This is a genomic window from Mycobacterium sp. Root135 (assembly GCF_001426545.1).
GTDB lineage: Bacteria > Actinomycetota > Actinomycetes > Mycobacteriales > Mycobacteriaceae > Mycobacterium.
Genome location: NZ_LMEZ01000007.1, coordinates 344,025 through 401,281 on the forward strand (window position 1 = coordinate 344,025; position 57,257 = coordinate 401,281).

The 57,257-nt window shown below is 67.3% G+C and carries 55 protein-coding genes and 1 riboswitch (2 of these 56 cut by a window edge); of the genes, 26 read left to right on the forward strand and 29 right to left on the reverse strand.

Annotated features, from left to right (window positions below; genetic code table 11):
* The 7 genes in view from ASD37_RS21875 to ASD37_RS21905 are tightly spaced (at most 28 nt apart) and all read left to right on the forward strand, a layout consistent with a single transcriptional unit that may run on beyond the window.
* Positions 1-914, forward strand: partial view of an acetolactate synthase large subunit gene (locus tag ASD37_RS21875; protein WP_156721020.1) — the 3' portion only. Its footprint begins 640 nt before the window's first position; 914 of the gene's 1,554 nt are visible here — the last part of the coding sequence; its start codon lies beyond the left edge, outside the window; its stop codon occupies positions 912-914.
* The gene (locus tag ASD37_RS21880; RefSeq protein ID WP_056556392.1) at positions 911-2,440 is read left to right on the forward strand and encodes an aldehyde dehydrogenase family protein; all 1,530 of its coding nucleotides are present in this window, start codon (positions 911-913) and stop codon (positions 2,438-2,440) included. Before ASD37_RS21875 ends, ASD37_RS21880 begins: the two co-directional genes overlap by 4 nt.
* A complete protein-coding gene (locus tag ASD37_RS21885) occupies positions 2,437-3,231 on the forward strand; it encodes an SDR family NAD(P)-dependent oxidoreductase (protein ID WP_056556396.1) in 795 nt (264 codons plus the stop codon). The genes ASD37_RS21880 and ASD37_RS21885 overlap by 4 nt, the downstream gene beginning before the upstream one ends.
* 28 nt (positions 3,232-3,259) lie before the next feature.
* The gene (locus ASD37_RS21890) at positions 3,260-4,288 is read left to right on the forward strand and encodes a glycosyl hydrolase (protein ID WP_056556399.1); all 1,029 of its coding nucleotides are present in this window, start codon (positions 3,260-3,262) and stop codon (positions 4,286-4,288) included.
* A gap of 23 nt (positions 4,289-4,311) precedes the next feature.
* On the forward strand, positions 4,312-4,797 hold the full coding sequence (locus ASD37_RS21895) for a VOC family protein (protein ID WP_056556402.1): 486 nt from the start codon (positions 4,312-4,314) through the stop codon (positions 4,795-4,797).
* A gap of 26 nt (positions 4,798-4,823) precedes the next feature.
* The gene (locus tag ASD37_RS21900) at positions 4,824-5,426 is read left to right on the forward strand and encodes an amino acid synthesis family protein (protein ID WP_056557489.1); all 603 of its coding nucleotides are present in this window, start codon (positions 4,824-4,826) and stop codon (positions 5,424-5,426) included.
* 4 nt (positions 5,427-5,430) lie between these two features.
* Positions 5,431-6,270 carry an alpha/beta fold hydrolase gene (locus tag ASD37_RS21905; RefSeq protein WP_056557491.1) on the forward strand — a complete coding sequence of 280 codons (840 nt, stop codon included), beginning with the start codon at positions 5,431-5,433 and terminating at the stop codon, positions 6,268-6,270.
* Positions 6,271-6,312: 42 nt separating this feature from the next.
* Here ASD37_RS21905 and ASD37_RS21910 read toward each other — a convergent pair whose 3' ends face one another.
* Entirely contained in the window at positions 6,313-6,906 is a 594-nt protein-coding gene (locus ASD37_RS21910; protein ID WP_370073085.1) for a class I SAM-dependent methyltransferase, read from the reverse strand.
* Positions 6,907-7,089: 183 nt separating this feature from the next.
* Here ASD37_RS21910 and ASD37_RS21915 point away from each other — a divergent pair, with 183 nt between their 5' ends.
* Complete coding sequence (locus ASD37_RS21915) at positions 7,090-8,361, forward strand: MFS transporter (RefSeq protein WP_162253301.1); 1,272 nt, start codon at positions 7,090-7,092, stop codon at positions 8,359-8,361.
* Here ASD37_RS21915 and ASD37_RS21920 read toward each other — a convergent pair.
* Positions 8,324-9,769, reverse strand: coding sequence for an aldehyde dehydrogenase (locus tag ASD37_RS21920; protein ID WP_056556409.1), 1,446 nt, complete (start codon positions 9,767-9,769; stop codon positions 8,324-8,326). The genes ASD37_RS21915 and ASD37_RS21920 overlap by 38 nt on opposite strands.
* Before the next feature lie 237 nt (positions 9,770-10,006).
* On the opposite strand from ASD37_RS21920, the gene ASD37_RS21925 reads away from it, so the two are divergent.
* From ASD37_RS21925 to ASD37_RS21950, 6 genes are all read left to right on the forward strand, one after another.
* Positions 10,007-10,843 carry an IclR family transcriptional regulator gene (locus ASD37_RS21925; protein WP_056556411.1) on the forward strand — a complete coding sequence of 279 codons (837 nt, stop codon included), beginning with the start codon at positions 10,007-10,009 and terminating at the stop codon, positions 10,841-10,843.
* Positions 10,844-10,951: 108 nt separating this feature from the next.
* Complete coding sequence (locus tag ASD37_RS21930; protein WP_056556414.1) at positions 10,952-11,905, forward strand: acetaldehyde dehydrogenase (acetylating); 954 nt, start codon at positions 10,952-10,954, stop codon at positions 11,903-11,905.
* Positions 11,902-12,927 carry a 4-hydroxy-2-oxovalerate aldolase gene (gene dmpG / locus ASD37_RS21935; protein ID WP_056556418.1) on the forward strand — a complete coding sequence of 342 codons (1,026 nt, stop codon included), beginning with the start codon at positions 11,902-11,904 and terminating at the stop codon, positions 12,925-12,927. Before ASD37_RS21930 ends, dmpG begins: the two co-directional genes overlap by 4 nt.
* On the forward strand, positions 12,924-14,477 hold the full coding sequence (locus ASD37_RS21940; RefSeq protein WP_056556421.1) for an AMP-binding protein: 1,554 nt from the start codon (positions 12,924-12,926) through the stop codon (positions 14,475-14,477). Before dmpG ends, ASD37_RS21940 begins: the two co-directional genes overlap by 4 nt.
* Complete coding sequence (locus tag ASD37_RS21945) at positions 14,474-16,750, forward strand: CoA transferase (protein WP_056556423.1); 2,277 nt, start codon at positions 14,474-14,476, stop codon at positions 16,748-16,750. Before ASD37_RS21940 ends, ASD37_RS21945 begins: the two co-directional genes overlap by 4 nt.
* Positions 16,747-17,523, forward strand: a complete 777-nt coding sequence (locus tag ASD37_RS21950; RefSeq protein WP_056556426.1) for an enoyl-CoA hydratase/isomerase family protein — start codon at positions 16,747-16,749, stop codon at positions 17,521-17,523. Before ASD37_RS21945 ends, ASD37_RS21950 begins: the two co-directional genes overlap by 4 nt.
* Positions 17,524-17,544: 21 nt before the next feature.
* On the opposite strand, the gene ASD37_RS32760 is transcribed toward ASD37_RS21950, so the two are convergent.
* From ASD37_RS32760 to ASD37_RS21985, 9 genes are read right to left on the reverse strand one after another with little or no spacing between them, the layout of a single operon-like run.
* Positions 17,545-17,793, reverse strand: coding sequence for an IclR family transcriptional regulator C-terminal domain-containing protein (locus tag ASD37_RS32760; protein WP_156721022.1), 249 nt, complete (start codon positions 17,791-17,793; stop codon positions 17,545-17,547).
* Positions 17,790-18,305, reverse strand: a complete 516-nt coding sequence (locus ASD37_RS32765; RefSeq protein WP_162253302.1) for an IclR family transcriptional regulator — start codon at positions 18,303-18,305, stop codon at positions 17,790-17,792. The genes ASD37_RS32760 and ASD37_RS32765 overlap by 4 nt, the downstream gene beginning before the upstream one ends.
* Positions 18,298-19,614 carry a M20 family metallopeptidase gene (locus tag ASD37_RS21960; protein ID WP_056556429.1) on the reverse strand — a complete coding sequence of 439 codons (1,317 nt, stop codon included), beginning with the start codon at positions 19,612-19,614 and terminating at the stop codon, positions 18,298-18,300. The genes ASD37_RS32765 and ASD37_RS21960 overlap by 8 nt, the downstream gene beginning before the upstream one ends.
* Before the next feature lie 6 nt (positions 19,615-19,620).
* Positions 19,621-20,607, reverse strand: a complete 987-nt coding sequence (locus tag ASD37_RS21965; protein ID WP_235568501.1) for a zinc-binding dehydrogenase — start codon at positions 20,605-20,607, stop codon at positions 19,621-19,623.
* Positions 20,604-21,479 (reverse strand): alpha/beta fold hydrolase, encoded by an 876-nt coding sequence (locus ASD37_RS21970; RefSeq protein WP_235568502.1) that lies wholly within the window; start codon positions 21,477-21,479, stop codon positions 20,604-20,606. The genes ASD37_RS21965 and ASD37_RS21970 overlap by 4 nt, the downstream gene beginning before the upstream one ends.
* Before the next feature lie 35 nt (positions 21,480-21,514).
* The gene (locus ASD37_RS31625) at positions 21,515-21,658 is read right to left on the reverse strand and encodes a hypothetical protein (RefSeq protein ID WP_156721024.1); all 144 of its coding nucleotides are present in this window, start codon (positions 21,656-21,658) and stop codon (positions 21,515-21,517) included.
* Between the two features lie 22 nt (positions 21,659-21,680).
* Positions 21,681-22,574, reverse strand: a complete 894-nt coding sequence (locus ASD37_RS21975; protein WP_056556432.1) for an alpha/beta fold hydrolase — start codon at positions 22,572-22,574, stop codon at positions 21,681-21,683.
* Positions 22,575-22,589: 15 nt separating this feature from the next.
* Positions 22,590-23,525 (reverse strand): catechol 1,2-dioxygenase, encoded by a 936-nt coding sequence (locus ASD37_RS21980; protein WP_056556435.1) that lies wholly within the window; start codon positions 23,523-23,525, stop codon positions 22,590-22,592.
* Positions 23,526-23,565: 40 nt separating this feature from the next.
* A complete protein-coding gene (locus tag ASD37_RS21985) occupies positions 23,566-24,834 on the reverse strand; it encodes a Rieske 2Fe-2S domain-containing protein (RefSeq protein WP_056556438.1) in 1,269 nt (422 codons plus the stop codon).
* Positions 24,835-25,097: 263 nt separating this feature from the next.
* Between ASD37_RS21985 and ASD37_RS21990 the strand changes: the two genes are divergently transcribed.
* The 3 genes from ASD37_RS21990 to ASD37_RS22000 are packed head-to-tail and all read left to right on the forward strand — an operon-like array spanning position 25,098 to position 27,669.
* Positions 25,098-26,093: an NAD(P)/FAD-dependent oxidoreductase gene (locus ASD37_RS21990; protein ID WP_056556441.1), complete on the forward strand. Its 996-nt coding sequence runs from the start codon at positions 25,098-25,100 to the stop codon at positions 26,091-26,093.
* Positions 26,094-26,120: 27 nt separating this feature from the next.
* Positions 26,121-26,462, forward strand: coding sequence for a ferredoxin family protein (locus tag ASD37_RS21995; RefSeq protein WP_056556442.1), 342 nt, complete (start codon positions 26,121-26,123; stop codon positions 26,460-26,462).
* A 28-nt stretch (positions 26,463-26,490) separates the two neighbouring features.
* Positions 26,491-27,669: an MFS transporter gene (locus tag ASD37_RS22000; protein WP_056556445.1), complete on the forward strand. Its 1,179-nt coding sequence runs from the start codon at positions 26,491-26,493 to the stop codon at positions 27,667-27,669.
* Here the strand turns inward: ASD37_RS22000 and ASD37_RS22005 are convergent.
* Genes ASD37_RS22005 through ASD37_RS22015 form a run of 3 tightly spaced genes read right to left on the reverse strand, consistent with a single transcriptional unit; the run spans position 27,663 to position 30,629 of the window.
* Positions 27,663-28,235, reverse strand: a complete 573-nt coding sequence (locus ASD37_RS22005; RefSeq protein WP_056556448.1) for a TetR/AcrR family transcriptional regulator — start codon at positions 28,233-28,235, stop codon at positions 27,663-27,665. The two genes, ASD37_RS22000 and ASD37_RS22005, sit on opposite strands and share 7 nt — an antisense overlap.
* Positions 28,236-28,281: 46 nt before the next feature.
* Entirely contained in the window at positions 28,282-29,793 is a 1,512-nt protein-coding gene (locus ASD37_RS22010; protein WP_056556450.1) for an aldehyde dehydrogenase, read from the reverse strand.
* Between the two features lie 47 nt (positions 29,794-29,840).
* Positions 29,841-30,629, reverse strand: coding sequence for a 2-keto-4-pentenoate hydratase (locus ASD37_RS22015; protein WP_056556454.1), 789 nt, complete (start codon positions 30,627-30,629; stop codon positions 29,841-29,843).
* A 150-nt stretch (positions 30,630-30,779) separates the two neighbouring features.
* On the opposite strand from ASD37_RS22015, the gene ASD37_RS22020 reads away from it, so the two are divergent.
* On the forward strand, positions 30,780-32,762 hold the full coding sequence (locus ASD37_RS22020; RefSeq protein ID WP_056556457.1) for a GMC family oxidoreductase N-terminal domain-containing protein: 1,983 nt from the start codon (positions 30,780-30,782) through the stop codon (positions 32,760-32,762).
* A gap of 70 nt (positions 32,763-32,832) precedes the next feature.
* On the opposite strand, the gene ASD37_RS22025 is transcribed toward ASD37_RS22020, so the two are convergent.
* The 4 genes from ASD37_RS22025 to ASD37_RS22040 all read right to left on the reverse strand — a co-directional run bounded on the left by ASD37_RS22025 (position 32,833) and on the right by ASD37_RS22040 (position 38,096).
* Positions 32,833-34,746, reverse strand: coding sequence for a primary-amine oxidase (locus ASD37_RS22025; RefSeq protein ID WP_056556461.1), 1,914 nt, complete (start codon positions 34,744-34,746; stop codon positions 32,833-32,835).
* 97 nt (positions 34,747-34,843) lie between these two features.
* On the reverse strand, positions 34,844-35,692 hold the full coding sequence (locus ASD37_RS22030; RefSeq protein WP_235568503.1) for an alpha/beta fold hydrolase: 849 nt from the start codon (positions 35,690-35,692) through the stop codon (positions 34,844-34,846).
* Positions 35,682-37,130, reverse strand: a complete 1,449-nt coding sequence (locus tag ASD37_RS22035) for an APC family permease (RefSeq protein ID WP_056556467.1) — start codon at positions 37,128-37,130, stop codon at positions 35,682-35,684. The genes ASD37_RS22030 and ASD37_RS22035 overlap by 11 nt, the downstream gene beginning before the upstream one ends.
* 129 nt (positions 37,131-37,259) lie before the next feature.
* The gene (locus ASD37_RS22040; protein ID WP_156721025.1) at positions 37,260-38,096 is read right to left on the reverse strand and encodes a DMT family transporter; all 837 of its coding nucleotides are present in this window, start codon (positions 38,094-38,096) and stop codon (positions 37,260-37,262) included.
* Between the two features lie 379 nt (positions 38,097-38,475).
* Between ASD37_RS22040 and ASD37_RS22045 the strand changes: the two genes are divergently transcribed.
* Positions 38,476-39,165: a class I SAM-dependent methyltransferase gene (locus ASD37_RS22045; RefSeq protein WP_235568504.1), complete on the forward strand. Its 690-nt coding sequence runs from the start codon at positions 38,476-38,478 to the stop codon at positions 39,163-39,165.
* A gap of 13 nt (positions 39,166-39,178) precedes the next feature.
* Here the strand turns inward: ASD37_RS22045 and ASD37_RS22050 are convergent, their stop codons facing one another.
* Genes ASD37_RS22050 through ASD37_RS22075 form a run of 6 tightly spaced genes read right to left on the reverse strand, consistent with a single transcriptional unit; the run spans position 39,179 to position 45,988 of the window.
* A complete protein-coding gene (locus ASD37_RS22050) occupies positions 39,179-40,129 on the reverse strand; it encodes a sugar kinase (protein ID WP_235568505.1) in 951 nt (316 codons plus the stop codon).
* On the reverse strand, positions 40,126-40,779 hold the full coding sequence (locus ASD37_RS22055) for a bifunctional 4-hydroxy-2-oxoglutarate aldolase/2-dehydro-3-deoxy-phosphogluconate aldolase (protein ID WP_056556477.1): 654 nt from the start codon (positions 40,777-40,779) through the stop codon (positions 40,126-40,128). Before ASD37_RS22055 ends, ASD37_RS22050 begins: the two co-directional genes overlap by 4 nt.
* Positions 40,769-42,010 carry a D-mannonate dehydratase ManD gene (gene manD, locus ASD37_RS22060; protein ID WP_056556478.1) on the reverse strand — a complete coding sequence of 414 codons (1,242 nt, stop codon included), beginning with the start codon at positions 42,008-42,010 and terminating at the stop codon, positions 40,769-40,771. The genes ASD37_RS22055 and manD overlap by 11 nt, the downstream gene beginning before the upstream one ends.
* 43 nt (positions 42,011-42,053) lie before the next feature.
* Positions 42,054-43,451: an MFS transporter gene (locus ASD37_RS22065; protein WP_056556482.1), complete on the reverse strand. Its 1,398-nt coding sequence runs from the start codon at positions 43,449-43,451 to the stop codon at positions 42,054-42,056.
* Between the two features lie 42 nt (positions 43,452-43,493).
* Positions 43,494-44,498, reverse strand: coding sequence for a zinc-binding dehydrogenase (locus ASD37_RS22070; RefSeq protein ID WP_056556485.1), 1,005 nt, complete (start codon positions 44,496-44,498; stop codon positions 43,494-43,496).
* Positions 44,495-45,988, reverse strand: a complete 1,494-nt coding sequence (locus ASD37_RS22075; protein WP_056556488.1) for a mannitol dehydrogenase family protein — start codon at positions 45,986-45,988, stop codon at positions 44,495-44,497. The genes ASD37_RS22070 and ASD37_RS22075 overlap by 4 nt, the downstream gene beginning before the upstream one ends.
* Before the next feature lie 154 nt (positions 45,989-46,142).
* Between ASD37_RS22075 and ASD37_RS22080 the strand changes: the two genes are divergently transcribed.
* On the forward strand, positions 46,143-46,913 hold the full coding sequence (locus tag ASD37_RS22080; protein ID WP_056556491.1) for an IclR family transcriptional regulator: 771 nt from the start codon (positions 46,143-46,145) through the stop codon (positions 46,911-46,913).
* Here the strand turns inward: ASD37_RS22080 and ASD37_RS22085 are convergent.
* Positions 46,910-47,542, reverse strand: a complete 633-nt coding sequence (locus ASD37_RS22085; RefSeq protein ID WP_235568506.1) for a maleylpyruvate isomerase family mycothiol-dependent enzyme — start codon at positions 47,540-47,542, stop codon at positions 46,910-46,912. The genes ASD37_RS22080 and ASD37_RS22085 overlap by 4 nt on opposite strands.
* A 146-nt stretch (positions 47,543-47,688) precedes the next feature.
* Here ASD37_RS22085 and ASD37_RS22090 point away from each other — a divergent pair, with 146 nt between their 5' ends.
* Positions 47,689-48,498, forward strand: coding sequence for an alpha/beta fold hydrolase (locus ASD37_RS22090; RefSeq protein ID WP_056556496.1), 810 nt, complete (start codon positions 47,689-47,691; stop codon positions 48,496-48,498).
* Here the strand turns inward: ASD37_RS22090 and ASD37_RS22095 are convergent.
* The 3 genes from ASD37_RS22095 to ASD37_RS22105 are packed head-to-tail and all read right to left on the reverse strand — an operon-like array spanning position 48,470 to position 51,323.
* Complete coding sequence (locus ASD37_RS22095; protein WP_056556500.1) at positions 48,470-49,276, reverse strand: ABC transporter ATP-binding protein; 807 nt, start codon at positions 49,274-49,276, stop codon at positions 48,470-48,472. The genes ASD37_RS22090 and ASD37_RS22095 overlap by 29 nt on opposite strands.
* Positions 49,273-50,301 carry an iron ABC transporter permease gene (locus ASD37_RS22100; RefSeq protein ID WP_056556504.1) on the reverse strand — a complete coding sequence of 343 codons (1,029 nt, stop codon included), beginning with the start codon at positions 50,299-50,301 and terminating at the stop codon, positions 49,273-49,275. Before ASD37_RS22100 ends, ASD37_RS22095 begins: the two co-directional genes overlap by 4 nt.
* Before the next feature lie 2 nt (positions 50,302-50,303).
* Positions 50,304-51,323, reverse strand: coding sequence for an ABC transporter substrate-binding protein (locus ASD37_RS22105; RefSeq protein ID WP_056556507.1), 1,020 nt, complete (start codon positions 51,321-51,323; stop codon positions 50,304-50,306).
* Between the two features lie 53 nt (positions 51,324-51,376).
* Positions 51,377-51,572, reverse strand: a riboswitch (cobalamin riboswitch).
* 180 nt (positions 51,573-51,752) lie between these two features.
* Between ASD37_RS22105 and ASD37_RS22110 the strand changes: the two genes are divergently transcribed.
* Positions 51,753-52,349, forward strand: coding sequence for a TetR/AcrR family transcriptional regulator (locus tag ASD37_RS22110; protein WP_056556510.1), 597 nt, complete (start codon positions 51,753-51,755; stop codon positions 52,347-52,349).
* Between the two features lie 40 nt (positions 52,350-52,389).
* Positions 52,390-54,042, forward strand: coding sequence for an FAD-dependent oxidoreductase (locus ASD37_RS22115; RefSeq protein ID WP_056556513.1), 1,653 nt, complete (start codon positions 52,390-52,392; stop codon positions 54,040-54,042).
* Between the two features lie 12 nt (positions 54,043-54,054).
* Here the strand turns inward: ASD37_RS22115 and ASD37_RS22120 are convergent, their stop codons facing one another.
* Complete coding sequence (locus ASD37_RS22120; protein WP_056556516.1) at positions 54,055-54,669, reverse strand: TetR/AcrR family transcriptional regulator; 615 nt, start codon at positions 54,667-54,669, stop codon at positions 54,055-54,057.
* Positions 54,670-54,787: 118 nt separating this feature from the next.
* Between ASD37_RS22120 and ASD37_RS22125 the strand changes: the two genes are divergently transcribed.
* The 3 genes from ASD37_RS22125 to ASD37_RS22135 form a co-directional block, all read left to right on the forward strand.
* On the forward strand, positions 54,788-55,738 hold the full coding sequence (locus ASD37_RS22125) for a metal-dependent hydrolase (RefSeq protein ID WP_056556519.1): 951 nt from the start codon (positions 54,788-54,790) through the stop codon (positions 55,736-55,738).
* On the forward strand, positions 55,731-56,867 hold the full coding sequence (locus tag ASD37_RS22130) for a hypothetical protein (RefSeq protein ID WP_056556522.1): 1,137 nt from the start codon (positions 55,731-55,733) through the stop codon (positions 56,865-56,867). Before ASD37_RS22125 ends, ASD37_RS22130 begins: the two co-directional genes overlap by 8 nt.
* Before the next feature lie 94 nt (positions 56,868-56,961).
* Positions 56,962-57,257 carry the 5' portion of an ATP-dependent helicase gene (locus ASD37_RS22135; RefSeq protein WP_056556525.1) on the forward strand. 4,234 nt of this gene lie beyond the right edge of the window, so 296 of the gene's 4,530 nt are visible here — the first part of the coding sequence; the start codon lies at positions 56,962-56,964; the stop codon falls past the right edge of the window.

A 57,257-nucleotide genomic window follows, 5' to 3' on the forward strand; every position in this document is an offset into this window, starting at 1 on the left:
TCAGCCACGCGGGACAGCTTGCCGCGGCGCGTATTTCGGCCGGCACCGGGGCCACACTGTACTGCGAGACGTTCCCGGCGCGCGCCGAGCGCGGCGGAGGGCTTCCCGACGTCGACCGGCTGCCCTACTTCCCCGAATACGCCGTTGCCGCCTTGAAGGAGGCCGACGCCGTCGTCGTGGCGGGCGCCGACGAGCCGGTCGCCTACTTCGGCTACGCCGGCATTCCCAGCGAGCTGGCGCCCCCGCACACCGTCGTCCACCTCGCCGACCCGCACAAGGACGCCGAGGCGGCGCTCGTGGCGCTCGCCGAACTCGTCGGCAGTCCAACGTCTTCCACCCCACCGGCTCCCCCTGAGCTGCCTGCCGCCGACCAGCCGCTGACCGGCCCAAGCGTCGGCGCCACCGTTGCCGCATGTCTGCCCGAGAACGCGATCGTCTCGGTCGAGGGAGGCACGTGCGGCTACCCCTTCTACACCGCGTCGGCGGGGGCGGTCGCCCACACCGTGCTGACGAATACCGGTGGCGCGATAGGCCAAGGGCTCCCCGTCGCGCTCGGGGCCGCCCTCGCCGCGCCCGACCGTCGCGTCATCGCACTTCAGTCCGACGGCAGCGGCCTCTACACCCTGCAGGCGTTGTGGACGATGGCCAGGGAACACACCAACGTCGTCGTCCTCATCGCGGCCAACCACACCTACAACGTGCTGCGTACCGAGCTGTCGCGCCACGACAACGCCGAGTTCGGCCCGCAGGCCAGCGCCCTGACCAGCCTGGCTGAACCCCAGATGGATTGGGTCGCACTCGCCACCGGATTCGGCGTGCCTGCTCGCCGGGTAGACCGGGTCGGCGCGCTGAGCTCCGCACTGCTCGACGCCCTCGCCTTGGACGGACCCCACCTGATCGAGATGGCCCTGTGACCAGAGCCGAACTACCGACACTCCCGGCCTCGACGCCGCGCGCCGTGGCCGAGTTCATTGCTCGCGAGCATGGGCTCTTCATCGACGGCGCCTGGCGCGCAAATCATTCCGGGGAACGGTTGGTCAGCGTGAACCCCGCCACTGGTGCGCCGCTCGCCACCATCGCCGCGGGGAACGGCGCCGACGTCGACGCGGCCGTGTCCGCCGCACGGCGCGCGCTGTCCAACCCCGCCTGGCGTGACATCAATCCCCTGGAGCGCGGCGAACTGTTGCACCGGCTCGCCGAACTGGTCGAGGCCCACGCCGACGAACTCGCATTCATCGAATCGCTGGACAACGGCAAACCCCTCTCGGTGGCCCGCGCCGTCGACGCCGGGACAACCGTCAAGTTGTTCCGCTACTTCGCCGGCTGGCCAAGCAAGTTCGAGGGCTCGACGATCCCGCTCTCACCCCGCAACGGGATGCGCATCCTCAACTACACCGTGCACGAGCCGGTGGGCGTCGTGGGAGCCATCGTGCCGTGGAACTTTCCGATGTCGATGGCGTCGTGGAAGCTCGCACCGGCATTGGCGACCGGAAACACCTTGGTGCTCAAGCCCGCCGAGGAGACGTCCCTGTCGACGCTGAGGTTGGCCGAGCTGATCTCCGAAGCCGGTTTCCCACCCGGGGTGGTCAACGTCGTCACCGGCCTCGGGACGGTCGTCGGTGCGGCGATCGCCGAACACCATGGCGTGGACAAGGTGGCCTTCACTGGCTCAACAGAGGTGGGACGGCGCATCACCACCGCCGCCACGGGCAACATGAAGAAGGTCTCCCTCGAACTCGGCGGGAAGTCGCCACACATCGTCCTTGCCGACGCCGACCCGATGGCAGTCGCCGCCGCGGCCGCCGACGGCATCTTCTTCAACCAGGGCCAAACCTGCACCGCGGGATCACGGTTGTACGTCCACGCCGACGTCTACGACGACGTGATGTCCGCCCTGATCGACAAGGCCAGAAACATCGTGGTCGGCCCCGGCCAAGACCCCGCCACCCAGATGGGTCCGCTGGTGTCCGCGCGTCAACTCGAAACCGTCAGTGGCTACGTGCAATCCGGCGTCAGCCAGGGTGCGACACTCGCGACCGGTGGCATCACTCCGGCGGGGCTCGACGAGCAATACCGCGGCGGCTACTTCCTTGCTCCGACAGTGTTGTCGGAGACCACCCAATCGATGCGGGTGGTGCAGGAAGAGATCTTCGGACCCGTCCTGGTGGCGATGCCGTGGCGAGACGTCGACGACCTGATCGAGAAGGCCAACGACTCGCCGTACGGGCTGGCGGCCGGCATCTGGACCAACGACATCACCGCCGCACACCGCATCGCCGCGGCCGTGAAGGCGGGCACCGTCTGGATCAACTGCTACAACCTGACCGATCCCGCATCTCCGTTCGGCGGCTACAAGCAGTCCGGCTGGGGCCGCGAGATGGGTCGCGGAGTGCTGGAACAATACACCGAGACCAAGAGCGTATGGGTGAATCTCACATGAGCACAACGGAATTGAAGGACCAGGTCGCGATCGTCACCGGCGGCGGCCTCGGCATCGGCAAGGCGGTCACCCGGGCCCTCGCCCTGCGTGGCGCGACGGTCGTCATCGCCGCCAGACGCCTGGCGATCCTGGAGGCGACCGCCGCAGAGATCACCGCTGAAACCGGTGCCAGAATCGTGCCGGTGGTCGCCGACACCACCGACACCCAATCGGTCGAAGCGATGGCCGAGGCCGCCGCCCAGGTCGGACGGCTCAGCATCCTCGTCAACGGCGCCGCGGCACCGGCCGGGTTGGTGCGCAACGACATCGCCGACGCCGACCCCGAAGCACTGCTGGCCGACCTGAACACAAAGGTCGTCGGATACTTCCGCTGCATCAAGGCGGTCGCACCCCACATGCGAGCACACCACTACGGCCGCATCGTGAACATCGGCGGGCTGACCGGCCGCTCCAGTCACGCCCTGTCGGGGATGCGCAACCTGGCGATCGTCCACATGACCAAGGCGTTGTCGGATCAGTTGGGACCGGACGGCGTCACCGTCAACACCCTGCACCCGGGAGTGGTGGAGACCGAGCACATTCACGAGCTGTACGCCAAGAATGCTGCGGCTCAGGGCATCACGCCAGAACAGGTCGAGCAGAACTTCGTCGACCGCACCCCGATCCGCCGGATCCTCACCGCAGCCGAGGTCGCCGACGCGGTGGCCTTCTTCGCCGGTCCCACCGCGGGCGGCATCACCGGCGAGTCGCTGGGCGTCGACGGCGGGCTCACCCGCGGCATCTTCCTCTAACCCCACCACTGCCGAAAGGAACATTCACATGTTGGGCACCATTCTCGTAGCAACCGCCGGACAGGGCGTGCTACGCAGCAACGACGACGGCGCCACCTGGAGTCGCATTCCCCTCGACCAGGGCCTCGAATTCGACTCCACCGTGCGCACGTTGGCCGTGCACCCCGAGCAGCCGAACGTCGTCTACGCCGGCGCCGAAGTCGGCCTCGGCCGCAGCGACGACGCCGGAACACATTGGACGCGAGTCGATTCGCCGTTCAACGACCAGCAGGTCTGGGCGATCGCCGTCGACCCCCACGATCCGGATTCCATCACCGTCGGCACCGGAGCACCGTCGCGGGCCGTCATGTACCGCACCGGTGACGCCGGTGTCACCTGGGACCGGCTCTCCCCCGAACTTCCCGAGAAGTGCGCCGGGGTCAGCAAGCCACGAATCCTGACCATCACCTACGACCACGTCGACGGCAAGTCGGTGTGGTTCGGCGTCGAGGAGGGCGGCTTGTGGCGCAGCCGCGACCGCGGCGACGACTGGGAACGTCTCGACGGTGCGGAGGACACCCTGCCCGACGGCGTCACCCACTCCGACGTGCACTGCATCGTGGTCCTCGACGGCCCGCCGAAGACGATCGTCGTCGTCGTCGTCAACGCCTTCTTCGTCAGTCAGGACGACGGCCTGACGTGGAAGCGCACCGGCACCAAGTCGACCTGGGGCATCTACTACACCCGTCTGGTCGCACGCATTCCTGGCACCAACTCGCTGCTGCTGGGAATCGGTGACGGAACCCCGGGCACGACGACTCGGATCTTCCGATCCGACGACCTCACCCAGACCTGGACCGAGGCCACCCTCGACGTCCCGGCGACCTCGACGGTGTGGGGCTTCGGCCAGCACTCCTCCGATCCAGACCTCGTCTTCGCAGGCACCAAGTACGGCAACCTGTTCCGGTCCACCGACGGAGGCCGCAGCTTCACCAAGGAGTGGCGAGACTTCCCCGAGATCACCGACGTGGCGTGGACGCCGGCCGTGGCCGCCGACCCGCCTGCAGTTCACCACTAAGTCGAACCCGAAGCGGAGTCACCATGACCGAAACCGTTCCAACGTCCACCGCCACGCCCGTCGTCGTGCGCACCCATCTCTCGCTGTACGTCCGAGACCCGGAAGCCTCCGGGCAGTGGTTCGCCGACGTGCTGAACATGAAGATCACCGCGCGCGGACCGCAGTGGGTGTTCCTCTCGTTCGGCCGCAAGCACCACGACCTGGCGCTGATCCGTGCTGAGGAGGGTGCTCACCAAGGCGGCCTTGGCATGCAGCACTACGGCCTCGAGATCCAAGGAGACGTCGACGAGCTGCGGCGGCTGTACGCGATGCTGCTGTCCAAGGGGGTGGAGGTGGTCAAGACCACCGACCATCGCGTCGGAATCGGCCTGTACTTCGAGGATCCGGACGGCAACCGATTCGAGTTCTTCTCCGAGACCATCACCGACGACGCCGAGGGGCAACGCGTGCTTGGCGAGCACAACGCGCCAAGCACGCCCATCGATCTCGAACCCCTCTACGACCATTAGCCACCGACTTCCAAGGATTCATGACCATGCCCAGTGACAATTTCGGCGCCTATCACATCCGCAAGTGGTTCCTGCACGTCGAGGAAACCCTCGCCAACGAGACAGGGCAGCTCCCCGACGGCGCACCGGTGCGCAAGTTCGTCATTTCGGCGGCGATCCACAACCCCTACGCCAATCGCTTCAGCGCCGACCTCGGCGACATCGTCGACGGCTCAGAGGAGTTGGGCCGCGAGTTCGGGCGCCGGGCCAGGGAGGCCGCCGGAACGGCAGGCGTCCAGAGCTACGGCAAGGCGGCCATGGTCGGCATCGGTGGCGAATACGAGCACGGAAACGCCTTCCTGACGCAGACATTCGCCGACCCCGTGCGCCAAGCCATCGGCGGCGGCAAGTCGTGGGTGCCGTCCACCGGCAAGGTCGCCGGCCCCGGAGCCACCGTCGACATCCCACTGGCACACAAGGATGCGCTGTACGTCCGGTCGCACTACGACACGGTGTCGGTCAGTTACGGTGACGCACCGCGCGCCGACGAGGTGGTCGTCGCCTTCGCGTTCTCCTCACGCGGCCGACTGCACGCCCGTCTCGGTGGGCTCGACGTCGCCGACGTCCGCGGCGACGACGGCCTGCACTGACGTCGTGGGGTCACCGGTCAGCACCACCGTCCTCCTCAACGGCCTGCACCAGCGGCACCTCGTGTGGGGTGACAGCACTCGTCCCCCGGTGCTGGCCCTGCACGGACTGCGCAGCTACGCCCACACCTGGGGCACCGTCGCGACCGCGCTGGCGGGCGACCATCTGGTCGTCGCGCCGGACTTCCGCGGCCGCGGCGACAGCGATTGGGATCCCGGGCGGGACTACTTCACCAACGCCTACGTCTCCGACGTGGAGGCCCTCGTCGACCACCTCGGCCTCGACCGGTTCGCCGTCGTCGGGCACTCGATGGGCGGCTCGGTCGGGTATGCCTACGCGGCCCGCCATCCCGACCGGGTCAGCAAGCTCGTCGTCGAGGACATCGGGCCCGGATCGTCGACCGCGACGGCGGGGGCCGACCGGGTGATCCGCGAGATGACCTCGACCCCAAGCGACTTCGAGTCACTGGAGGCAGTGCACGCCTACTGGCGCGGCATCCGACCGGCCATCGGCGACGACGCGCTCGCCTCCCGCATCGCCCACACCGTTCGCGAACTCGGCGACGGACGGTGGGGTTGGAAACTCGACATGGCGGGCATCGCCGCGGCCCGGCTCAGCGGCGACCCGGCCGGATCGGTCGACCTGTGGGAGTGCGTGGAATCGCTCCGGTGCCCGACGCTGGTCGTTCGCGGGGGGCAGTCCGACTTCCTGCCGGAGAGCATCTGCGCCGACATGGTCCGACGTCAGCCGCTGTTGCGCTGGGCCGAGGTCCCCGGCGCCGGTCACTACGTGCACGACGACGACCCCGCCACCTTCGTAGGACTGGTGGCCGACTTCCTGCGCTGAGTGGGGCGCACGCTGACGCTGAGAGTGCGGCCCAGCCGACGACTATCGCAGCACCGCAACGGGTTTGCGAAAGACGACGACGTCCTTCCACCGACTCCCACGCGCAATGGCCAGTTCGAATCCGTGCGGTTCGGCCAGCGCGCGCAATTCGGGCAGAGTCAACCGATCCGGATCGGGGAACGACTCGTGGAACACCAGCACTCCCCCGGGCTTGACGATCCGCGCCAGCGACCGAAGGCACGCGTCCTTGTCGGGCACCTCACCGATGACCTCTGCCAGGAAGGCGGCGTCGAATTGACCGTCGGCAAAGGGAAGTTCGGCGTCCGCACTCCCCGCGTGATAATCCACGTTCTTGTGTCCGGCACCGTCGAGCTTCCTGCGCGCCTTGTCCAACATCTCGGGTTGGATGTCGAAGAGAACCAGCCGTCCGGTGGTGAGCCGTCGAGCGATCTCGACGCTGAAGAACCCCGGCCCCGGTCCGATCTCCACGACGCTTTCGCCACCGTTGAGACCGATCGCATCGATGCTGGCCGACGGATTCTCCAGCGCCCGCCGCAGCGGGTTGTCCAACAGTCCGGCTATCTGATGCGGATAGGGGAAGTCACCAATTCTCTTGCGTAGCAATCTCAGTAACAACGGCACGGGCACCTCGATCCGCATTCGGGTTGCACCCAAGATAGCCGCCGACGAGCTCTTCGTGGGGGCCACGTCGCCGCTGAGTCGCCGCACCACCAGCATGTGCCCACGACCGCTGCCATGGCCCGGTCAGCGGACCATGACAGTTGCGGCCCCATTCGCACTCGACTACAAACCCATCAGGTGAGCACGACGCGGCGAATGGACGAAGACCCGCCTCGGCGGATGCGGGACCTGTTGATCGATCGCAGGTTCGGGAGCATCTTCTGGGGGAAGTTCGTGTCCTCGAACGGAATTTGGATTCACGGTGTGACCGCGGCCATCGCGATCTTCGCCGCGACCGGATCCACCTCGGCCGTGGCCCTGGTCGCCACGGCTCAGTTCGCTCCCCAACTTCTGACGCCGTGGAGCGGCAGCTGGTCCGACCGCGGTTGGGAGCGATTTCAGCTCATCAGCGGCCGAGTGCTCTGCACTCTCGGGTCGGCCATCTGTGCTGTGGCGATGATCTTTTGGGGCGACGGCGGCTGGGGCACGGCGACGCCGCTCGTCGTCGGCACCGCGGCAGTCGGCATCGGCTTTGCGGTGGGCGGTCCCTCGCAACAAGCCGTCATCCCTCGCCTGGTCCGGCCGTGCGAACTGCCGACCGCCATCGCCATGAATACCGCGCCTTTGACGATGGCCCGCATCATGGGCCCCGGCGCGGGCGCCCTCCTTGCTGCCCAATGGGGCGCTGCAGCAGCGTTTCTGGTTGCCATGGTCTGCCACGCGGTGTTCACAGTGATACTCGTCGTGGTTCGGATCCCGCGTGGGGCGGCCGCCGGCAAGGACGACGACTCCTCCATCAGGCACGCCCTGTCCTACCTGCATCACCGTCGGCCCCTGCTCTTTGCGCTCTTCGCAGTGATGGCGTCAGGGATCGGAGCGGAGCCGACCTTGACAACCGCACCCGCGCTTGCCAACGAACTTCACGGCGGTGCCTATTTGGTGGGCACACTGAGCATCGCGTTCGGTGTCGGTTCCGCGATCGGCTTGATGATGCTGGGTGTCGTCGTCCGGCGCACATCCCAGGAGTGGGCCACGACGGCGGGTCTCGTCGTCATGGTCGTCGGACTAGGCATCACGGCGGCACTGCCCACGGTGGCGGCCGCACTTGGCGGCTTCACCCTCGTCGGTGCCGGTTTCGTAATGACGCTGACGGCAGCGACATCCTTGGTACAAGAGCGGATTCCGGACAATCTCCGGGGACGCATCATGGCGTTCTGGTTGCTGAGCTTCGTCGGCGCGCGCCCGGTGACCGCACTGTGCATTGGTCCGCTCGCGGACGCGACGTCTCCGGGCGCTGCCATCGGCGCCGTCGCCGGGGTGCTGGCGGTCGCCGCGGTTGCATGCCAACCGCGGCGCCTCCGGCACACCGCGTCTAGCCCAGGTTTAGGAACGTCGTCTGCGTCTCGGTGAACGAGTCGATCGAGTACTCGCCGAATTCGCGACCCCATCCGCTCATCCCGAAACCGCCCCACGGCGATGCCGGGTCGATCAGCGGAAGCTGGTTGACGAAGACGGTGCCGAAGTGCAGCCGAGGGGGGAGCTTGTGTGCGGTCGACAGATCCTTGGTCCACAGGACGGCGACGAGGCCGAAGTCGGTGTCGTTGGCGCGCGCCACGACCTCGTCCTCGTCGTCATAGGCCATGACGGAGAGGACCGGCCCGAAGATTTCCTCCCTGGCGATGGTCATGTCGTCCCGTACACCGCTGAATACCGTTGGGCGATAGAAGAATCCGTCAGCCAAGTCCCCATCGACGCGGGTGCCTCCGGTGACCAAGTCGGCACCTTGCGAACGTCCCGACTCGACGTAGCCGTGCACGCGGTCGAGGTGCTCCTGGGATACCAACGGGCCGATGATCGTGGCGGGATCCTGGCCCGGCCCGATCGGAAGGGCATCGGCCGCTGCCGCAATCTTCGAGGTGAACTCGTCCACGCGTGAGCGGTGCACGAAGAACCTGGTGTACGCGCCGCACGCTTGGCCGGTGTTGAACACCGCACCCTGCAGGTTGCCGGCCACCGCCGCATCGATGTCGGCGTCCGCGCACACGATGCTGGGCGCCTTTCCGCCGAGCTCGAGGGCCACCCGCTTGAGGTTGTCCGCCGACGCCCGGACGATGTGCTGACCCACCTCGGTCGAGCCCGTGAAGGAGACCTTGTCGACCCCGCGGTGCGCGACGAGTGCCTTGCCGACCTCGGGTCCGCCGGTCAGGACGTTGACGACGCCGGCAGGAACACCAGCTTCACGGCACAGCGCCACCAACCGGACCGTGGACAGCGGCGTTTGCTCGGCGGGTTTGAGGACCACCGAGTTGCCGGTAGCCAGGGCGGGCGCCAGCTTCCATGCCGCGATGGCCAGCGGGAAGTTCCACGGCGTGATCAGCGCGCACACGCCAAGCGGGACGCGGCGCTGATAGCTCAGGTTGCCCGGGATCGACACCGGCGCGACCCTGCCGTCGATCTTGGTCGCGTAGCCGGCGTAGTAGCGGAAGACCTGCGCCGCCAGCGGCAGGTTCACACCGGTGCTCATGAAGGTGGGCTGACCCTGGTCGAGGGTCTCCAGCGCCGCGATCTCCTCGGCGTCCCGATCCAGCAGGTCGGCGATGCGCCAGAGCAGACGCCCACGCTCATCGGGTGTCATCCCGCGCCAGGCGTCGGACTCGAATCCGCTGCGTGCCGACGCCACGGCGGCATCGACGTCGGCAACACCTGCATCGGCAAAGACCCCGATGACCTGGTTGTTTGCCGGGTTGACGGTCTCGCTGGTGGCGCCGTTAGCAGCGTCGACCCACTCGTTGGCGATTAACAGTTGCGTGGTGTGCATGATCTTCCCTCGGGTTCGTGTCACCGAACGCCATGCGGGCGCGCGGACAGCCTCAATCTGCCAGCGAGCGACCCCCGGCCAGGATCGGCGTTCCGGTCAGCGAACTCACCGCTGGCGCCGTCGGAATGTAAACACTCCGTTTCGTAATGTCCCCCCACTGGACAAGTGCTATCCATTTGGATAATCATGTGTTGTGACAGGGGACACACCGGTTACGTTGAACTCCAGGAGACAAAAATGAGCGTGCTGGCCCACCCATTTGAACTAGACGACGACGTCTCCGTCACCACCACCCCGAACTCCGTCCTCGGCAAGGCGTTCTCGATCCTTTCGGCCTTCGACGGCGACAACGAGACGTTGCGTCTCGTCGACCTGTGTCAGCGCAGCGGAGTGCCCAAGCCGTCGGTATATCGGCTCGCCCAGGAGCTTGTGGGACTCGGGATGCTCGAGCGAATCGGACAGGAATACCGAATCGGCTTCAGCGTCTTCGCCCTGAGCCAGCGCGCCGGTAGCGCCTCACTGCTGCGCAGAGTCGGCAGGCCGGTCCTGGTCGACCTCGTCACGTCGACCAGGGGCACCGCTCACCTGGCCGTGCTGGAAGGCACCCGCACCTGCTACCTCGAGAAACTCGGCGGCACCCGTAGCGTGCACGCGCTGTCGCGGGTGGGCGGGCGCCTCCCCCTCACCTGCACCGCCTCGGGCAAGCTCCTCCTGGCGTTGGCGCCAAACAGCGATCAGCTGTTGGAGCACCTGGTCGGCGACACCTGGCAGCGACTCACCCCGCACAGCGCGCCCGACCTGGCCTCACTGCGGCGGGAAATGGAGTCGATCCGGGCACTTCGCGTCGCCACCGAACGCGAGGAGGCGCTGCTCGGCTTCAAGAGCTTCGCCGTTCCGATCTACGACTCTGGCGACGGCGTGATCGCCGCCCTGTCGCTCACCGTTCCCGTCGACCACACCGCCGATTCCGCTCTCGTGAACGCGCTGCGACTCGCCTCGGGAAGCATCACCCGTCAGCACACCCGGCTCGTGATGAGCGCCTCGGCGCCGATGGACACACGGCGGTTCGCGTAATCCGGTATCGCTCAACGGAACCGAATCCTGCGCCTTGCATGCGGCACCTGTGAGGGTGTGAGTCTGTCACCGACAGCACCAGCACCGAGGTCTGCAAGTGAGGTAACCATGCGAAACGCGCCAAGAGTCGCCATCATCGGCTCAGGAAACATCGGCACCGACCTGATGATCAAGGTCATGCGATCCCCCAGCCTCGAGATGGGGGCCATGGTCGGCATCGATCCCGACTCCGACGGCCTTGCCCGCGCGCGCTCCCGTGGCGTCCCCGTCACCCACGAAGGTGTCGAGGGGCTGATCGCCCTCGAGGGCTTCAACGAGATCGAGGTGGTCTTCGACGCCACCTCCGCCAAGGCTCACCTGGCCAACGCCGCCCGTCTCAAGCCGTTCGGCAAGACCCTGATCGACCTGACACCGGCGGCCATCGGCCCCTACGTCATACCCGCGGTCAACCTCGACCTCCACCTCGACGCACGCAACGTCAACATGGTCACCTGCGGCGGTCAGGCCACCATCCCGGTCGTCGCGGCGATCCGCCGCGTCGTCCCAGTCGAATACGCCGAGATCGTCGCCTCCATCGCCTCACGCTCCGCCGGCCCCGGTACCCGCGCGAACATCGACGAGTTCACCGAAACCACCTCGGCTGCCATCGAGGCCGTCGGCGGAGCCGTCCGCGGCAAGGCCATCATCGTCCTCAACCCCGCCGAACCGCCGTTGATGATGCGCGACACCGTCTTTGCGCTCGTCACCTCCGACGGCGGCGACGACCTCGCCGAGCGGATCCGGGAATCCGTCCGGGCGATGGTGGCCGACGTTGCGGCCTACGTTCCCGGCTATCGACTCAAACAAGAAGTACAGGTCACCGAAATACCCGTCGACCAGCCCGTCGAGACGCTGCTCGCGGACCCCTCGAGTCCGCGCCCCACCCACCAGGTTTCGGTATTCCTCGAAGTCGAGGGCGCCGCCGACTACCTCCCGGCCTTCGCAGGAAACCTCGACATCATGACCTCGGCCGGCATCCAGGTCGCCGAGCGACTCGCAGCACGAAAGTTGGCCCTCCGATGAGCACCCCGATCTACGTCCAGGACGTCACACTGCGCGACGGCATGCACGCCGTTCGCCATCGGCTGTCCCCGATCGACGTCAAGCGAATCGTCGTCGCCCTCGACGAGGCGGGCGTCGATGCGATCGAGGTCGCACATGGCGACGGCCTGGCGGGCTCCTCGGTCAACTACGGACCTGGTTCGCACACCGACTGGGAATGGCTCGAAGCCGCCGCCTCGGTCATCAAGCGTGCCACCCTGACCACCCTGCTGCTGCCGGGCGTCGGAACCATCCACGACCTCAAACATGCCTACTCCCTTGGGGTTCGATCAGTCCGCGTCGCCACCCACTGCACCGAGGCCGACATCTCCGCTCAGCACATCGCGGCCGCGCGGGAGATCGGAATGGACGTAGCCGGCTTCCTCATGCTGTCTCACATGGCCGAGCCGGCCGAGCTCGCGCGCCAGGCCAAGCTCATGGAGTCATACGGCGCTCACTGCGTCTACGTCACCGACTCCGGTGGCCGCCTGACCATGGGCGACGTCGCCGCCCGGGTTTGCGCCTACCGCGACGTGCTCGACGCCGACACCCAGATCGGTATTCACGCCCACGAGAACCTCTCCCTGTCGGTGGCCAATTCCCTTGTTGCCGTGGAGAACGGCGCCTTCCGCGTCGACGCGTCCCTGGCCGGCCACGGTGCCGGAGCAGGCAACTGCCCCATCGAGGCCTTCATCGCTGCCGCCAACCTGACCAACCTGCAGCACGGCAGTGATCTGTTCCGGCTGCAAGATGCCGCCGACGACATCGTCAGACCACTTCAGGACCGGCCGGTCCGTGTCGACCGCGAAACGCTGACGCTCGGCTACGCCGGCGTGTACTCGAGCTTTCTGCGCCATGCCGAGGCCGCGTCGCACGCCCATGGCGTCGACGTGCGCGACCTCTTGATGGAGTGCGGTCGTCGGCACCTCGTCGGAGGGCAAGAGGACATGATCATCGACATCGCCCTCACCCTCGTCGCCGAGAAGCAGTCACAATCGGCGTGACGACTCCGTCCTCCTGGGCCGAGGCGGTCGAGCAGCGCGCCAACACCGACGCTGACGGCGAAATCATCCGCCGCGTAGGAGAATTAGGGATCAGCGCAGGGGCGCTACTCGAACGCGCCGTCGACGTGGCCAGCGCGCTCAAGTCCCTCGTCGCACCCGGCGAGGTCGTCGCGACCGCAATCCCCTCCGGCCCCACCGCGGCCGCGACCACGACGGCCCTGTCATGGCTGGGGGCCGTCGAACTACCGCTGCCGACGGGCTTGGACCGCGACGTCGCCGGCCGACTCGCCGCGGCCGCCGACTGTGTGCTCTGCGTCGCGACGCCGACCCGGCTCAACACCGAACCCCATCTTGCTCGCCTGGGCGGGCATCCGTCGAGGCCCGCCGTCACCGTGGACGGCTCGTGGCAAGGCCTGCCCACCGTCGACGAGTTGGCGGGCCCGCGGCCGTTGCGTCACCGTTCGTCGGCAGGCGACGCCGCTGCCATCATGGTCACCTCGGGAACGGGTGGCCGTCCCAAGGGTGCGCTTCTGTCCAACGGCGTGGGACTCGGCCAGGCCGCCCGTGTGCTGCGCGCCATGGAGTACGACGCCTACGACGTCCTGCTGAACGTGTTTCCGTGGCAACACGTCAACGCCCGTCACGCGGCGTTCCTCCCGGCCGTGATGTCCGGGGCCCGACTGGTGGTCGACGATTTCTCGGCGCGCCGATTCTGGCAGACCGCCTCTCAAGAACAAGTCACGGCCTTCAACTTCATGGGAGCCGTGTGCGCGATCCTGTTACGCCAACCACCTGCGGACCGCGACCGCGACCACCGAGTTCGGCGTGCGTACGGCGGTCCCGCGCCAGCGTGGATGTGGACCGCGATGTCGCAGCGTTTCGGCGTCGAATTGCGCCAGGCGTACGCCTGCACCGAACTCGGCGACGTCGCCACCACCGGAGCCCAGGTCCTCCCCGGTGCAGCGGGACAGGTGGTCCCCGAGTACGCGGCCCGGATCATCGGCGAGGACGGCCTACCTGTGGCCGATGGAGCGACCGGTTCACTGGAAGTCCGCCCGCTGCAACCCAATCTGACGTTCAGCCACTACGTCGGCGAACCGGAGACCACCCGCGCGGCTTGGCACGGCGACTGGTTCGTCACCGGCGACCGAGCTCGACTCTCCGAGGGATGGCTGTACTACGACGGCCGCATGACCGACACCATTCGGCGCCGCGGCCTCACGGTCGACGCCGAACACGTGGAGTGGGTCGCTTCGGCCCACCCCGACGTCGGGGACGTCGCGGCGATCGGCGTGCCGTCAGAGCTGACCGAGGACGAAGTACTGCTCGTCGTGGTCCCGCACGAGGGAAGCGACCTCTCGCCGGAAGCCCTGCGAAATCACTGTGCCGACAAGCTGTCTCGCCACGCCGTTCCGCGTTACATCAGTGTCGAGTCGACGGTGCCCCGGACGGCCAGCATGAAGATCGACCGGCGCTCCCTGCGCGATCGTGGCCTCCCTCCCGGAGCCTGGGACGCCGAGACCTGCCACGCCACCGAGGAGATCGCATGACAGACCGACGACTACACGTCCTCGACCTCACCGACCGGCTCGGCCATCAAGCCGCCCGGATCTTCGTCGGCCTCGACGCGGACGTCGTGCGCGTCACGGCACCGGACGAGTCCACCCGCGACGCCGACCGACTGCACTGGCATGCCGGAAAACGGCTTCTCACGCTGACCGACGATGATTCGTACGACGCGGCTTTGGCGGATCTCGCCGCCCGGGCCGACGTCGTCCTCGAGTCCGGGCCGGTGTCGCGCCTTCGTACCTTGGCCTCCCGCCAAGCGCACCCACGGGCCTGGGCCTCGACGATCCACACCGTGATCACCCCGTTCGGCTTGTCAGGGCCCCATCGCGAATGGACCGCCGACGACACCGTCCTCACCGCAGCCGGCGGCATGGCGTGGCTGTGCGGCGATCCGGGACGTGCGCCCGAACCGCCGCCACGCGAACAGGGCCTCCAGCTCGCGGGCACGCACGGCGCAATTGGCGCAATGCTCGCACTGATCGCGCGCCAGCGCACGGGGACCGGCCAACTCGTCGAGGTGTCGGCGCAAGAGGCCGTGGCCGCCACTCTCGAGGTCGGTGCCATCGCCTGGATACACGGCAAACAGATTCCGGAGCGGAATTCCGGGGTCTACGGCCATGTCGCACACCAGGTCTTCCGAGCAGCCGACGGGTTCCTCGCCGGCGGGTACTCCGGCAGCCCCCGCATGTGGGACGACCTCCTGGCCTGGATGGTCGCCGAGGACGAGGCCGAAGATCTCGCCGACGCACGGTGGCAGGACCCCGAAATCCGATGGGGCGAAAGGGCACACGTCGACGCCGTGGTGGCGCGATTCGCGGCTCGCCGGTCTTCGCAGGCCTTCGCCGAAGAAGCCCGCCGGAGGGCCCTGCCCTGGGCGAGGGTCGACACCCCACGGGCCCTGTTGGAGAACCCGCAGCTACTCGACCGGCGATTCTTCGTCGACGTGGGTCACGAGGGCGACCTGCGCGACGTCGGATTCGGCTGGGAATCACCGGCTTTGCGCAGACCACTTCGGCTCGAGGAGCCACGCCCGGTGTCCGCGGCGGGGGTCTGGCCCAGGAACACCCACTCACGCACAGTGCCTCAACGAGCGATCGCGTCGGCATCCCCGCGCGGGCGGGGCGGCGCCCTCGACGGGATCCGGGTCCTCGACCTCACCTGGGTGCTCGCCGGCCCCTACGTCACGAAGACGTTGGCCGAACACGGCGCCGACATCGTCAAGGTCGAGTCGCAGCACCGAAAGGACCCCACCCGCTTCTCGCCCGGCATGCGACTGCGCCCCGGGGCTGGCGTCGACGAAAGCGGCTACTTCCTCAACTTCAACCGCAACAAGCGGAGCGTGGCGCTCAATCTGCGCACCGAAGCCGGCAAGGACATTCTGCGCCGGTTGGTGCCCACCGTCGACGTCGTGGTCGAGAACTTCAGCCCCGGCGTACTCGCCAAGTGGGGCCTCGACTTCCCGAATCTGCGTGAGCTCAATCCGGACGTCATCCTGGTGTCCATGGCAGGCGTCGGCCAGTCGGGGCCGTGGCGCGACGCCGTTACCTTTGCCGACACCCTCGCCGCCATGTCGGGACTGACCGCGGCGACCGCCCGCGACGACCGCGACCCGCAGGGGCTCACCTTCGGACTCGGTGACATGGTCGCCGCCAATGCCGCCGTGATCGGTGCGCTGGAGCTGCTGTACCGCGGTGAAGGCGGTCACGTCGACCTGTCCCAATTGGAGGCGATGGCATCACATCTGGGCACCGCGCTTCTCGAGGCCCAGCTTTCCGACGAGCCGTCGAGCGCCACCGGCGCGCGTGTCGTCCGCACCCGCGGCGACGACCGATGGCTGGCCATCGGGGACACGACGACCGAGGCCCTCCGCGCGGCCGTCGACGTCCTGGGTGTCGCCGGCGTGCATCCCGACCCACTCGAGGCGATCGCACACCTCGCGGCGCAGTCCGACGCCGACGCACTGGCCGGGCTCCTGCAAGACGCCGGAGTTCCCGCGCATGCCGTCCGGGACGGTCGAGACTTGGTCGAGATCGACCCCCAGCTGCGCGCCCGCGGCTTCTACGTCGACCTCGACCATCCACTCGTCGGGCCGGTCGCCCACGAAGGCCTAGTGGCCCACCTCACGGACACGCCGGGCGGCCTCTGGAACCCCGCTCCGCTCCTGGGGCAGCACACCGACGAACTCCTCACCGAACTCCTCGGTCTCACGCCCGCCGAACTCGCCGACCTGCACGACGAAGGAGTCCTGTCATGAGCACCGAACCGATCGGCTTCCGCTTCGAACGTGACGCGGCCGTCACGACCGTCGTCCTCGACCATGGTCGCGTCAACATCGTCGACCCCGAGCTCATCGAGTCCCTGATCGAACATCTGCCGACGGTCCTCGACGATCCGTCGGTGCGCTGCATCGTGATTCGCGGCAAAGATCGAATCTTCGTCGGCGGGGCGAATCTCAAGGTGATGCGCAACCTCGATCCCGACACCTATCGTGCAATGCGCCGGTGGGTCGTCGTGCAACGTCTCCTCGAGCTGGCGCCCAAACCCGTCATCGCCGCACTGAACGGACATGCGCTGGGTGGAGGCGCCGAACTTGCCCTGGCCTGCGATCTACGAATCCTGCACGCCGAGGCCACCTTTGGCTTCCCGGAAACCGGCCTTGGCATCTTCCCCGGCGCAGGTGGGTCCCAGCGCCTGCCCAGGCTGATCGGACCGCACCGCGCGAAGCGGCTCATCGTCGACGCGACGCGATTCACCGCCGACGAGGCGTTGCGCGAAGGACTCGTCGACGTCGTCGCCGGCGACGACTTCGACGAGGTGGTGACCCGTGAAGCCCGCCGTCTTGCCGACGGTCCCACCGCCACCATCGGATTGGTCAAGTCTGCGATCGATCGAGGATGGGGCCTGCCGATCGACGACGCGATGGCCGTCGAAGAAGTGCACGTCCTGGCCAACATCGGTCTTCGGGACGCCTCCGAAGGAATCCAGGCCTTCCTCGACAAGCGGGCCCCTCGATTCGAGGGCCGCTGACCGGCGTCTAGTTGACTGCGCCTAGTTGACCGTGCCGGCGGCAGATACCTTGTGGCTGACCGATTTGAGCAGCTCTGCGTGCTCGGCCGGATTCGACCCCGCCGCGGCCGTCGTCAGCGACACGGCGGCCAGCAACAGTCCGCTCGCTCCGAAGATTGGGACGGCAACCGAGCAGTAGCCCGCGGTCGTCTCCTCCCGCTCGGTGGCGTAACCGTCACTCCGAGCTTTGCGTAGTTGGGTGACCAACATTCCCGGCATGACGACCGTCATCGGAGTGACACGCTCGAGTGGTCCACGACGAAGAGACTCTGCACCAGAGTCGCCGGGCTGAAGGCCAACAACACCTTCCCCGTCGCCGTCGAGTGCAGCGGCAGCCGACCGGCGATCCGTGACGGCCGCGCCGCCCGCGGACCGCCTGCCACCTTCTCCAGATAGAGAACGTCGAGGCCGTCGAGGACGGCCAGGTGGACCGTCTCCCTCGTTCGGTGATGCAGGCTTTCCATGTACGGCCGGACGGCGTCACGCAGGACACGGAACCGCGGGACGCGGCTGCCGAGTTCGAACGCGCGCATGCCGAGCCGGTACTCCAGCCCCGAACGCTCGAGCATCCCCCAGTCGAGCAACTCCTGATTCAGCCGATGGACCGATGCCTTCGAAATTCCGGTGCGCCTCGACAATTCGGTCAAGGTAAGACTGCCGTCGTCCAATTGGAACGCCTCGAGGATCAACCGGGCCTTGCCAAGCACGCTGTTCGAACCCGCGGCCTGGTCGACGTCATCCACGTCGTCCACGGTGCTCGGCCGGCAGAAGGAACACCGTACGAATCAGGATCTCGGCCAATCGCCTCATCTCGCGCAGGTCGACGAGGTTCATCCCCCTGGTGAAGTCGATCTCGGAACCGTCCGGCAGCGCCGTCACCTTGGGCATGCCGACCCGTGCGGTGGGCACCCCGCGCATCCGCAGGATGTTGGCGTCGGTGGCGCCGCTGTTGTCTAGGACCGGCACGTGCGGCCCCCCGGAGACCGACTCAAAGGCGTTGACGGCGGCGCGAACAACCGGTGACTCCGGCGGCGTGTGGCTGGCGGGCACGGCCGCGCTCTGGTGCGCGGTGACCCTGACGCCCAGTTCGTCGCTCACACCGGCCAGCATGTGGCGCACCTCGCGGAGCACCGATGCCGGCGTCTGCTGGGTCGTGATCCGCAGGTCCAGACGCAGCCGCACCGTCGCCGGTGTGGCGGCACCGAGCCGCTCGATTCCTCCGTTGATCGAGGACACGATGCCCTGCGGGGTCATGGTCGCGTATCGGTGACGCCGCGGATAGTCGTCGAGCCACTTCTCCAACGCCACGGCGACGCGGCCGGCCGACGCCACGGCATTGCTGTAGGGCAAACGGTGCCGACTTCCGGCGTAAGTGTGCAGACCGTGGACGGTGACGTCGATCCAGACAAGGCCGACCTCCTCGTGGAGAACCGTCCACCCCGGCTTGGCGATGACAGCGTAATCGGTGGTGTAGCCGCGTTCCAGCAGAAAGGCCGCCCCCACACCATGACCCGTGTTCGCCCGGCCGGGGTTACCTACCCCCTCGACGGCGAAGCTCGGCATCCCGCCGGCGCCGAATCCGCCGACGACGTCGCCCGGCGGCGTCACGCCCGAGGCATGGAACGCCTGCAGGACCGCCATCACGACGGCGGCATGCCCCTTCGGGTTACCCGCGCCAAGTCCCTCGACGATGTCGCCGTGGACCACCGCTCGAGCGGCCAGGTCCGGTCGCCAGAGTGGCGCCGCGCCCGGGATGTCGAGAACGGGGTCCCCGGTGGTGAACGTGTCGACGGGTGCGTAGAGCAGAAGGGACGGGCCGTCGGCACCCGATATCGTCGCCACGGCGTTGGCCTGGCACGCGTCGATGCCCTGCACCTCGGCGTCGAGTCCCGAGGTGACCAGTTCGGAGGCAACCCATTCGGCGAGTGGACGTTCCGCGCCGGTGGGGCTGGCGATGTCGACCATCCCACGAGCTGCGGCCAGCAGGCGCTCACCCGTCACCTGTTCGAGAACGACCGCAACCGCGGCTTCCAGGTCCCGGTGCTCGGTCATGTCGCCTTACTCGGGAAGGACAACGGCGCGCCCGCGGACCTTGCCCTCATGCAGCAGGTCGAGAGCACGCGCCGTCTCCGAGAGCGGAAACGTCTCGTAGTCCAACACGAGGTCACCGGCGGCGAGCAACGCGGCGAGTTCGGGCACCAGCGCGCGCGAGTCCTTCTCGCGTCGAATCATGTTGACGGGTATCAACGCAACATCGTCGAGAAGCCAATTGGACAGCCCGATCGACACGTCGTTGCCCGTGACGTAACCGATCGAGACGGCACGCCCACCGGGTCGCACCCACCGCGATCTGGTCATCAGATCCGCCCCGCCGAGGGTGTCGACGAGCAGGCTGGCTGGACGCGTCTCCGCGAGTTCGGCCAACTTTCCGACGTCGCCGGCGACCACCACCGTCGCGCCGTCGACGACACGTGCCGCCTGGTCCTGATCGGCGACGAGCGCCGTGACCGTGGCACCAAGACGCACCGCGAGCTGAGCCACCATCGAGCCAACGGCGCCCGCGGCACCCGCGACCACCACGTGCTCCGCTGCCGCCGAGGACACGTCGGGCAGCCACGCACCCAGCCGTCCGACGTCGACCAGCGCGGTGTGCGCCGTGGTGGTGGGCACCCAGAACAACGCTCCCAACTCGGCCGACAACCCTGCCGGCAATTCGGTGAGCACCTTGTCCTTGACCGTCACGAACTCCGCCCAGGTGCCGTCACGCACCAGCCCGAGGCCCCCGCCGCGAATGACGACCCGAGTGCCAGGGCTCATGGTCGCCGACTCGACGATCACACCGCACCCTTCGACTCCGCCGGTGTACGGCAGCGTCGGCTTGATGCCGAAGTCTCCGCCTGCCACCGTCACGTCCAAGTGTGAAACTGCTGCCGCCTCCACCCGCACCAGGGACTCGCCCAAAGACGCTGTCGGAACGGCGATGTCCTCCACGACCGGGGCGAGGCCCCAACCGTGGATGCGGGCGGCGCGCATCGTGGTCGTCACTTCGCCGGGTGCTTCTCGAGGAAGGCCAGGCTGATCTCGTTGTACTCGTCGGCACGCTCGTGCTGCGGCCAGTGTCCACAGTCGTCGAACAGCACCAGTTCGGACCCCGCGATGTTCTGATGCATGGCGGTGGCTTCCGGGACGTCGCCGAAGGGGTTGTTGCGGCCCCACACCACCAGGGTGGGAACCGTGATCTGCGCCAAGTCCTCGGGCTTGAGGATGTTGCGCAGCCGTGTCTCGAGGTTCTGCAGCGACAACAGATTGCCGATGTTGGAGACGAAGTCGGGCTGATGGTAGATCGCGTGGCGGACGGCGACCAGTTCCTCGGTCGCGTTGGCCGGATCGTGCATCAACAGCTGCATCCGACGACGGGTCAACTCCACGTCGTCGGTCTCGACGGCCTTGCGGGTGCTGGTGCTGATGCGTTCCATCACTTCGGGATTCGCCACGGTGCCGCCCGCAGCGAGCAGCTGCAGGGATGCCACCCGCTCCGGGTTGTCGATCGCGGTCCGGCCACCCACCCAACCGCCGAGCGACTCACCGCCGATGTGCGCCTTGTCTATGCCCACGGCGTCGAAGTAGGCGAGCAGATGGTCGCGGTAGCGCGGAATCTCATACGGGAAATCGGGTTTCCCGGTGTAACCGTGCCCCAGCATGTCGATGGCGTGAACGGTGTAACGCTCGGCGTGCGGCTTGATGTTTCGGATGAAGGCCTCGAGATGGCCGCTGGTCCCGTGCAGGAAGACGATCGTCTCGTCGCCGTGGCCGGCCCGTAGCGATCGGGTCGGGACGCCACCGGCGTCGACGGTGGACAGGCTGAAGTCCAAGCCGGCCAGCTCAGTCCAGATGGTGCGGGTCATGTCGTTGGTCATGGGTGAATCTCCTCGGTAGGCGTCGACGTGTGTCGTTACTGATTGATGCGGTGCACCTGCGTGTTGACGTAGGCCAACGGGTTCGGGATGACGCGCTGGTGCGTGGCGAGGCGGTGGCTCACATAACGCAACACGCCGATGACGGCGCTAAGGGACATCAGGATGTAGAAGATCTTCATGGCAATTCCTGTTTCTGGGTGATCAGCGATGGTCGACGGTGCGCAGGAATCCGTCGACCACGGCGTGGTAGGCGCCTGGGCGTTCTTCCTGCAGGTGATGCGACACGTGGTCCATCACGTGCAGATTGCCCCGCTTGACCATTCGGGCCAGCATCATCGGGTAGTCCGGGGTGAGGAACGCGTCCTCGCGCCCCCAGATGAACAAGGTCGGCGCCTCAACCAGCCCCAACTGTTCGGTGAGGTCCTGCCACTCGCCGCGCGGTGAGTCCGACATCGCCGCGAGCGCACGCTCCTCGGTGTCGAGGCTTTGTTGGTACCGCATGTCGAGCGTTTCCTCGGGCAGACGGTCCGCGTCGAACCACTCGAGGCGGGTGATGAGGGTGCGCATCTTCTCGCGCGTTGGACCCTCTCCCCCGTAGTAGACGTCACGCGCGGTGCGTCCCCGATGCCCTCGTTCCGGCAACGGCGCCAACGGACCGTAGAAGACCGGCATGCTGCCCGTGACGACCAGCGATCGCACCCGATCCGGGTAGCGCGCAGCCAGATTGAGCGCGATGGTGCCGCCCCACGAGTTGCAGATGAAGTCAGCCTGCTCAACTCCGAGTTCGTCCATCAGCGCCACCATCTTGGCAGCGTGGAAGTCCCACATGGGACCCGAGATCAGACACTTCTCGGACTGCCCGTACTGCAGGATGTCGACGAGCAGACACCGCCGTTCGACGGCGAAAAGTGGTGCCACCGGACCGAAGTCACTCCACGCGGTGCAACCTGGCCCACCGCCGTGCAAGAAGATGGTGTCGGGGCCGGTTCCGACGTCGTAGTAGTGGTAGGTGGCGCCGTCAGCGGTGGCGAATCGGCTCTCAGGCGGGGTGCCCGCGGCCGGCGACCGCAAGGGCTCGACGATGTCGATGGTCATCGTGTGTTTCCTTCCTCAGACCGTCGTCGGCTCGATCACGGCGACACCCATGCCCGTGAGCCACTCCGGCATCGGTGAATAGGCGAGGGTCTTACCAGGGACGAACCCGAGAGCCGACGCCATGAGCAACCACGTGCGCAGCTCCTGGCCGCCGTTGCCGGCACGCTCGGTGATCTGCTCGGAGGTCAGCTGCGCATACTGTTGCAGCGCACCCTTTTCCAGGTCTGCAATGAACTTCTCGTCGAAGTCCGTGAAGATGGTCGGCTGGGCGGCGACGATGATTTCGCGGCGACGCTTGTCGTAGCGCTCCCACTCACCGCGACCGTTGAGCCAGGCCTCGACGAGGAATTCCTCGTCGTCGCCTTGGGGTTCGGTCCAGTCGCTGGGCCACGGCAGCTGATGGGACAGCCCGCCCGAGGCCACGACGACGACCCGCTGGTCACCGATCACCTCGGTGGCCCGCGCAATGTTGGCGCCCAACTCCACCACTCGTGGCATCGTCGGCAATGGCGAGGCGAAGACGTTGACCACCAGCGGAACTACGGGTACGTCGATGCCGTCGAGCAGGTATTGAATCGCATGCGACTGACCGTGATCTATCTGCAGCCGAGCCGAAATGGCGACCTCGGTACCGGCGTCGACCAACTGCTGGGCCAGAGCCTGCGCGTATGCCGGGTTGGTCTTCTGCGGCCCCTTGGGCGTTCCACCGTCGCCCGCCGCGACGACCTCGCCGACGCCTATCGTGAACGACGGGATGAGGTCCAGCCAGAAACCCCGGAAGTGGTTGGAGCCCACCAGCACGACGACATCCGGCCGAGCCTGCTCGATGCGGTCCCGAGCGACGGCCAGGCCATCTCGAAAGGCCTGCGCCCGTTCGGTGTTGACCACCTTGTCCCAGTGGGTGTTCATCAGCGTGGAGTGGGATGCCCCTACGCCTAGCACGATCGACATGCTGCGCTCCTCGTGTCGTACACGGTTGTCGGTGGATGAATCAGGAGGGACGGGGCACGTCGATGCCCTGTTCGGCCAGGGCGTCGATGCGGTCCTCCGTGGTGTTCTCGGCGAGCTTGCGCCACTGCAGCAGTGAGTCGTCTGGCCGGTACAGCTTCTCCGGCGGGGCGTCGGTGACCTCGACCATCCACTTGTCCTGTCCCGAGAACTGGCCGTGGAACAGCCACCTCACGGCACCGAGATACTTGACGTAGAAGGGGATGGTCTTCCATCCCTTCTGGAAGTCGGCCATGACGCCGACGTAGAGGTGGTTGTCGGCGTCCACCGGTACGTAGAACTCGTAGTGAATGAAGGTGGGGTACGCGATGCGCAGGACGCCCGGCATGCTGACGGAGGCGAAGCCGGGGAAGTCCTGAGCCGCGATCACCGGGTTCACCTCGCGGTGCGATCCCGTGTTGCCGATGTTGGTCGTGGTCTTGGGCGGCTTCGACTTGTACCAGGCAAGGCCGGTCCACTTGCCGAGGCCGGGAAAATCCGCGTCCCAAAACTGTTCCTGCTGAACGCGATAGATCCAACGGCCGCGCTTGACGATCTTGGTGGTGTTCCACACCGGCATCGCCTTGAAGAGGCGCCACAGCGCGGTGCGGTGCAGATACTTCGCGTGCCCCTCGTCGTAGCCGTTCTCACACGCGAAGCGCCAGTTGCCTTCCCGAGGCATGATCCGGGAGCCGATGACGGCGGCATTGCCGACGAGTTCCTCGGGCAACTGTTCGTCGATCGGATGGGGCTCCTCGCCGTCTCCGACGAAGACCCACACCATGCCGAGCCGCTCCTCGACGTGGTAGGTCGGCTGAGTGACCTTGCCGCAGATGGGTGATTGCGGCCCGTCGGTGATGGCAGCCTTTAGCTCGCCGGACTCCAGGTCGAAGGTCCAGCCGTGGTAGACGCAAGAAATCGTGCCGGGGAACTGCTTGTTGCCATAGCTCAACGGCACACCACGATGCGGGCAGCGATTGGCCATGCCGCGGACCACGCCGCGATCCCGAATGACGAAGATGTCCTCGCCCAACAGCTTGACCCGCACGGGTCGCTCGCCCACCTTTGACGAGAAGACGACGGGATACCAGTAGCCGCGAAAACCAGCCCCCGCCGCCTGATACAACGGCCACGTCGACCAGTCCTGCCGACCGGGCAGATTCCCCTCGCGTTTACGTCGAGCCGGCGTCTTGGCGTCGGCGGCCGCGGCAGGCGCCTTTGCGGCCGGGCGCTGCGTCGTGGGCCCCGCCTGCGGCTCCAGCGTCTCACTCATGTCTGCTTCTCCAAGTGCTCATCCGGTCGTGAATTCGAAGCGATCGGCAACGTGTCGTCACTACCTAGTTGCGCCAGCACACCACCGCGTCATTGCGACCACAATCACCGTGGTCCGCCCAGTGAAATTTCCCCGGTTGGCTCGAAAATGCGGCGCGCATCGCGATTTCGACTAATTCCGCTGAGCGATCCAGATCACGACATCGGCCGCGCCATCGCACCTACAGTCCCAAGGCACCACCGTCGAACAACCAAGGAGACCTCGTGACTGCTCAACCGTCCGTCGTCACGACCGACGTCGTCGTCGTCGGCGCAGGTCCGACCGGCCTCTACGGCGCGTACTACGCGGGATTCCGTGGCTTGTCGACCGTCGTCGTCGACGCGCTGCCGCAAGCCGGCGGCCAGGTCATGGCGCTCTATCCGGAAAAGCAGATTCGCGACGTCGCCGCGTTGCCCTCCATCCGAGGCCGCGACTTCGTCGCCAACCTCGTCGAGCAAGCCGACGCCTTCAACCCGACCTATCTCCTCGGCCGCCAGGCCGTCACCCTGACCCATGACGAGGGGTCGCCGGTGTTGACCCTCGACGACGGCACAGTCGTGCGTGCCGGCGCCGTCGTCGTCACCGCGGGGATCGGCACCCCGACCCCGAGGCCGCTCGAGACCGGCGGCGAATGGCTGGGCACCCGGTTGTCCTACTTCGTCACCGACCCGTCCCGGCACGCCGGCCAAGACGTCGTGATCGTCGGCGGCGGCGACTCCGCACTCGACTGGGCCGACGCGTTGGCCTCCATCGCCCGGTCGGTCACCGTCGTCCACCGTCGGGCCGCATTCCGAGGCCATGCCGCCACCCTGGAGCGGGTCCGCTCCGGAAACGCCGTCATCCACACCGACACCGAAATCCTCGGTCTGATCGGAGATCTCGACGGCGGCACCCTGCAGAAAGTGGCTCTGAAGTCCAAGAACGGCGACGAAACCGTCATCGCGGCGGACCACGTCATCGCCGCGCTCGGATTCATCAGCGAGCTCGGTCCGCTACGCGAGTGGGGCCTCGAGCTCAGTGGACGGTCGATTGCCGTGGACCGCGCCGGGCGGACCAATCTCCCGCGCGTCTACGCAGCCGGTGACGTCACCGATTACCCGGGGAAGGTCAAGCTCATGTCCGTCGGATTCGGCGAGGTCGCCATCGCGATGAATCACGTCGCCGTCGACCTCGATCCCGACCTCGTGCTGTTTCCCGGCCATTCAACCGACGCCGCCTGAGCCCGAACAACTTTCAAGGAGACCATCGTGGCCTATGTCATCGGAGCCAACTGCATCGACGAACTCGACCGGTCGTGCATCGAAGTCTGTCCGGTCGACTGCATCTACATCGGTGAACGCCGGAGCTACATCAACCCCAGCGAGTGCATCGACTGCGGTGCCTGCGAAGTCGAATGCCCGGTAGACGCGGTCTTCGTCGACCGCAAGGCGCGCAAGGACCCGGCGCTTGCCGAATTCGTGGAAGACACCGTCGCCTTCTTCGCCCTACCGCTACCCGGCCGATCCGAAGCCCTGGGTGACCCGGGCGGATTCCAAAAGCTCGGCCCCGTCGGCGTCGACACCGAATTCACCGCCAACTACTCGGCGTGAAGCCCTCACCGGCAGGATCAACCCCTCGTTGAACGGCCACCGCCGACGCCATCAACGGCTCGACGTCCTGGCGGCCACCTTCTCGATGGTCACGACCGCGAGTCCCCCGTTCCTGTTGGGCACCATGGGATCAGGCATCCGGGCCGATCTCGCAATGAGCATCCCGGCGCTCGCCGGCGTCATCTCGTTCGGGTATCTCGTCGCCGCCGCGGCAAGCCCGCTCGGCGGTCGTGTCACCCAACGCATCGGCCCGCCACGCTCACTGAGACTGGCCGGCGCACTCACCAGCCTCGGCGTGGGTGGCGCTGCGTGCTCCACCACCTCGGTGCATCTGTACGCGGCGTTCTTGGCCATCGGGCTCGCGAACGCCGTCATTCAACCGGCGTCCAACGGCACTCTATCGGGGGCGGGCACGGGTCGGTCGCAGGGCCTGCTGTTCGGCATGGTGCAGTCGGCCATCCCGGCGGCCACTCTGCTGGCGGGATTGTTGCTCGCCGCCCTCGACGACGTCGGCCTGTGGCGCCGAGCCCTCTGGGTGCTGTTCGCCTTGTCGCTGATGCCTCAGTGTCTGATTGCCCGCCGTCACGAGCGCGAAAGTGTTGGGAAGTCGGCAGGACCGAGCCCATCGGCGAGCTCGCACCGATCCGTACTGGCCTTCCTGCTGGTGGCCGCCTTCCTTGGCTCCGCGGCGACCACGGCGGTGGCGGTCTTCGGTGTCGCGAGTGGTCTGGCAGGCGGGCTCCCGCCCGTCGCCGCCGCCACGGGTCAGATCCTGGGCAGCGTCTGCTGCATCGTCGGCCGGATCGCGGCCGCCTGGCGGTGGGGCCAACACCAACCGCACCGTCTGCTCCACCACATCGCAACGCTTCAGATCCTCGGCGTCGCCGGTGTCGGACTACTCGCCGTCGGCTCGACGCCGGCTTACTTCCTGGGATTCGCCGTCGCGTTCGGATGCGGTTGGGGCTGGACGGGATTGCAAAATCTGGCCCTGGTGCGCACCTGGCCGACGAGCAGTGCGCGAGTGACCGGCGTCGTTCAGAGCGGCCTCTTCGCAGGCAGCGTCGCCGGGCCGGCAGTCCTCGGTGGGGTCATCGGCGGCGCGGGCTACTCGGCGGCCTGGACGGTGGCGGCGTCGGCCCTCGCACTGGCGTCGGTGGCAACCATCGCAGCCGCGGTTCGGCTACGTCGAGAGCATCCGGGTCAGTGAGCCAGTCGACGGAGACAGTCACGCAACTGCAACAACACCCGTTCAGTCCTTGCATCGTCGCGAAAGATCATGTGCTGCAACACGAGACCGTCTAACGTGGCGAATATGAAGCCGGCCACCGAGCCGTCCTCGTCCTGCACCCCGACGTTCGCCAACGTCTGGCTGACTTGGGTGATGTATCGCACGTAGAGGCCGCGAACGTTGTCCACCGGCAGGTTGCCGCGCAAGGCATGAGTCGTCTCGTCGAACTGGAGCAGCTGTCGCGGACCAGTCGCGTTCATGGTCGACACGAACCCCGAGGCGAACTCCTCGATGGACGCCGCCTCCAACTTCACGTCGTCGGAATCCTGACTGGCCGCTCGCCGAAAGGCCTCGATCAGCATCTGCTCGCGCGTGCCGAAGTGATGGCGCACCAATCCATGCGCCACCCCCGCCTTGGCCGCCACCGCCCGGTAGGTGACGGCGCGCAATCCCTCGCGGCCCGCGATCTCTATCGCCGCATCCAACAGCCTGTCGCGACTCGAGGAGTCAGCTTCCGGCCCGGTCGAGTCGTCTGGAAACGTCATCCTTCCAGCAAAACACGCCGGGTTCGTCGACGGTCGGCGCCCCTCGTCATCCGGCGGCCAGTCCCCACAATGGCGGACGAGCGACGCTGAGGTCGATGTTCACCGACTTCACCGCGGTGTACTCGCGCAGCGTCTCGAACGAGAGCTCACGTCCGAATCCGCTGTCTCCTCGACCTCCCATCGGCATGCCGGGCGGGAGGTCGAACCAGCGATTCACCCACACGATGCCCGCGTCGAGTTGATCCGCGAACTGATGGGCACGTCTCAGATCACGCGTCCACACTCCGGCGGCGAGCCCGTATCGCGACTGGTTCGCCCGTGCGATGGCCTCGTCGTCGCTGCGGTAGCGCTCAGCGATCGTGACGGGTCCGAAGACCTCGGTTCGGGTGATCGTCGCCCGGCCATCCGGGTCGGAGAGCAAGACGGGCCGCTGGAAGAATCCGCCCGACAGCGACTCGTCGAGATCCAGTGGCTCGTCACCAACGACGACGGAGACTCCCTCTGCCCGGGCCCGTTCGACGTGGCCCTGAACCAGTTCCAACTGTCGCCGGGACACCAGTGGGCCCATCTCGCTGGCCTGGTCGGTGGCGTCGCCCACCTTGATGCGCCGGGCCACCGCGGCGAAACGCTCGACGAACTCGTCGTGAACGTCGTCGTGCAACAACAGCCGAGAGGACGCGATGCACGCCTCACCGTTCGCGAGGTAGATCCCCATCAGCGCATCCTGAACCGCGAGATCCAGATCCGCGTCGGCCGCCACGATCATCGGACCCTTGCCACCGAGCTCCATGAGGCTGGGCCGAAGTGTCTGAGCTGCCGACCCGAGGATGGCCCGAGCCGTTTCCGGGCCCCCCGTGAAGGTGATCTTCGCGACGTCCGGGTGCGACACGAGAGCCGCCCCGGTCTCGGGACCCACGCCGGTGACGACGTTGAGCACACCGGCAGGCAGCAGATCGGCGATGAGCCGGACGAACTCCAGCACGCTCGCCGACGCGTACTCCGACGGCTTGACCACCACGGTGTTACCGCAGGCGAGTGCCGGTGCGATCTTGTTGGCCAAGGTGATCAACGGCGAGTTCCACGAAATGATCGCCGCAACCACACCGAGCGGCTCGCGCTTGGTGTACAGCAGGGTGTCGGGGTTCGCGAGCGGAATCTGCTCACCGTTGAAGGCACGGATCGCCCCCGCGTAGAAGCGGAAGATCGCCTTGACGGTCGGGATGTCGGCAATGGCGGCCTCGCGAACCGGCCGACCGTTCTCGGTGGCCAACAGCGGACCGAAGCGCTCACCCGATTCCTCGAAGCGGTCCGCGATCGCGAGCAGAACGGCTTGCCGCTGATCGTGTGTGGTCCGGCGCCAGCTGGTGAACGCCCGAAGAGCCGCGGCGACTGCGGTTTCCACGTCGTCGGCCGAGCCCTGCGGGAGCTCGGCCCACGGGGTGCCAACGCTCGGGTCAACGGCGTCGAAGGTGGTGCGACCTGCAACCCAATCCCCGCCGATCAACTGGCGATAGTCGCCGCTGGGTACGTAGGCGGAGCGAATACTCGTGGCGGACATGATTCTCCTTCGTTGACGTTCTGGTGGTGCAGCACGCGAAAGTGGCTCTAGGAGAAGGAGACGGTGACCGGCCCGAGGCCGCTCAGCTCCGCCGTCACCGTTTGGCCCGCCACCACCGGACGCATCGGACCCAACGCACCCGACAGAACCACCTGTCCGGCTAGCAACGGTTGGCCCAACTCGCGCGACACGCGGGCCAGCCACACCACCGCTTCCACCGGGTCACCGAGACACGCGGCGCCGGTGCCCTCGGACACCCGCTCGCCGTCGATCGACATGGACATCTCGACACCCACCGTGTCGAGGTCGGCGATGGCGACACGCCGACTTCCCAGCACGTAAGCGCCCGACGAGGCGTTGTCCGCGACGGTGTCACCAAAGGTGATGTCCCAGTTCCGAATTCGACTCCCGCATACTTCGAGTGCCGCAGAGACGTAATCGGTCGCGCGGCGAACCTGCGCGGCGTCCAGCGGCCCGTCTGCGAGATCTTCGGCCAGGACGAAGGCGATCTCCGCCTCGACGCGAGGTTGCATGACACGTTCGACCGGGATGGTGTCGCCGTCGCCGTAGGCCATGGTCTCGAAGAGAAAGCCGAAATCCGGTCGATCCACCCCGAGTTGTTCCTGCACGGCCCGCGACGTAAGACCGATCTTCCGTCCGACCACGGCATCCCCGTCGCGCACGCGTCCGGCGTTGACCACTTCCTGCACCGCGTAGCCGGCATCGACGTCGTCGTGACCGATCAGGTCCCGTACGGGCTCGCAGGGTTCGCCACTTGCGACCGCCTGCTGGATTCGCAGCGCGGCAGCGCCGATGTTCTCGCGGCTCACTGTCATGGCCTCAGCCTCAGACGATCGGACGTGAACGGCAACGAACCCGTCTCGCTCAGCGATCCGGCCGGGCACGCCCGCCCCGTGAACCGACGATCGTGATGTCCCAAGGACAACCGGTGACCTCCGACCTGACAACCGAAAAGGACCACACTGATGTCGAATTCGACCGCCGTCGACGTCGGAGGGCACTTCGCTGGAGTGACCACCGCCCTACTGGCCGCGCTGTGCGACACCCTCGTTCCCGGACTCGACGCCTCCGCGGCGGACGACGACGAGCGCACGCTGTGGACAACCAGCGCCACCGATCTCGCGGTGGACCACATCCTCGCCTCCGTCCTCCCGCTGTGGGCACCCCACGTTCAGACCCTCGTCACCCGCACACTCGACGCGCTTGGCGAGGACTTCGTCGTCGCCACCCAGGAACGGCGCGTCCAACTGTGGCGGACGGCCTTGCTGTCCGCCGACACGCGCCCCGGCGCCCTGATCCTGCAAAGCTCCATCCTGGCCATGTTCTACACCGTGCCCGACGACGAGCTGACCAATCCGGCGTGGCCCGCGCTCGGGTTTCCGGGTCCGCTGTTGGCACCGCCGAATGCGGACACCTTCCCCAAGACTCTGCGCCTGGCCGAGGTGCCGGACGATCCGGCGGCGACACTGCGCACCGACGTGGTCGTCGTCGGATCGGGCGCCGGGGGCGGCGTCACCGCGGCGCGCCTCGCCGATGCGGGGCTCGACGTCCTGGTGCTCGAAAAGGGCTCGTATCGCAACGAGCCCGATCTTCCTCAGTTGGAAGCACTCTCGTTTCCCAACCTGTACCTCGGCGGCGGGTTCATCTGGTCGACCGATGCCAGTGTGGGCATGCTGGCGGGGTCGACGGTCGGCGGCGGCACGACGGTCAATTCGATGGCGTGCATTCCGACACCCGACTACGTCCTCGACGAGTGGACCGCCGCCGGAATGGCAGGAGCCACACCGGCCGAGATGGGGCCACACGTCGAGTCGGTGATGCGTCGCATCAACGCCGACCCGGCCAACACCGTGCACAACCGGGTCAACGAGATCCTCAATCGGGGCTTCGACGCCGCCGGGCTCGCCCACGAGACCGTCGCCCGCAACGCCCGAGATGCCGACACCCGCTACTGCGGGGAGTGCAACGCCGGCTGCCTGGTGGGGTGCAAGCAGTCGACGATGAAGACGTTCCTGCAGGACGCCAGTGACGTCGGGGCCCGCCTGCTGCCCAATTGCGACGTCCGCGAAGTGTTGCACGCCAACGGAACCGTGACCGGCGTGCGCGCGGTGGTGCAGACCGCAGATGGTGACCGGGAGCTGACAGTCGAGGCTGCCGTCGTCGTGGTGGCAGCAGGAGCGTTGGCCTCGCCGACGCTGCTGCTGGGCTCCGGCCTCGGCGGGTCTGCGGTCGGCCGCAACCTCCACGTCCACCCGTCGTACTTCATGAGCGGGGTCTACGACGAGGTCGTCGACGGGTGGTCCGGACAGATCCTGACGAGTGTGTGCCACGACTTCAACCGCGTCGAGAACTCGCACGGCTTCGTCGTCGAGGCTGCCCCGATGGGACTTGGCTTCTGGACCGGGCTCACCCCGTGGCACGACGGTGAACAACACAAGCGTGAGCAGCTGCGGCTGAGGAACGTCTCCGGCGTATGGGGTTTCAGCCGTGATCACGGCGAGGGCCGTGTGACGCGGGACGACGACGGCATGCCCGTCGCGACGTGGGGACTGGACGACCCCGTCGACCTGTCGATCGTCCGGCGGATGCACCAGGAGCTCGCCCGAATCCTCAAGGCCTCCGGGGCAATCGAGATCTTCACGTTCCTGCCTGCAGACCCCCGCTGGCGTACCGGCGAGGACTTCGACGCCTTCCTCGACGTGCTTGGTGCGCTCGAGAAGGGCGAGGTGCTGACCCTGTCAGCCCACCAGAGCGGCACGTGCGCGACCGGTACGGATCCGTCGACCTCCGTCGTCGACGGACGTGGACGACTTCACGACTGCGCCGGCGTCTACGTGGTCGACGCCTCGGCACTTCCTACCGCTCCCGGGGTCAACCCGATGGTGTCGATCGAGGCGTTCGCCAGCAGGACCGCGCAGTACGTCATCGAGGATTGGCACGCCCGCTAGGCGGATCTCGGCCGCCCCGGCGGGCGTTCCCCTCGCGTCGGTTGCCCGAGTCGCGAGGGGAACGAAACCGTCAGTGGCAGTGCGTTCCCGAGCCGCCGGACTTCTGCGAAGCCGGGACGTCGAGCGCCGGATTCTTGTCGAAGAAGTTGACCGGGAGCAGGTGGAATCCGGCCACCTCGGTCGGCATGACGGGCCAGTCCTCGGCACGGGGAATGTGGGTGACGCCGAGCGTGTGCCACAGCACGACGTCGGTGTCCTCGACGGCCCGGTTTTCCTGCGTCCAGCGTGGCAGACCGTCCCCGGACCGACTCTGGTTCGGGAAGTCGCCACTGGGACGCATTTCGGCGGGATCGTAGGGCGTGACCCACATGTTCCTGGTCGCGAAACCGGCCCGCTTGGCGATCAAGGACGGATCCTGGGCCAGCAGCGTGGCCGACGACCAGCCTGGAAGGAACTTGTAGCCCACCGGGTTGCCCCAGGCGTTGGTCTTGCCGCGGTTGAGGATCGACCAGTTGCGTGACGACTGCGTGTTGGTGTGGTCGTCTCCGCTCAACTCGTGGTCGATCACGGTCCGCTGGACGCCAATTGCGTTGCCGTACGGGTTGTCCGGACCAACCGGCACCGCGTACGCGTCGTTCTGGACCACCGTGTTCTCCCACCCGTCCACCTCGGCGTCGAGGCGGAAGGAGAAGATGTGCTGGTGGTAGGTCGCCACCAGGTTGCGTGCGATCCGGGTGCCGTGCTTCGCGGTCTCCCCCTCCTCGACCGACCGGGTCTGGACGATGCCCAGCAGCTTGACCTCAACCTGGATCGACGCGTCCTGGTAGAAGTTCCAGTAGAAGCCGTAGTGGTAGTTGCCGACCGTGGTGATGAAGCTGACCACCAGTCGGCGCGACCGCCGCACGTCCACCGCTCCGGTCATCCAATCGGTGTGCTTCCACAGGATGCCGGCGTCCTCCTCGTGGATGCACACGGCGTTCTCGATCACGGTCGGTTCGCCGTCCTCGCCCGCGACGATCCCGTCGAGGTAGACGATCTCGCCGAGGCAGTCACAACCGATGCGTAGTGAGTTGGCGAGCTTTCCGAGGCCGAACTCGCCGGCGTCGAAAGCACTGCGCCAGAAGTGTTCCTTCGACGGCTCGCCGTACGGCACGACCATCTCGGCCAGCGAAGCGCGGTGCAGCACCGAACGGTACTCCGCCCCGTCCTGGTATTCGACGGCGTGCAGCACCAGGCCCTCCAGCGGGTGGAAGTTGATGCGGAATCGCCACTTCTGCCACGTCAATTCATGGCCGTCGATGACGAAACCGACGCCTTCGGACTGAACGATCTCCAGTGGTGCCACATCGGTGCGCATCGGCTGGTTCGCGTCGGCGGTGTAGTTGGCCAGCTCGGTGTTCATCGGCCGCACGCCAAAGTCGTAGACCTCCAACACGTCCTGGGTCACCAGGTCGACGACAGCGATGACTCCCTCGATCGGGTGCGCGTAGCCGTTGTCGTCGGGGAACTCCCGGTAGTACGAGACCGAACCGGCAAGCCGGCGCCCGTCCACGTCGACGTCGATGACGCCGGGGACGGCCATGTTGCCGACGCCCCACGGGTCGATCTGCACCTTGGCGAGATCGGTGATGCCTCGCTTGGCCAGCGCCTCGACGTACCGCTGATCCTTCTTGATCAGGTCCGGTGCGCCTTCGAACTCCGCAAGCAGCACGGGAGCCGCCCCGTCGGTGACCGCGACCGACGACACCAGACTCTGGGCATCCAGGTCGACGAGAACGTCGAAGCTGGCACCCGTGGCACGGTCGACGAGGAGAACCCGTGCCCTGCGCGGGACGTCGTCACCGTTGCGCAGCAGCCGCTTGTCCGGCTCGTCGGTGTAGACCGCGGCAAAGCCGGGTTGTTCGGCAATCTTCGCGCCGCGCACGATGGCGGCGACCCGACTGATTTCCTCGGCGCTCAGCGAGTCGAAGAGGGGATGACGCATGGGAAAGTCCTTTCATCACACGCCGCCGAAGGATGACCTCGGTGGGTGGCAGCAAGCTAAACACCGCGACGGTGCACGCAACCCGGGAGCGTTTCGCTCAGCGGCCCGCCGACAGTTCCGTCATAAATGCGTCAACCGCGGCAGCGACCGGCACCGGTAGGTGCTCGATCATCGGGATGGTGCCACCCTCGACGACGACGACGTCCACGCGTGAAGCACTGCTCAGCCCGCGACGTATCGGCTCGATGTCGGGGAAACTGAACGGGTCTCCGTCCGCGCCCAGGATGAGTACCGGGGCCGTCACTCCCCCGATGCGGTCCTCCATCGCGTACCGCGCACACGCCAGATGGCCCTCCAGCGGGTCGACGCCTGGCGCCAACGCGTCACGGATGAAGCGGTTGAGGATGTCTGGCCGGTCCTTCGGGTAGTACGGGGCTCGTTGCGACCACCAGGTGATGAGATGTCCTCCGTCGCAATCGGTTTTGGCGTCGTCGACGCCCGGCCCGCCGGCATGACCTTCCCGGTACTCCGGGCCGGTGTACGACGGCGACGACAGCACCACCGCGTCAACCCGTTCAGTGGCAGCCGCGGCGACCTCGATGGCCACCACCGCTCCCGTGTGGTGCCCCATCACGGCAAAGTGCTTGATTCCCAGGGCATCTGCCAGAGCCAGGACACCAGCGGCGTACTGCTCGATCGTGTGCGAGCCTTGCGGCTTGGCGGACTGGCCGAATCCGTACATGTCCATCGCCACCACGCGGTAGCCGTCGGCGAGCAGTGGCAGCAGTTCGGCGAACTCGTCGTGCGAACGGGGAGTCTGATGCAGCGCGATCACGGTGGTGTCCCCGTGGCCCGCCTCGGCATAGTGCAACTGCCCCAGCGGGGTGTCGGCATAGCCCATCCGGACGACCACCGCGTCCGCCGGGCCGGAAAGGTCAGTCGACAAGGGTCCTCCCCATGTTGCGGTACGCCTCGGGACGCGTCGACCGTGCCCGCAGCGCCACGACCAGCGCCACCACCACGGTGACGATGTGCAGCAGCGGCAAGCCGTTGATCACCGGCGAATCGGTGCCGGTGATGGCCGGGAAGTTCGAGAGCGCGAAGTAGGTGACGGCGCCGAATCCGATCATCGCCAGCGCCGGCGCGACCGTGTATCCCCAACCGAAGAGCTTCTGCCTCGCGAAGAACACGATTACCGCGAGCGACGTCGTGGTGATGAGAACCATCAGACCGACCGCCCCGAAGCCGGTCATCGCCGACACCAGGGTCGTCAGCGGTTCCAGGCCGGCCACGGCAAACCCGATCACCACGAGTGCCTCGGCGGCGAATCCGGTGGCGCCGGCTACCGTCGGCGACTGGAACCGCGGGTGCAGGGTCTGCAGCGGACGGGGCAGGAAGCCGTCGCGGCCGAGGGCGAACATGTAGCGGGACGCCGCATTGTGGAAGGCCAGCACGCCGGCGAAACAACTGGTGACGATCAGAAGCTCGAGAATGCTCGTCCACGCCGAGCCCACGAACTGATCACTCAGGTCGAAGGCGAAGGTGCCTGGGCTGGCGCCAGCGGCCGCAACCGCATCGCCGGAACTGGCCAGGAAGGCCCACGACGTCAGCACGAAGAACAAGCCGATGCACCCCATCGCGATGTAGGTGGCACGCGGAATCGTCCGCTCGGGGTCCTTCGCCTCCTCGGCGTAGATGGCCGTGCCTTCGAACCCCTGATAGCAGGAGAACGCGAAGATCATTCCCACGCCGACCACGCCGGGGACGAATACCTGCTCGGGACTGAAGGAGCTGATCGGCAGGCTGCCGAGACCGTTCTTCGCGATGATCGCGACGTCGAGAACCAGCACGACGATCAACTCGAGGACGAGGGCGACACCCAGCACACCCGCGGCCAGCGTGATCTTGAAGTACCCCAAGACGAACGCCGCGACGAGACCGATCAGTGTGCAGACCCACCATGGGATGTTCACTCCGGTGAACGTGTTCACGCTGCCGGAAGCGAAGAAGCCCATGGCGCCACCGGTAGCCGCGGCCAGCGCCAGGTAGGCGGTCGTGGCGATGTAGGCGCCCGCGAGGCCGATCGGCCGGCCGAGGCCACGCACGATGTAGGCGAAGAACGCGCCGGCGTTGTGAACGTGCGGAACCATTCGGGTGAAGCCGACGGCGAACAGCAGCATGATCGCCATGACGAACACGTACATCCCGGGGGTGCCGACCCCCACGCCCAGACCGAGGGCGAGGGGAAGGATGGCGACCGCACCGCCTGCAGGAGCGACGGTCGCCATGACCATGAAGACGATGTGGGCGACGTTGAGGCTGCCCTTCGCAAGTTCCGTCTCACCCACCTTCGGCGGCCGACCGGTGTCTACTCGTTCTGCCATGGAAGAACCCCTCCTTGAACGGCTTTGGGGCCGCAACGATGATGACGCACAATTCTGGGCTCAGTGTGCGAACAAGATCGTGGACTGACCAGTGCCCGGTCCGCTCACCGATACGTCGTGGAGTCAAGATCATGACAACCCCAACAGTGCGACGCCGACGAACGCGACGGCGGCGCCGACCTGCTGCACCCGGCGCATCCGTTCGTGGAGCACCCAACGGGCCAGCAGCACCGTGACCACGGGATAGAGGGACGCCAAGACTCCCACCAAACTCACGTAGCCGAGTGTCGTGGCCCTCGCGAGCAACAGCAGGCCGCCGACGTCGACCACGCCGATCAGAATCGAGCTTCGTGCGAGCCAGAGTCGTGGGACGTCGGCGATCGCGCGGCGGTCCCGCAGCAAGAAGGGAAGCGCAAGGGTAACGATGGTCAGCTTGAGGACCACCACCGTCCAGACGACCCCACCCGAAGCGGCTTCGGCGACGAACGTCGTCGTCGCCCCAAAGCCGATGCCGGCGACGGCCGCGAGCACCAGCGATCGGGCCGCCACCCGCCCGGACATCTCGGGCCCCGACGCCAGCACCACCCCGACGATGCCCAGAACCGCACCGGCAATGGCGAGAAGTCCGGGTGTCTCTCCGAGGTGGATGATCCCCCACCCCACCGGCACCAACACACCCAGCGCGCTGATGGGGGCGACCACGCCCATCGTGCCGATCGACAGAGCCGAATAGAACGCCACCAATCCGAGCATCATGCACACGCCGGCGCCGACCGCCCAGAGCAGATCGGCCGGGTTGCTGCTGCCGGGCCAGGCGACGAGCAGAACCACGAGGGCGGTCGTCAGGCCGGCCAACTGCGAGAGCGCGACCACGACGACTGCCGGCAGGCGCCGGCTCGCGACCCCGCCGATGAAGTCGGCCAACCCTCCGCAGACCGAGGCGAGTAACGCCAAGAGCACGGCCATGTCCACCTTTCGTGGAGCCGGTCTTTCGACGATCCGAGGTCCGACCCCCGAAATCCGTTCAGCCCGTGCGAAAGAGGTGACCGAGACCGCTCCTAGACTGCTGAGGGTAGCTGTGACGGCGTTGCGCTCCAGCCGGCGTCGGCGGCCTGCACCGCCCTCAAGCTCTCAGCCACCTCTACACCCTTGCGGGCACCCGGATCCTCGCGACGACTCGGTCTCGCTCAGCGAGACCGCGACTGTGGGACCGGCCTGACATCCTGCCGGTGCGATCGAGCCGCCGTCGGCGAGCGCTTCGTGTCGGCGACGTCCACACGGCACCCCTTGCCACATTGGCAAGACTCCTTGCCACCTGACCCAGACCGGCGACATGCTGGATCTCGTGAATGCTCAATCTCCCTACGGCTTCGCCGATCCCGCGCTGGTGGCCACCTATCCGCAGCAGGCCGCGAAGGCGGTCCCCGGCTATCACGACGTCCACACCATGGCTTCGGTTCTGCTCGCCGAACTGGCGCCAGAAGACGCCCGGGTGCTGGTGCTTGGGGCCGGGGGTGGGCTCGAGACGAAGGCATTGGCGACGGCGCATCCCGACTGGACGTTCCTCGCCGTCGACCCCTCGGCGGCCATGCTCGACCTCGCCATGACCACGCTCGGGCCACTCGCGTCCCGGACGAGCGTGCACGAGGGCTTCGTCGGCGACGCACCGGACGGACCGTTCGACGCCGCGACGGCGCTGCTGCTCTTGCATCTACTGGATCGCGAGGAACGGCTGCGCACCCTCGCCGACGTGCACCGGCGGCTGCGGCCCGGCGCACCGCTGGTGGTCATGCACGTCAGCTATCCGCAGGGTGACCCGGCCGAGCGAGAACTGTGGCTGGGCCGTCACGAGGCCTACCTCGTCGCCTCGGGCGTCGAGCCCGCCCACGTGGAGAAGGCGGGCACCATGCTCCGTCAGCACATGCCCACACTGAACCCCGACGAAGACCGGGCCGTCCTGGAGGAGGCCGGCTTCACCGGTGTCACACAATTCTTCTCCGCGTTCACCTTTCGCGGCTGGATCGGCTACGCCTGACCCGGCGCCCGCGCTATCGCAACACGGGATCGGCGCCCGGTCGGCAGAATCGCTCCACGTCACTCAACGTCGGAGTCGACTCCCAGTCCCCCGGGGTCATGCACAACATCGCACCGCAGGCGTTCGCCCGGTGCAGGCGTTCGGGAACGTCGAGCTTCTCCAGCAGTGCGCTCAGGTAACCCGCCACGAACGCGTCTCCCGCGCCGACCGTGTCGACGACGTCGACCGAGAAACCTGGGCCTTCCACCACGGCCCCCGACGAATGCACGGCAGCCCCGTCAGCCCCGTGCTTCACCACCACTTCACGACATCCGCCGCGGACCAGTCGATCGGCGGCCTCGGTGGCATCCGCCTCCGGGAACAGCAACCGCAGTTCGTCGGCGCCCCCGAAGACCAGATCGGCACTCTCGGCGATGGTGCGCAGCAACGGGCCCGCAACGTCGGGCGGCGCCAACGTCGACCGGTAGTTCACGTCGAAGCTAACTCGAACGCCAGCGGTCCGAGCGCGATTCACGCTGGCCAGCAGACACTCTCGCGCGCTGTCGGACAGCAGCGCGGTGATACCGCTGACGTGCAGCAGCTCGGCGCTCTCGATCCAGCCGGCCGGGACGTCCTCCGACCGCAACCGCGAGCCGGCCGATCCGGCCCGGTAGTAGAACACCGCCGTCGAACTGGGCGACGGCCGCTCCTTGAGCATCAACCCGGTCGGGGCCTGATCGTCGACGATCGAGACGACGTCCACCCCTTCGGCACGGATCTCGCGGGTGACGCGTTCCCCGAGGGCGTCGTCGCCAACCCGGCCGAGCCACCCGACGTCGACGCCCAAGCGGCGCAGCCCAATTGCCACGTTGCTCTCGGCCCCACCGATGCCGAGGACCATCTCCGACACGTGCCGCAACGAGCCGATGTCCCTGGTGCGCAGCAACGCCATGGTCTCGCCGACGGTGACGACCCTTGCCGTCACGACGCCTGCCCGCAGACGGCCACGAACTCGGCCGTCCGGTCGCGAAGGGCAGCCAGGTCTCCGCCGCGCAGCGCGTCACCAAGCAACGGTCCGCCCACGCTGACCGCAGCAGCACCGGCCGTCAACCACGCCGCGGCGCCGGCCAGATCCACGCCGCCGGACGGAACCGCGGCGATGCCGGGAAACGGGCCACGCAGATCCTTGAGGTAACCGGGTCCAACCACGTTGGCCGGGAAGATCTTCACGGCGGCGGCCCCGGCGCGCCAGGCGCCGAACAGTTCGGTCGGGGTCAGGCCGCCGGGCACGATCGGCACCCCGGCGCGGGTCGACGCGGCGACGAGATCCAGGTCCGCGACGGGGGTGACGAGGTAATGCGCCCCGGCTCGGACGGCGGCGTCCAACTGCTCGCCGTCGACCACCGTGCCGACGCCGATGTCGGCGTCGGCTCCGTATCGCACGAGCAGTTCCGGTAGCCGCTCGAGGGTGCCCGGTGTGGTGAGAGTGAGTTCTAGGCTGCGGATTCCGGCGTCGACCAACACGTCGAGCACCCTGTCGTAATCGGCTGCATCAGGAGCCCGCACCACCACGATGAGCTTGGCCGCCGCGGTACGGGCGGGGATCGGGAGTCGAGTCAGCGTGTCACCAGTCATGAACGGTTCCGTCCTGCAGTCGATTCACCGGCAGGTACGCCGCGGTGTACGCAAAGGCCGAGGCGGCCTCTTCGTCGAGTTCGACACCAAGGCCTGGCGCGTCGCCTGGATGCAGGAAGCCGCGGTCGAAGGTGTACGACGTGCGGAACACACCCAGGGTGACCTCACTGTGGGGCATGTATTCCTGGATGCCGAAGTTGTGGATCGCCATGTCGAGGTGCAGCGCTGCCGCCATCCCGACCGGGGACACGTCCGTCGGCCCGTGCATCCCTGACTTGATGCCGTAGATGCCCGCGAAGTCCAGCAGCTTCTTCATAGCGGTGATACCGCCGGTGTGGGTGACCGCGGAACGCACGTAGTCGATCAGTCGCTCGGTGATCAGCATCTGGTAGTCGTAGACCGAGTTGAACACCTCACCGATGGCCAACGGAGTGGTGGAATGCTGGCGCACCAAGCGCAACGCCGCCTGGTCCTCGGCAGGCGTGCAGTCCTCAAGCCAGAAGAGGTCATAGGGCTCAACGTCTTTGGCGAACCTGGCGGCTTCGATGGGTGTCATCCGGTGGTGCCCGTCGTGCAGGATCCGGACACCCGTGCCGAAGTCCTCCCGGATGCGACTGAACACCGAAGGCATGTGGGACAGGTACGCGCGGGTGTCCCACACCTCCTCGATCGGCGCGGTCGCCGCCCTTCCGTCCGCGGCGCGATGGGCCGGTTCGTAGTCGTATCTGCCGCCCGCCTTGGTGGTGGACACCCCGTAGATCTGGCCGAGACCCGGTACGCCGGTCTGCACGCGCACCGCGGTGTACCCGGCGTCGAGATAGCCGCTGATCGCATCCTTGAGCGCCGGGTAGTCCCCGCCCGACGCGTGGCAGTACACCCGGATGCGGTCGCGACTGGCGCCGCCGAGCAGCTGGTAGAGCGGCATTCCGGCCTTCTTGGCCTTGATGTCCCACAGCGCCATGTCGACCGCCGCGATGGCGGCCATGGTGACCGGCCCGCGACGCCAGTACGCCCCACGGTAGAGGTACTGCCAGGTGTCCTCGATGCGGTCTTCGTCGCGGCCGATCAGAGTGGAGGCCAGGTGCTCGGACAGGTATGCCGCCACGGACAGCTCGCGCCCGTTGAGCGTGGCGTCCCCCCACCCGACCACACCGTCACTGGTGACGATCTTGAGGGTGACGAAGTTGCGGCCCGGACTGCAGACGTTGACGTCGATGCTCTGGATGGTCATGCTTCTCTTTCGTTGCGGCGGTGGGTGATTCGACTCGGCTCCGTCACATGGCGGGGAGTGGGTCGGTGAGGTCGCGGCCGGTCCAGTCCTTGGCCCACACCGCGACGATCAGCGCCGCGAGCGAGTACAGCACCAGCATCACCATGATCGGGATGGGGCTGCCCGTCGTGGCGGCAACCCAGGCGGCGACGAGGACGGGTCCGATACCGGTGGCGATCACCGCAGCGATCTCACGGACCACGGCGGTGAGGGTGTAGCGGTTGCGGGAACCGAAGATCTCAGGGATCGACACGTTCTCCAGCGAGGCCGGGCTGAGCACCGCGACGTTGTGGAGCACGACGTAGCCGACGAACACCCACAGCAGGTTCTTCGAGTCGATCGCCATCATGGCGGGCACGACGACGACCAAGGCCGACGACATGACGATGATGTACATCCTGCGGCGGCCGAACTTGTCTCCGAGGAAACCGATCAGCGGGATGGTGAGGAATCCGACGAGCGAAGACACGATGACGACGTTGGCGCTGAGGCTCTTCTGCAGCGCGAGCGTCAAGGTCATGAACGAGATCAGGTAGGTCTGGATCAGCCCGGAGTTGCCTGCCTGGCCGAACCGGAGGAAGAACGCCACGGCGATGGCCTTGATCGGCTTGCGCTGCAACGCCTCCACGGTGCGGGTTTCGACCTGCCCGGCCTGGGCCAGGATCTCCTCGCGGGACATGGCCCGCCCGTCGACGACGTCCTCGCGCTCCTCGAAGACGGGGCTTTCCTTGAGGTTCAACCGCACCCACACCGCGAACACCATGACGATGGCGCTGGCGATGAACGGGATCCGCCAGCCCCACGCAATGACGTCGCTTTCGACCATGACGCCGAGCAGGATCGCCCAGATGCCCGAGGCGAACAGCGTTCCGCAGTTCGTGCCGAGGCCCACCAGGGAGGCGACGAAACCGCGCCGCTTGACGGGTGCGTACTCGGCGAGCATCACGCCTGCACCGCTGATCTCCGCGCCTGCACCGAAGCCCTGCAGCAGTCGCAGGGCCACCAGCAGGATGGGTGCCAGCACACCCACCTGCTGATAGGTGGGCAGGACACCGATCAACGTGGTGGCCGCGCCCATCAGAAGAATGGTGTAGAACAACACCTTTCGTCGACCGATGCGGTCACCGAGCCGACCGAAGAAGATGGCGCCAAGGGGGCGGGCGATGTACCCGACGCCGTAGGTGGCCATCGACAGGACCACGGCCATCCCGGCGCTCTCACCGGAGAAGAACAGCTGGCTGAACACCAATGCCGCGGCCAGCGAGTAGAGCTGGAAGTCCATGAACTCCAGTGCGGTGCCCAACCATCCGGAGACGGCTGCCCGGACCAGGTCGGCCGTGCTGCGTTGGGCGACCGGCGGATGCTCGTCCGCGCGCGGCTCGGGGGTTTGTGCTGTGGTCATGTCGTTCCTCGGGGTGGTTGCAACGTTGCAGTGGATGGGATTTCAGAGTTGGAGCATGACCTTGGCCGACGCCGAGGCGTCACGGGCCACGGCGAAGGCGTTCACGGCGTCGGCCGCCGGGATCACGTGGGAGATCACCGCGTCGAAGCGGTCGGAGGCGGCGAGCAGCGCGATCGCGTCGTCGATCTCGGTGGAGAAGCGGAAGGCGCCGATCAAGCTCACCTCCTTGGCAAGCATCGGGGACAGGTTGACGCCGATCTCGGCATTCGGCAGCATCCCGACTTGTACGACGGTGCCGGCTCGTCGGACTGCCCGTATCGCCTGCGTGACCGAGACGCCCACTCCGGAGCATTCGAATACGACGTCGTAGGACTCGTTCTCGACGACGTCGCGGCCGACGAGTGCGGTTTCTTTGGCGCCCAGGGCGACTGCGCGTTCCAGCGGCTCCTCGCGCAGATCGGTGACGCCGATTGCGGCCGCTCCCGCTTCGGCCGCGGCGGCGACGACGAGCAACCCGATGGGGCCTGCGCCGATCACCAGAACGCGGCGGCCGGCCAGCGCGGGGGCCAGGTTGACGGCGTGCAGTGCGACGGCGAGCGGCTCAGCCAACGCGGCCCGCAGGAGCGGTAGCCCAGCCGGTAGCGCTCGGATCATGTGGTCTTCGACGATCAGCAGTTCGGCGGCACCGCCCTGGCGGTGCGGGAACGTGGCTGCGCTGCCGAGGTAGTCCCCGCCCGGCCGAAGGTGGGGACGCTCCTGAAGGCCGGCCACCGGCGCCCCGTAGCGCGCCGGGTGCACGGTCACAGGTGAACCCGCCGGGTAACGGCCGGACGGGTCGAGGTCCACGACCGCCGACAACTCGTGGCCGGGTGTGAACGGTTCCCGGACGACGTTCTCGCCGTTGGCGCCGTGGAAGTAGTAGTGCAGATCCGACCCGCAGATCCCGACGTAACCGACGCGCAGCCGGACCTCACCGTCGCCCGGTTCGGGCTGGGAGCGGTCCTCCCACCGGATGTCCTCTTTGCCGTGGATTGCAAGGGCTTTCATGACACTCTCCTGTTGTCGACCGCGTCGACGGCATCCTGCGCCGCGGCGCGAATGCCGCTGCGGGCGATGACTGCGACGAGGTCGGCGACCCGGTCGGTGAACGCGTCGTGTGCGACGAGGTCGTCGGGCAGGAATCCGCCACGCAGCACCGCCATCGCGTGCTCGCGGGGGCCAGCTGCCCCACGTGTCACCTCGGCCAGCCGGTCGCGTGCGGGTTCCCGGATCTCGCCGGCGTAAGGGCCGGCGTCGACGCCGGCGGGCGGCGCGACCGACACGATCCAGCCGGCCACGGTCAACGCCAGCAGGTGGGGAATCTTCCCGTCGCGCAGGGCAATCAAGGCCGGTTCCGGGACGCGCTGCAGCAGTTTGACCGAACCGTCGGTGCCGACCTGTGACGTCCGGTGCCCCAGTGCGGAGTTCGCCCACCGGTGTGACAGCGAGTCGAGGTAGGCGTCGACGTCGAAGTCCCTCGGCAGTGCGATGGTCGGCAGGTACTCGTGCGTGATGCACGCCCGGACGGCGTCGCGAACGAACGGCTGCGCCCACGCGTCGGCGATGGTGCCCTGCCCGTCGAGGATTCCGAGGTACGCGATCAGCGAGTGCGAACCGTTGAGCAACCGGAGCTTGACCAGTTCGTAGGCCTCGACCTCGTCGCTGATGATCGCCCCGGCGCGGTCCCAGGCAGGTCGGCCGGCGGCGAAGTCGTCCTCGAGGACCCACATGGTGAATTCCTCGGCGGGCACGGGGCAGCGGTCGTCGACCCCGAGCAACTCGCCGACGTCGGTGACGGTGCCGCCCGTCGTCGACGGCACGATGCGGTCGACCATCGAGTTGGGGAACGTGACGTGATCGCGCACGAAGGTGAGCACGTCATCCGCAGCGGAGCTCGCGTGCAGGAACTCGGTGACGACGGCGCGGGTGACGTGTCCGTTGGACTGCAGGTTGTCGCACGACAGCACGGTCATCGGCGCACCGGTCGCGGCGCGGACGGCAAGCCCCCGGGCGACGAGTCCGATCGTGCTGCGGGGGTTGGCGGGATCGGCCAGGTCGGCGTGGACGTCGTCTCGGTCGACGTCGAGGCGTCCGTTGCGCGGGGAGCGGCAGTAGCCGACCTCGCTGACGGTCAGCGTCAGGATGCGGTTGGCCGGGGCGGCGAGCGCTGAGACGAACGCGTCGGGCTCGTCAGCGAGGACGCCGAGGCCGCGGTGGACGTCCACGACGGCGGCGCGTCGGCCTCGCTCCGAGAGCTCGAGGACGGAGTAGCGACCGTCTTGCGCGCGCATCGCGTCGACCACGTCGTGGGACCGGTTGGCGAAGCCGTGGATCCCCCATTCGCCGGGCTCGGCGGCCAGGGCTTGGGCGGTGTAGACGGCGGCGTGGGCGCGGTGAAAGTTGCCGAGACCCAGGTGGACCATCCCCGTGGCGTCGCCTGCCGAGGCGCCCAACAGCGCGCCGCTCGGCGTGGTTTGACGAGACAGTCTCTGCATCATTCCCTTTCCAAGTCCCACGATCGCCTGCGTTCCGTATTATGAACCGCATGTATCGTTATGCGAACCAGCCTGACACGCGGCCATTCGGTGTGTCAAGCGTCACCATGTCGGTGTGCCAAGCTCTCGGTACGGCCGCAGAACGAAGGGGGACGCGATGACGAACGGCGACTCTCCGTCCCCGGTCGGCAGCGTGGACAAGGCCCTCGCCTTGGTCGAACTGCTGGCCGACGCCGGACCCGAGGGCATGGCGCTGCGCGACGTGGTCGAGGCAAGTGGACTCAACAAGGCCTCCGCCCACCGAACCCTGCAGGCGCTGCAACACCGGGGCTTCGCCGAACAGGGCGACAATCAGCGCTACCGATTGGGCTCGCGCCCAGCACTTTTGGTCGAGCGGTTCCAGCGTGAAGAGAACCTGCCCACGTTGTTCCGGCCCACGCTGCTCGCCATCTGCCAAGAAGTCCAAGAACTGGTGCACCTGGGAATCCTCGAAGGCCGTGACGTCCTGTACCTGGACAAGGTGGAACCCGACCGGGCCATGCGCGTGTGGTCTCGGGTGGGCCGCCAAGTCAGCGTGCTCACCACCGCGCTCGGGCGCGCCATGGTCGCCGGCGAGGGCGCCTCCGACGCACAGTTGTCGGCGTACACCACCGGCGCGGAGGCCGTGGTGGTCGACAGGTTCCGCCGCGCGGTCGGCGAGGCGCGCCTCAGCGGCTTCGCCATGGAACGCGAGGAGAACGAGTCGGGCATCTGCTGTGTGGGCGTGGCGCTCAGGCGACCGACCGGACGTCCCGTCGCGGTGAGCATCACCGGGCCGAGCAGCAGGATGGACGGCGACCGACTCGACCGCCTTGGTAGCCGACTCCGGGAAGTGCTCAACGTGTCTGCGCCACCGGGGTTTTCGCTCGCGCCTGTCGTCACCGGCTAGGGGTGCGCCCTTGTCGCGCCGAGGAGTACGGCCGCTCCGGCTCCGGTCAACGCCGCCACCGGAACCGCCCTCCCCGACACCGCGACGAGGAGGTCGACGGCACGGCCACGGACCTCTGCGCCAGTGGATGGGCCGTGCTCGAACCCTGCGTCGGTGCCATTCAGACGTAGCCCGTCGACCCGTTCACGACCGCCGCCGAAATTGACGGTCGTATTCACCTGGTATCGCAAGGCGTCGACGACGGATGCGACGGGGTAGTGCGAGCCGACGCCCAACGGTCGACGGATGTCCTCACCGTGGACGAAGCACTCGACGAGCCGCGTGCTGGGGTTGGCGGGCGGCGTCCGGGTCGAACCGATCAGCGTCCGCATCGCGTCGAGCGTCTCGGTCGGGTCGGCGCACTTCCGCCTCGCGATCCCGGTGGCGTTGTCTCGATCGAAGTCGAAGCGTGCCAAGATCATTCGCCTGGCGAACCCCAACCGGGTCGTCGCTGCGGAGTCGACCAGGTGGGCCAACACGTCGTGGACGTCCCACCCCGCACACGACGACGGCGTCGTCCAGGCCTCTGCGGGGAGGCGGCGCAGATCGTCGACCAGCCGCGCTCGCTCGGCGTGCACGACCGGCCACACGACGGAGAATTTGGGAGTCACAACGAATTAGACCAGCGCCGGCCGTCGGACTCATCGAACGCCGCCGGAGGCTCGACTACCCGGGCGATTCGCGACACCATTGGTCGGACGTGGCCCGCGCCCACACCGTCTCGAGAAGGAGCGTCATGCCCATATCTCGCCGAACCCTTGGCAAGGCAGGTCTGGCGGGTGTGGTTGCGACCGCTGCGGCCACCCGCCTCAGTCCACCGGCGCTGGCCGACAGCCCCGTGCGCGGCATCCCCGTCGCCGAGGTGCGCGCCCGCAGCGTCGTGCTGGTGCACGGCCTGTACGCGGACGGCTCCTCGTGGATCGACGTCGTCCCACATCTGCAGGACGCCGGCCTCGACGTGGCGGTCGTGCAGAACCCCCTGACGACCTTGGCCGACGCCACCGCGGAGACCCGCCGGGTCCTCGCGCTGCACGAGGGCCCCACCGTCCTGGTCGGCCATTCGTGGTCGGGGACCATCGTCAGCGAGGTCGGCGGTGACGACGGGATCAGCGCACTGGTCTACGTCGCGGCCCGCGCGCCCGACGCCGACGAGGACTTCCCCGCCCTGGCCAAGCAGTACCCCACTCCCCCGGCGTCGGCGGGGGTGGTCGTCGCGGCAGACGGCTACGCCCAGCTCGGGGAGACGGCGTTCCTCGAGGACTTCGCCGGCGGCGTCCCCACCGCGCGAGCTCGCGCGCTGTACGCCGTGCAAGGCCGCAACCTCGCCGGCCTTCCTGGAGAACGCACGACCACCGCAGCCTGGCACGCCAAGCCCACCTGGTATCAGGTGTCGACGCAGGACCGGACGATCAACCCGGAACTCGAGCGATTCCTCGCACATCGCATGGGCGCCAACACCATCGAGCTCGACACCTCACACCTGTCCTTGATCACCGAGCCCAGGTCCGTCGCGGCCCTCATCCTGGCGGCGGCGGGCCGGTCCTGACCGAGGTGCCCGCCTGCGCAATCGGCCTGCCGAACCTGATGTACGGGCGACCGTCCTCCAGCACCACCGTCGCCTCCACCTCGTACACCTCGGCGATCACCTCGGGCGTGAGAACGGCGGCCGGCGGTCCCGCCACGTGCACGCGGCCGCGGCGGAGCACCACCAGCTCGTGACAGTAGGTCGCCGCCAGATTGAGGTCGTGCAGCGCCATCACCGTGGTGGTGTCGGCCGCGGCGACGAGTTCGAGCAGCTCGAGTTGGTGGCGGATGTCGAGGTGGTTGGTCGGTTCGTCCAACAGCAGCTCCGACGGTTCCTGCGCCAACGCCCTGGCGATCTGCACGCGCTGTCGCTCGCCACCCGACAGCGTCGAGTACCGCCGCTCCAGAAGGTCGGCGACACCCGTTGTGGTAGCGGCGGATTCGACGACCTCGCGGTCCCGTGCCGACATCGGTGCCCACGCCGGCCGATGCGGGAGACGCCCGAGGTCGACCACGTCACGGACCGTGGGATCCTGGTCGGTGGCCGCCTCCTGGTCCACCACGGCCAGCCGACGGGCGAGTCGGCGGCGACTGATCGCCGCGACGTCGAGGTCGTCGAGACGGACCACGCCCGACGAGGTGGCGCGCAACCCGGCCAACAACCTCAACAGCGACGACTTGCCGGACCCGTTGGGGCCGAGGAGGCCGACCGTGCTGCCGGTGGCGACGGAGACGTCCACTCCGTCGACGACGAGCTTGTCGCGAACTCGCCAGGAGACGCGATCGGCAGTCAGACTCACGCGCCCCTCCTTCGCCGAAGCAGGATGACCACGAACGCGGGCACACCGACGATCGCGGTCGCCACCCCGACCGGCAGTTCCTGCGGCGCGATGACCAGGCGAGCCGCAGCGTCCACCCAGACCAGGAAGATCGCGCCGAGGATCGTCGCCGTCGGCACCAACACCCGATGCCGCGTCCCCACCAGCGCCCTGGCCGCGTGCGGCAGGACGAGTCCGACGAAACCGATTGCGCCCGAGGTGGACACGATGACGGCGGTCACCAGCGCCGTCACCACCAGCAGGACCATCCTGGCCCTGCCCACCGACACCCCGAGCGAGGCGGCCGCGTCCTCGCCGAAGAGGAAGGCGTCCAGCGTCGAGGCGAACGCCAAGCAGACCACCACCCCGAATGCCACCACTGCGCCGCAGAGCGCCACGTCACTCCACGACGCGCTGCTGAGCGACCCGAGCAGCCAGAACAGCACGCCTCTGGTCTGCTCAGCGTCCGCCGAGGTGAAGACGATGAACGACGTGAGCGCCGAGAACAACTGGGTGGCAGCAATTCCCGCCAAGATCATCCGGTCCATGCCGGTACCCGCCGCCACCGCGAGCACCAGCACCAGACCGAACGCCACGACCGCCCCGACGAAGGCTCCGGCCGCCAGTCCTATTGCCCCAGCGCCGATTCCGAGCACGACGATCGACACCGCTCCCGTCGACGCGCCAGAGGCCACGCCGAGGATGAACGGATCGGCCAGCGGGTTCCTCAGCAGCGACTGCAGGATCACCCCGCACAGCGCCAGGCCCGCGCCGCATGCCGCAGCCAGCAGCGCACGCGGCAACCGAAGATCCCAAACGATGCTCTGCTGCAACATCGTCAGCTGCGACCTCGGACCGCCGAGCCGCTCGAGCACCGCCGCATAGGCGTCTGCTGGCCCGAGGTCCGACGGTCCGATGGTGGTCGCCACGGCGATCGAGACGAGGAGGAGTATCACTCCGGCCGGCCACACGACGGCAAGTGGCACGCGTCGACGCAACGGCACCATGGTCAGCGCGTCAAACCGTGTCTGCGCAGTCCATCGGCCACGGTCTCCATGGCGTCGACGATGCGGATGCCGGGGTTGAGTTCGGCGCCAGCCAGCGTGATGTAGCGCTTGTTCTTGACCGCCGCCATCTCGCGTGTCACCGGATTCGACTCCAGGAAGGCGATCTTCGCGGCCGCGTTCTCGGCGGTCTGACTCTTGCGCGTGAGGTCGCCCAGGATGAGAACGTCGGGGTTGCGTTGAGCCACGGTCTCCCAGCCGATTTGGGGCCAGTCCTCCTTGGCGTCGGCGAATGCGTTGGTCAAACCAAGCGTGCGCGAGATGATGCCGGGCCCTCCGCAACAACCGGCCAGGTAGGGCGACTCGGCGTTGGCGAACCAGTACATTGCGGTCGTGCCGTCGGCGGTCTTGGTTCCCGCAAGCCGCGCAACGCGGTCCTGCATGTCCGCGATGATCGCGTTCCCGCGATCCCGACGGTCGACGAGCGCTGCCAGGTCACGGATCTCCTGGAAGACGGCGTCGAGTTCCAACGTGCTGGAGCGCGCACCGTCGGAGCTGCCCGCCTCCTTCGTGCACTCGACGGCCGAGACGTAGGACGGCACACCCAGCTTCTCGAGGTTCTCGGGAGTGGTGACGCCGCCGACGCCAAGCGTGTCCGGAAACGACGCCGTGACCAAGTCGGGCTCGGCGTTGAGGACCGCCTCGTAGGACGGCGCGGTGTCCGCCAGCCGCTGGACCCCGGCGTTGGCGGCCTCCAAGGACGGAAGGATCGGATCGGTCCAGCCCGCGGTCCCGACCACGCGATCGGCCACCCCCAGCGACAGCAGCATTTCGGTGCTGCCCTGGTTGAGGGACACGATCCGCATCGGCGGCCGCTCCACCGTCACCGTGCGTCCGCAGTCGTCGAGGGAGACGGGGTAGCCGGTCGGCGTTGCGGCGGAGGGTCGTTCGGCGGCCGGACTACAGCCGGCGAGCACCACCGCCAGAAGGAAGAGAGTTGTCGAAGCACGACGAGATGAGCGCATGACGAGCCTTTGCATCAGGGGCCTAATCAGCGAGACCCGATGAGTAGCCCGCGGGGAGGACCGCAGGCGCCAGCAGGTCTTCGGACTCGGGGGTCGTCCTCGGCGGGCCGCCTTCCCAGAAGCGTTGCTTCCAGTGGCTCTCAACGATCGAGTGGCCTGCCTCGTATCCCCATACCGCTGCGCGTCAGTCCCGGAATCTCACCGGGTTCCCTACTCCTCGCGGAGGTGACTGGCGACCACAGCTTAGCCACGGCGTCGAACCAGCCCGGCACGCAACGACTGGACATATGTCCACTTTTTGATCCCGTATAGCGGCGTCCGGGTAGCGCGCTTCACTGATTCGCGGTGGTCCATCCTCCAAAGACCGTCAATTATGGCGCTTTCTGCAGCAGCTTGCCGAGGCGAGCAGGTCATGGATATCCTGGACACATGTCCAGTGAAGCCTTGTCCGATGTCACCGAGCTGGAGGTTCGGCGGCGCCGTCGCTCGAACGCCGAGGCCTCGACGAAGCTGATCGACGCCACGGTCGACCTGCTCCGCGAGTCCACGATGGACGCCGTCTCCGTCCGCGAAGTGGCCGCCCGAGCCGGCGTGTCGGACACGATCGCCGCTCAGCTGTTCTCCTCAACCGACGAACTCGTCGTCGAAACCTGCCTCCGCCGGATCCGGGGCGTCGAGCTGAGTACCGACGCCAACCACGGCTCCGTCACCCGGGTGGCCGAGCAGCTCAGCCACATGATGTTGGTCGTCGCCGAAGAACCGGCGATCGCGTCGGCCTGCGCGGCGGTCTTCCTCGACAGCGGACCGACCGCCGACCGAGCCCGCGAACAGATCGGGCAGGAGATCCGTCGCCTGATCGCCTCCGCCGTCGGCCCGGGGTCGTGGCCCGAGGTGATCGCCACGCTCGAGTTGGTGTTCTCCGGAGCCCTGATTCAGGCGGCCGCCGGCACGATGACCTTCCAGCGAGCCGCGGACCGCGTCGAGACCGCCGTGGGCCTCATCCTCGAGGGCGTCCCGCAGCAATGAGCGTCCGGAAACTTCTCACCCTCCCGAAAGGCCCGTCGACGTGGCGTACGTGATCACGCAGAACTGCTGCAAGGACGCCAGCTGCGTTCCGGTATGCCCGGTGGACTGCATCCGACCGGTCGGCGGCGCCGGAGAATTCACCGGCACCGAGATGCTCTACATCGATCCCGAGGCATGCATCGATTGCGGCGCGTGCATGGACGAGTGCCCGGTTGGCGCAGTCCACTACGAGGACGACCTCCCGGAGTCGTTGGCACGGTTCAAGGACATCAACGCCGCGTACTTCGAGCGTCACCCACTCGAACCGGACACGTCGACGCCCGCACCCAAGCATCGTCCCGTGCCCGCGGGACGACTGCGGATCGCGATCGTCGGCGCCGGTCCCGCAGCGTGCTACGCCGCAAGTGACTTGATCGCAGTCGACGGCGTCGAGGTGGACCTCTTCGAGCGGTTGCCGACGCCGTACGGACTCATCCGGGCGGGCGTCGCCCCCGACCACCAGCACACCAAGTCAGTCGTCGACGTCTTCCAACGCGCCTTCGCCTCACCGCGTTTCGGAACCCACTTCAACGTCGAGGTCGGCCGCGACGTCACCCACGACGACCTGCTCGCCCACCATCACGCGGTGATCTACGCCGTCGGCGCCACCCGCACCCGTGATCTCGCAATACCCGGCGAAGACCTGCCGGGAAGTCATGCGGCGTCCGACTTCGTGGGCTGGTACAACGGCCATCCCGATCACGCCGGGCACGAGTTCGACCTGACCGGCAGTCGCGCCGTGCTCGTCGGCAACGGAAACGTCGCCGTCGACGTCGCCCGCATCCTGCTGGCCACCCCCGAACACCTCGCCTCCACCGACATCGCCCGTCACGCGATGGAGTCGTTGCGGCACAGCCAGATCGACGAGGTGGTCATCATGGGACGACGGGGGTTGCGCCACGCCGCCTTCTCCGTCGGGGAGTTCTTGGCACTGGGGAATCTGGACGGGGTCGACGTCGTGATCGACGGTGACGACGACTTCGAACCCAAGACGGACGACAGCGTCGAAACCACGACCAAGCTCGACATCGCCCGCGAGTACGCCGCTCGCCGGACGACACCGGGCAACAAGCGAATCGTGTTCCGCTTCCTGGCGTCTCCCGTCGACCTCGTCGGCGAACATCGCGTCGAGGGTCTTCACGTCGTCCACAACAGCTCGGGCGAGGACGGCGGTCTGGTGCTCGGAGATCCGGCCACCGACACCGAACTCGTCGAGACGGGTTTGGTATTGCGTTCAATCGGCTACCGCGGCTCCGAAATCGACGGCGTGGCGTGGGATTCGGCCGCCGGCGTCATTCCGAACGTGGCCGGTCGAGTCGTCGACGAGGAGCGCGCGCCGGTTCCCGGGGTGTACGTGACCGGGTGGATCAAACGGGGGCCGCGCGGGGTCATCGGCACCAACCGCACCTGCGCCGAGGAGACGGTCGCGTCCCTGCTCGCCGACTTCGACGACGGCCTGATGGACCGAGAGGTCGGCAGCCGCCAAGACCTGCTGCGCACCATGGCCGACCGCGGCGCCAAACCGGTGACCTGGTCGGGCTGGCGATCCATCGACGCCGCCGAGCGCCAACTGGGTGAGGCGGAGTCACGGCCCAGGGTGAAGTTCGTCGACGTCGACGAGTTGCTTGCGACCGTGCGTGGGAACGCCACGTAACGTGAGCGCCGCCTAGGACCTGTGGTCGCCCTGCGCCGTGATGGCGCCGCCAAGCCAGCGTTTGACGAAGCGCCGCAACTCTTCTCGCGACCGTGCCGGCGGATTGGGCGCGACGAAGAACGAGAGCATGGTCCGCAGTGTGAATTCCACCAATTCCCCAAGGGCGGCGTCGTCGTAGCCGTATCGCGACCAGTCCACGTCGAAGCGGTTGATCATCCTCATCCCGAAGTCCTGCGCCTCGTCGGACGCCACCTCGCCCGGCCGCGCACTTGCATACGACTCGGACAAGAGGATGGCCAGATGCGGGATGCGCACCACCTCCTGCAAGGTGAACATCACCCCCTCCGTCATCGCCTCTGCCGGGTCGGCGATTCCGCTCACGGCCTCGGCCAACCGATCCAGGAATCCGTCGACGGACGCCATTGCCGCGGCGCGCATCAGGGCATCGGCCGTCGGGAAGTACCGATACACCGTCTGCCGGATGACACCGAGCGAGGCGGCGACGTCGGCGATGCTGATTCCTGAACCGGTTTCGGAGATGAGTTGCACTGCAGCGTCGACTATTCGCGCCGCCGCCTCCTCGTCACTGCGCGGCGGCTCGCCACCCCATCCGCGTCTACGCGCCACAGTCGCGCCTTTCCGCCGGCATGACGAAAGGGTATCGCCCATGGCGTTGACGCAAGGCCACCCTCAATGTCAACATACACACAATGAGTCATTTGTATGATTGCGATTGGATGCGCCCGTGACGGACCTTCAGGTACGAAAGATGCGGTTCGCGTTCGCCGACTACGACGTCCCCTTCCTCTGGAACGAGACGAATCCTGCGTTCTCGGCGATGGCGAACGCCGTGTCCTTTCTGGCCATCGCGTTCGAGAAGATGATCGTCAGCACGATGGCAGAGGCGAAGCCGCTGCTGACCGACCCGGTGATCGCCGAGGAGGCGGATGCCTTCGTGCGTCAAGAAGCCCAACACTCGATGGCCCACCGCCAGCACGCTCGCGGACTCATAAAGGCCTACCCCGCACTCAAGGAAACCCTCGACGACGTCATCGCCGCATTCGACGATCTGGTCGCCAACAAGCCGTTGAAGTACCGACTGGCCTACACCGCCGATCTGGAGGCCACCTTCACCCCGGTCTTCAAACTGATGCTGGACAACGACGACACGTTGTTCGCGCCGGGTGACGACCGCGTGGCGTCATTGTTCCTGTGGCACTTCGTCGAAGAGGTCGAACACCGAAGCTCGGCGCTGATCATCTACAACGGCTTGGTCGACGATCCGTGGTACCGCGCCCGAGTGGCGCCGTCGATCTTCAAGCACGTCATGGACGTGGTGCGGATGGCGTGCGACGGGTTCAACAGGCACATTCCGCTGGAGGTGCGCAAGGTCGACGCCGTGTCGACCTTCGCCCTCGAGCGACGAAAGAACGCCGTGCTCAAGCGTTTCGGCCGCCGTCCCGACTATGGACCGTTTCAGAGCCCGTTTCCGCAGCTGGGAATGCGCGAACAGCTCACTGCCCTGGCGGGTATCGTGCGCAGCCAGATTCCCGGCCACGATCCCAGCCACGAGAAGTTACCCGCGCTCGCCGCTGAATGGTTCACACGATACGACGAGGGCTATGACGTGACGAAGTGGTACACCGCCGAGTCGGCCCCCGCCGGCACCGCCGGGAAGGCATCGGCCGATGTCTGACCTGTGCGCCCCGACATTCGCGGGTCTGACGGCGCGGTTGGGCTTTTCGTGTGACGACATGGGTGGTCTCGTCTCGTTTCGCAACCCGCTGAACTTGGAGAACTGGACCCTGCCGCTTCTCGAGATCACGGTGATCGCCGGCGCCGTCCTTGCCTTGGTGTACGCCGTCGTCCGCTGGCGCCGCCACGGCGACCCGACCAACCTGGTGCTGTGGTTTGGCGCCATTGCCTATCTGGTGATCATCGAGCCTCCGCTGTATTTCCCAGCCCAATTCGGGATCGGTGCCTACGTCGACACGATGTTCGCGCACAACGTCTTCACCGTCGACTTCCTGTGGGGTCGACTACCCCTCTACATCATCGCGATCTATCCGATGATGGCCACGGTTGCATACGAGATCGTCCGCACCCTCGGGGTGTTCCGCAGGCGAGGTGTCCTGGTCGGCGCAATCTGCGTGGGTTTCGTCCATCATGCGTTCTACGAGATATTCGACCACATCGGACCGCAATTGCGTTGGTGGGAATGGACTTTGGACCATCCGATGAACCAGCCGTTCTTCGACTCGGTGCCACTCCCCAGCGTCGTGGTGTTCGCCGCACTGTGGCCGATGTCGCTGGCCTTCTGCGTGCAGCTGTTCGTGGGCCGCCACGTCGACGCCGGGACGAACTTCACCGGGGTGCAGGTGCTTTGGCGGACCATCGTCGTCGGCGTACTGGCGTCCGTAGGCACCGCGGTGCTCCCGCTGCCCGCAACGCTGCTCGGCAAGCTCACCGGCAGTACGGACGTCGGCGGTGTCGTCTACGCCCTCGAACTCGTCACAGTCTGCGCGGTCGCAATACCCGTACTCGTCGGCCAGTGGCGCACCACCCGCCAGACCGGTGCGAGCTATGCCAACCCACTGATGCTCGGCTATGCCGCGGTGTATCTGGTCGTCATGGCGGTGCTGTGGGCGACGGCCTTGCCGGCATACTTCGGCGCCACCGGCGGGGTGACCACCCAGGGAGATCCGGTGGGCAGCCTCTGGTATTCGCTGCTGTGTCTCGTCGTCGCGGCTCTGTCGATCGCGGCCTGCCGGAGCGTGACGACGCGCGAACCGACGACGCCGGAGCCGTTGCTCGCCGCGGGCTGACTTCGGCGCGTTCCCGTTCGCTGAGCGGCTGGTAGCGCGCCGAAATCGCGACGGCGACGGGTGTCGTGTCGGTGGGTGCGGGCACTATGGCTAGATGGCCCGCAAGTCCGCTGCACCGGCAGCACCGCTGGCCCGCTTCAGCGACCTGACGCGGGAGTGGTTCACCGGCACCTTCGCGGCACCGACGGCTGCCCAGACCGAGGCCTGGGAGGCCATCGCCAACGGCGACAACACGCTGGTCATCGCCCCGACCGGGTCGGGCAAGACGCTCGCGGCGTTCCTCTGGGCCGTCGACCGGTTGGCCTCCGGTGAGCCACGGGACGCCAAGGCAGGCACCCGGGTGCTCTACATCTCGCCGCTCAAGGCGCTCGCCGTCGACGTCGAGCGCAA

Bases quoted from the DNA above. Each gene is read 5' to 3' on its own strand.
- ASD37_RS22075 (WP_056556488.1), bottom strand. From the start codon at position 45,988: ATGATGCAGAGACTGTCTCGTCAAACCACGCCGAGCGGCGCGCTGTTG.
- ASD37_RS22080 (WP_056556491.1), top strand. From the start codon at position 46,143: ATGACGAACGGCGACTCTCCGTCCCCGGTCGGCAGCGTGGACAAGGCC.
- ASD37_RS22055 (WP_056556477.1), bottom strand. From the start codon at position 40,779: ATGACTGGTGACACGCTGACTCGACTCCCGATCCCCGCCCGTACCGCG.
- ASD37_RS21885 (WP_056556396.1), top strand. From the start codon at position 2,437: ATGAGCACAACGGAATTGAAGGACCAGGTCGCGATCGTCACCGGCGGC.
- ASD37_RS22070 (WP_056556485.1), bottom strand. From the start codon at position 44,498: ATGAAAGCCCTTGCAATCCACGGCAAAGAGGACATCCGGTGGGAGGAC.
- ASD37_RS31625 (WP_156721024.1), bottom strand. From the start codon at position 21,658: ATGAAGATCTTCTACATCCTGATGTCCCTTAGCGCCGTCATCGGCGTG.
- ASD37_RS21900 (WP_056557489.1), top strand. From the start codon at position 4,824: ATGCCCAGTGACAATTTCGGCGCCTATCACATCCGCAAGTGGTTCCTG.
- ASD37_RS21975 (WP_056556432.1), bottom strand. From the start codon at position 22,574: ATGACCATCGACATCGTCGAGCCCTTGCGGTCGCCGGCCGCGGGCACC.
- ASD37_RS22015 (WP_056556454.1), bottom strand. From the start codon at position 30,629: ATGACAGTGAGCCGCGAGAACATCGGCGCTGCCGCGCTGCGAATCCAG.
- ASD37_RS22040 (WP_156721025.1), bottom strand. From the start codon at position 38,096: ATGGCCGTGCTCTTGGCGTTACTCGCCTCGGTCTGCGGAGGGTTGGCC.
- ASD37_RS22010 (WP_056556450.1), bottom strand. From the start codon at position 29,793: ATGTCCGCCACGAGTATTCGCTCCGCCTACGTACCCAGCGGCGACTAT.
- ASD37_RS21925 (WP_056556411.1), top strand. From the start codon at position 10,007: ATGAGCGTGCTGGCCCACCCATTTGAACTAGACGACGACGTCTCCGTC.
- ASD37_RS21945 (WP_056556423.1), top strand. From the start codon at position 14,474: ATGACAGACCGACGACTACACGTCCTCGACCTCACCGACCGGCTCGGC.
- ASD37_RS21980 (WP_056556435.1), bottom strand. From the start codon at position 23,525: ATGTCGATCGTGCTAGGCGTAGGGGCATCCCACTCCACGCTGATGAAC.
- ASD37_RS22105 (WP_056556507.1), bottom strand. From the start codon at position 51,323: ATGCGCTCATCTCGTCGTGCTTCGACAACTCTCTTCCTTCTGGCGGTG.
- ASD37_RS22090 (WP_056556496.1), top strand. From the start codon at position 47,689: ATGCCCATATCTCGCCGAACCCTTGGCAAGGCAGGTCTGGCGGGTGTG.
- ASD37_RS22110 (WP_056556510.1), top strand. From the start codon at position 51,753: ATGTCCAGTGAAGCCTTGTCCGATGTCACCGAGCTGGAGGTTCGGCGG.
- ASD37_RS21890 (WP_056556399.1), top strand. From the start codon at position 3,260: ATGTTGGGCACCATTCTCGTAGCAACCGCCGGACAGGGCGTGCTACGC.
- ASD37_RS21920 (WP_056556409.1), bottom strand. From the start codon at position 9,769: ATGCACACCACGCAACTGTTAATCGCCAACGAGTGGGTCGACGCTGCT.
- ASD37_RS22065 (WP_056556482.1), bottom strand. From the start codon at position 43,451: ATGACCACAGCACAAACCCCCGAGCCGCGCGCGGACGAGCATCCGCCG.
- ASD37_RS21895 (WP_056556402.1), top strand. From the start codon at position 4,312: ATGACCGAAACCGTTCCAACGTCCACCGCCACGCCCGTCGTCGTGCGC.
- ASD37_RS22005 (WP_056556448.1), bottom strand. From the start codon at position 28,235: ATGACGTTTCCAGACGACTCGACCGGGCCGGAAGCTGACTCCTCGAGT.
- ASD37_RS22035 (WP_056556467.1), bottom strand. From the start codon at position 37,130: ATGGCAGAACGAGTAGACACCGGTCGGCCGCCGAAGGTGGGTGAGACG.
- ASD37_RS21930 (WP_056556414.1), top strand. From the start codon at position 10,952: ATGCGAAACGCGCCAAGAGTCGCCATCATCGGCTCAGGAAACATCGGC.
- ASD37_RS21970 (WP_235568502.1), bottom strand. From the start codon at position 21,479: ATGACCAACGACATGACCCGCACCATCTGGACTGAGCTGGCCGGCTTG.
- ASD37_RS22130 (WP_056556522.1), top strand. From the start codon at position 55,731: ATGTCTGACCTGTGCGCCCCGACATTCGCGGGTCTGACGGCGCGGTTG.
- ASD37_RS21960 (WP_056556429.1), bottom strand. From the start codon at position 19,614: ATGACCGAGCACCGGGACCTGGAAGCCGCGGTTGCGGTCGTTCTCGAA.
- manD (WP_056556478.1), bottom strand. From the start codon at position 42,010: ATGACCATCCAGAGCATCGACGTCAACGTCTGCAGTCCGGGCCGCAAC.
- ASD37_RS22025 (WP_056556461.1), bottom strand. From the start codon at position 34,746: ATGCGTCATCCCCTCTTCGACTCGCTGAGCGCCGAGGAAATCAGTCGG.
- ASD37_RS22020 (WP_056556457.1), top strand. From the start codon at position 30,780: ATGTCGAATTCGACCGCCGTCGACGTCGGAGGGCACTTCGCTGGAGTG.
- ASD37_RS21950 (WP_056556426.1), top strand. From the start codon at position 16,747: ATGAGCACCGAACCGATCGGCTTCCGCTTCGAACGTGACGCGGCCGTC.
- dmpG (WP_056556418.1), top strand. From the start codon at position 11,902: ATGAGCACCCCGATCTACGTCCAGGACGTCACACTGCGCGACGGCATG.
- ASD37_RS32760 (WP_156721022.1), bottom strand. From the start codon at position 17,793: ATGACGGTCGTCATGCCGGGAATGTTGGTCACCCAACTACGCAAAGCT.
- ASD37_RS22100 (WP_056556504.1), bottom strand. From the start codon at position 50,301: ATGGTGCCGTTGCGTCGACGCGTGCCACTTGCCGTCGTGTGGCCGGCC.
- ASD37_RS21985 (WP_056556438.1), bottom strand. From the start codon at position 24,834: ATGAGTGAGACGCTGGAGCCGCAGGCGGGGCCCACGACGCAGCGCCCG.